Source organism: Proteus genomosp. 4 str. ATCC 51469, from assembly GCF_003144375.1.
In the GTDB taxonomy this organism is placed as follows: domain Bacteria; phylum Pseudomonadota; class Gammaproteobacteria; order Enterobacterales; family Enterobacteriaceae; genus Proteus.
On record NZ_PENV01000002.1, the window covers coordinates 230,686 to 288,356 of the forward strand.

44 protein-coding genes and 1 riboswitch (2 of these 45 only partly in view) are annotated in these 57,671 nt (G+C 38.2%); of the genes, 27 read left to right on the top strand and 17 right to left on the bottom strand.

Annotation, left to right across the window (positions count from 1 at the left end; translation table 11 throughout):
* On the bottom strand, positions 1-521 hold the 5' portion of the coding sequence (gene dapA / locus DK866_RS03255; RefSeq protein ID WP_072068421.1) for a 4-hydroxy-tetrahydrodipicolinate synthase. 379 nt of this gene lie to the left of the window's left edge; the window shows 521 of its 900 coding nt (coding positions 1-521); it begins with the start codon at positions 519-521; the stop codon falls past the left edge of the window.
* 215 nt (positions 522-736) lie between these two features.
* On the opposite strand from dapA, the gene DK866_RS03260 reads away from it, so the two are divergent.
* Together DK866_RS03260 and bcp are read left to right on the top strand one after the other, a co-directional pair.
* Positions 737-1,294: a glycine cleavage system transcriptional repressor gene (locus tag DK866_RS03260; RefSeq protein ID WP_072068422.1), complete on the top strand. Its 558-nt coding sequence runs from the start codon at positions 737-739 to the stop codon at positions 1,292-1,294.
* An 18-nt stretch (positions 1,295-1,312) separates the two neighbouring features.
* A complete protein-coding gene (gene bcp, locus DK866_RS03265) occupies positions 1,313-1,783 on the top strand; it encodes a thioredoxin-dependent thiol peroxidase (protein ID WP_109407717.1) in 471 nt (156 codons plus the stop codon).
* A gap of 71 nt (positions 1,784-1,854) precedes the next feature.
* Here bcp and DK866_RS03270 read toward each other — a convergent pair whose 3' ends face one another.
* Complete coding sequence (locus DK866_RS03270) at positions 1,855-2,931, bottom strand: AI-2E family transporter (protein ID WP_109407718.1); 1,077 nt, start codon at positions 2,929-2,931, stop codon at positions 1,855-1,857.
* Positions 2,932-3,085: 154 nt separating this feature from the next.
* Here DK866_RS03270 and DK866_RS03275 point away from each other — a divergent pair, with 154 nt between their 5' ends.
* From DK866_RS03275 to DK866_RS03285, 3 genes are all read left to right on the top strand, one after another.
* Entirely contained in the window at positions 3,086-4,558 is a 1,473-nt protein-coding gene (locus DK866_RS03275; RefSeq protein ID WP_109407719.1) for a tetratricopeptide repeat protein, read from the top strand.
* 8 nt (positions 4,559-4,566) lie between these two features.
* Positions 4,567-4,923: an arsenate reductase (glutaredoxin) gene (gene arsC, locus DK866_RS03280; protein WP_109407720.1), complete on the top strand. Its 357-nt coding sequence runs from the start codon at positions 4,567-4,569 to the stop codon at positions 4,921-4,923.
* Positions 4,924-5,631: 708 nt separating this feature from the next.
* Complete coding sequence (locus DK866_RS03285; protein WP_109407721.1) at positions 5,632-6,882, top strand: MFS transporter; 1,251 nt, start codon at positions 5,632-5,634, stop codon at positions 6,880-6,882.
* Between the two features lie 206 nt (positions 6,883-7,088).
* On the opposite strand, the gene hda is transcribed toward DK866_RS03285, so the two are convergent.
* The 4 genes from hda to upp form a co-directional block, all read right to left on the bottom strand.
* Entirely contained in the window at positions 7,089-7,796 is a 708-nt protein-coding gene (hda, locus tag DK866_RS03290; protein WP_006533048.1) for a DnaA inactivator Hda, read from the bottom strand.
* A gap of 248 nt (positions 7,797-8,044) precedes the next feature.
* Positions 8,045-9,250, bottom strand: a complete 1,206-nt coding sequence (locus DK866_RS03295; protein ID WP_109407722.1) for a mechanosensitive ion channel family protein — start codon at positions 9,248-9,250, stop codon at positions 8,045-8,047.
* Positions 9,251-9,517: 267 nt separating this feature from the next.
* Positions 9,518-10,819: a uracil permease gene (gene uraA, locus DK866_RS03300; protein WP_109407723.1), complete on the bottom strand. Its 1,302-nt coding sequence runs from the start codon at positions 10,817-10,819 to the stop codon at positions 9,518-9,520.
* Between the two features lie 191 nt (positions 10,820-11,010).
* Complete coding sequence (upp, locus tag DK866_RS03305; RefSeq protein ID WP_072068431.1) at positions 11,011-11,637, bottom strand: uracil phosphoribosyltransferase; 627 nt, start codon at positions 11,635-11,637, stop codon at positions 11,011-11,013.
* A 231-nt stretch (positions 11,638-11,868) separates the two neighbouring features.
* Here upp and purM point away from each other — a divergent pair, with 231 nt between their 5' ends.
* From purM to DK866_RS20065, 7 genes are all read left to right on the top strand, one after another.
* A complete protein-coding gene (gene purM, locus DK866_RS03310) occupies positions 11,869-12,909 on the top strand; it encodes a phosphoribosylformylglycinamidine cyclo-ligase (protein WP_109407724.1) in 1,041 nt (346 codons plus the stop codon).
* 13 nt (positions 12,910-12,922) lie between these two features.
* Positions 12,923-13,552, top strand: a complete 630-nt coding sequence (gene purN / locus DK866_RS03315; protein WP_109407725.1) for a phosphoribosylglycinamide formyltransferase — start codon at positions 12,923-12,925, stop codon at positions 13,550-13,552.
* Between the two features lie 107 nt (positions 13,553-13,659).
* Positions 13,660-14,250, top strand: a complete 591-nt coding sequence (speG, locus tag DK866_RS03320) for a spermidine N1-acetyltransferase (RefSeq protein ID WP_072068434.1) — start codon at positions 13,660-13,662, stop codon at positions 14,248-14,250.
* Positions 14,251-14,296: 46 nt separating this feature from the next.
* Positions 14,297-16,378, top strand: coding sequence for a polyphosphate kinase 1 (gene ppk1, locus DK866_RS03325; RefSeq protein WP_109407726.1), 2,082 nt, complete (start codon positions 14,297-14,299; stop codon positions 16,376-16,378).
* Positions 16,379-16,382: 4 nt separating this feature from the next.
* Positions 16,383-17,915: an exopolyphosphatase gene (gene ppx, locus DK866_RS03330; RefSeq protein ID WP_072068436.1), complete on the top strand. Its 1,533-nt coding sequence runs from the start codon at positions 16,383-16,385 to the stop codon at positions 17,913-17,915.
* A gap of 232 nt (positions 17,916-18,147) precedes the next feature.
* Positions 18,148-19,611 carry a magnesium transporter gene (mgtE, locus tag DK866_RS03335; RefSeq protein WP_109407727.1) on the top strand — a complete coding sequence of 488 codons (1,464 nt, stop codon included), beginning with the start codon at positions 18,148-18,150 and terminating at the stop codon, positions 19,609-19,611.
* 105 nt (positions 19,612-19,716) lie between these two features.
* A complete protein-coding gene (locus DK866_RS20065) occupies positions 19,717-19,944 on the top strand; it encodes a hypothetical protein (RefSeq protein ID WP_244179647.1) in 228 nt (75 codons plus the stop codon).
* A gap of 196 nt (positions 19,945-20,140) precedes the next feature.
* Here DK866_RS20065 and DK866_RS03345 read toward each other — a convergent pair whose 3' ends face one another.
* The gene (locus tag DK866_RS03345) at positions 20,141-20,362 is read right to left on the bottom strand and encodes a hypothetical protein (protein WP_109407728.1); all 222 of its coding nucleotides are present in this window, start codon (positions 20,360-20,362) and stop codon (positions 20,141-20,143) included.
* A 770-nt stretch (positions 20,363-21,132) separates the two neighbouring features.
* Between DK866_RS03345 and DK866_RS03350 the strand changes: the two genes are divergently transcribed.
* Positions 21,133-22,506, top strand: coding sequence for an MFS transporter (locus tag DK866_RS03350; RefSeq protein WP_109407729.1), 1,374 nt, complete (start codon positions 21,133-21,135; stop codon positions 22,504-22,506).
* Positions 22,507-22,670: 164 nt separating this feature from the next.
* Here DK866_RS03350 and dtpA read toward each other — a convergent pair whose 3' ends face one another.
* Entirely contained in the window at positions 22,671-24,137 is a 1,467-nt protein-coding gene (gene dtpA / locus DK866_RS03355; RefSeq protein ID WP_109407730.1) for a dipeptide/tripeptide permease DtpA, read from the bottom strand.
* A 561-nt stretch (positions 24,138-24,698) separates the two neighbouring features.
* On the opposite strand from dtpA, the gene DK866_RS03360 reads away from it, so the two are divergent.
* From DK866_RS03360 to fbaB, 8 genes are all read left to right on the top strand, one after another.
* Complete coding sequence (locus tag DK866_RS03360) at positions 24,699-25,934, top strand: MdtA/MuxA family multidrug efflux RND transporter periplasmic adaptor subunit (protein WP_109407731.1); 1,236 nt, start codon at positions 24,699-24,701, stop codon at positions 25,932-25,934.
* Complete coding sequence (locus DK866_RS03365; protein ID WP_109407732.1) at positions 25,934-29,065, top strand: MdtB/MuxB family multidrug efflux RND transporter permease subunit; 3,132 nt, start codon at positions 25,934-25,936, stop codon at positions 29,063-29,065. The genes DK866_RS03360 and DK866_RS03365 overlap by 1 nt, the downstream gene beginning before the upstream one ends.
* Positions 29,062-32,145 (top strand): multidrug efflux RND transporter permease subunit MdtC, encoded by a 3,084-nt coding sequence (gene mdtC / locus DK866_RS03370; protein WP_109407733.1) that lies wholly within the window; start codon positions 29,062-29,064, stop codon positions 32,143-32,145. Before DK866_RS03365 ends, mdtC begins: the two co-directional genes overlap by 4 nt.
* Entirely contained in the window at positions 32,142-33,518 is a 1,377-nt protein-coding gene (baeS, locus tag DK866_RS03375) for a two-component system sensor histidine kinase BaeS (RefSeq protein WP_109407734.1), read from the top strand. Before mdtC ends, baeS begins: the two co-directional genes overlap by 4 nt.
* Before the next feature lie 23 nt (positions 33,519-33,541).
* Positions 33,542-34,249, top strand: coding sequence for a two-component system response regulator BaeR (baeR, locus tag DK866_RS03380; RefSeq protein ID WP_109407735.1), 708 nt, complete (start codon positions 33,542-33,544; stop codon positions 34,247-34,249).
* Between the two features lie 119 nt (positions 34,250-34,368).
* Positions 34,369-35,748 carry a tRNA 5-hydroxyuridine modification protein YegQ gene (gene yegQ / locus DK866_RS03385; RefSeq protein WP_072068445.1) on the top strand — a complete coding sequence of 460 codons (1,380 nt, stop codon included), beginning with the start codon at positions 34,369-34,371 and terminating at the stop codon, positions 35,746-35,748.
* Positions 35,749-36,044: 296 nt separating this feature from the next.
* Entirely contained in the window at positions 36,045-36,938 is an 894-nt protein-coding gene (gene yegS, locus DK866_RS03390) for a lipid kinase YegS (protein ID WP_109407736.1), read from the top strand.
* Positions 36,939-36,987: 49 nt separating this feature from the next.
* Positions 36,988-38,037 (top strand): class I fructose-bisphosphate aldolase, encoded by a 1,050-nt coding sequence (gene fbaB / locus DK866_RS03395; protein WP_109407737.1) that lies wholly within the window; start codon positions 36,988-36,990, stop codon positions 38,035-38,037.
* Between the two features lie 61 nt (positions 38,038-38,098).
* Here the strand turns inward: fbaB and DK866_RS03400 are convergent, their stop codons facing one another.
* From DK866_RS03400 to thiD, 5 genes are all read right to left on the bottom strand, one after another.
* On the bottom strand, positions 38,099-39,451 hold the full coding sequence (locus tag DK866_RS03400) for a hypothetical protein (protein WP_162556971.1): 1,353 nt from the start codon (positions 39,449-39,451) through the stop codon (positions 38,099-38,101).
* Positions 39,451-45,699 (bottom strand): protein kinase domain-containing protein, encoded by a 6,249-nt coding sequence (locus DK866_RS03405; protein ID WP_109407739.1) that lies wholly within the window; start codon positions 45,697-45,699, stop codon positions 39,451-39,453. Before DK866_RS03405 ends, DK866_RS03400 begins: the two co-directional genes overlap by 1 nt.
* Before the next feature lie 17 nt (positions 45,700-45,716).
* The gene (locus DK866_RS03410) at positions 45,717-46,346 is read right to left on the bottom strand and encodes a 4Fe-4S single cluster domain-containing protein (protein WP_109407740.1); all 630 of its coding nucleotides are present in this window, start codon (positions 46,344-46,346) and stop codon (positions 45,717-45,719) included.
* On the bottom strand, positions 46,346-48,184 hold the full coding sequence (locus tag DK866_RS03415) for an AAA family ATPase (protein ID WP_109407741.1): 1,839 nt from the start codon (positions 48,182-48,184) through the stop codon (positions 46,346-46,348). The genes DK866_RS03410 and DK866_RS03415 overlap by 1 nt, the downstream gene beginning before the upstream one ends.
* A 157-nt stretch (positions 48,185-48,341) precedes the next feature.
* Positions 48,342-49,139, bottom strand: coding sequence for a bifunctional hydroxymethylpyrimidine kinase/phosphomethylpyrimidine kinase (gene thiD / locus DK866_RS03420; protein WP_109407742.1), 798 nt, complete (start codon positions 49,137-49,139; stop codon positions 48,342-48,344).
* Between the two features lie 51 nt (positions 49,140-49,190).
* A riboswitch (TPP riboswitch) is annotated at positions 49,191-49,279 on the bottom strand.
* A gap of 316 nt (positions 49,280-49,595) precedes the next feature.
* Here thiD and DK866_RS20070 point away from each other — a divergent pair.
* The 3 genes from DK866_RS20070 (at position 49,596) to pagP (ending at position 51,339) form a co-directional block, all read left to right on the top strand.
* The gene (locus tag DK866_RS20070) at positions 49,596-49,757 is read left to right on the top strand and encodes a hypothetical protein (RefSeq protein WP_244179648.1); all 162 of its coding nucleotides are present in this window, start codon (positions 49,596-49,598) and stop codon (positions 49,755-49,757) included.
* A gap of 143 nt (positions 49,758-49,900) precedes the next feature.
* Complete coding sequence (locus DK866_RS20075; RefSeq protein WP_244179649.1) at positions 49,901-50,092, top strand: hypothetical protein; 192 nt, start codon at positions 49,901-49,903, stop codon at positions 50,090-50,092.
* A 611-nt stretch (positions 50,093-50,703) separates the two neighbouring features.
* On the top strand, positions 50,704-51,339 hold the full coding sequence (pagP, locus tag DK866_RS03430; protein ID WP_109407743.1) for a lipid IV(A) palmitoyltransferase PagP: 636 nt from the start codon (positions 50,704-50,706) through the stop codon (positions 51,337-51,339).
* A 64-nt stretch (positions 51,340-51,403) separates the two neighbouring features.
* On the opposite strand, the gene ptuB is transcribed toward pagP, so the two are convergent.
* The 3 genes from ptuB to mgrB form a co-directional block, all read right to left on the bottom strand.
* Positions 51,404-51,976 (bottom strand): retron Ec78 anti-phage system effector HNH endonuclease PtuB, encoded by a 573-nt coding sequence (ptuB, locus tag DK866_RS03435; protein WP_279628998.1) that lies wholly within the window; start codon positions 51,974-51,976, stop codon positions 51,404-51,406.
* Between the two features lie 218 nt (positions 51,977-52,194).
* Complete coding sequence (locus tag DK866_RS03440; protein ID WP_109407745.1) at positions 52,195-53,577, bottom strand: amino acid permease; 1,383 nt, start codon at positions 53,575-53,577, stop codon at positions 52,195-52,197.
* A gap of 148 nt (positions 53,578-53,725) precedes the next feature.
* Positions 53,726-53,902 carry a PhoP/PhoQ regulator MgrB gene (gene mgrB / locus DK866_RS20290; RefSeq protein WP_227335537.1) on the bottom strand — a complete coding sequence of 59 codons (177 nt, stop codon included), beginning with the start codon at positions 53,900-53,902 and terminating at the stop codon, positions 53,726-53,728.
* Between the two features lie 339 nt (positions 53,903-54,241).
* Between mgrB and DK866_RS03450 the strand changes: the two genes are divergently transcribed.
* The 3 genes from DK866_RS03450 (at position 54,242) to brnQ (ending at position 57,211) form a co-directional block, all read left to right on the top strand.
* Positions 54,242-54,628: a helix-turn-helix domain-containing protein gene (locus tag DK866_RS03450; protein WP_006533085.1), complete on the top strand. Its 387-nt coding sequence runs from the start codon at positions 54,242-54,244 to the stop codon at positions 54,626-54,628.
* A 127-nt stretch (positions 54,629-54,755) separates the two neighbouring features.
* Positions 54,756-55,562 carry a sugar-phosphatase gene (gene yidA, locus DK866_RS03455; RefSeq protein WP_109407746.1) on the top strand — a complete coding sequence of 269 codons (807 nt, stop codon included), beginning with the start codon at positions 54,756-54,758 and terminating at the stop codon, positions 55,560-55,562.
* Positions 55,563-55,864: 302 nt separating this feature from the next.
* Positions 55,865-57,211, top strand: a complete 1,347-nt coding sequence (gene brnQ / locus DK866_RS03460) for a branched-chain amino acid transport system II carrier protein (protein WP_109407747.1) — start codon at positions 55,865-55,867, stop codon at positions 57,209-57,211.
* 130 nt (positions 57,212-57,341) lie between these two features.
* Here brnQ and DK866_RS03465 read toward each other — a convergent pair whose 3' ends face one another.
* Positions 57,342-57,671, bottom strand: partial view of an N-acetylmuramoyl-L-alanine amidase gene (locus DK866_RS03465; protein ID WP_109407748.1) — the 3' end only. The gene runs 510 nt beyond the window's last position; only the last 330 of its 840 coding nucleotides appear in the window; its start codon lies off the right edge, out of view — the gene reads right to left on this strand; it ends in the stop codon at positions 57,342-57,344.

Below are 57,671 nucleotides of genomic sequence, written 5' to 3' on the forward strand. Positions count from 1 at the left end.
CTTAAGTTCCCTGTCGCCTCTTTAATTGCCACAATATTATCCAACTTGGCTAAACGTGCAACTGTTACTGGCAATAAATCGCATCCAGTACGCCCTGGCACATTATACAGGATTTGTGGTAGTGCAGTGCTTTCAGAAATCGCTTTAAAGTGCTGATACAAGCCTTCTTGTGAAGGCTTATTATAATATGGCGTCACACTTAAACAACCCACAATACCTTTGTTTTCAAATTGTTGTGTAAACCAAACGGCTTCAGATGTTGCATTGGCACCCGTACCTGCAATTACAGGAATACGCCCATCTGCCATATCTAATGTCATTAAAACGACATCAACATGCTCGTCATGACTTAATGTTGCAGACTCTCCTGTTGTACCGACAGAAACAATGGCAGCACTGCCTGCATTAACATGATAGTCAACTAATTTACGTAAACTAACCCGGTCAACATTGCCTTTTGCGTCCATTGGTGTAACCAATGCCACCATACTGCCTGTAAAATTAAATTCGTTATTCACCATAATCATTGCTCCGAGATAGACGTATACTCAATGGTACTCATTCATTGCTCTATTGAAAACTACTTAACTCTAGGTTTCTAATGAAATTTGCTAATATTCTTTGATATGAATTAAAGAGATATAATAATTGAAGATAGTGAGCAAGGGATCTTGGCAGAAATCAAAATTTGTGTTTACCTGTTAAGAATAAACTGAAAGTCAAAAGGAACCTCATTTTGCCCATACCTGATAAACATTTTCTCGTCATTACTGCATTAGGCGCTGACCGCCCAGGTATTGTTGATACCATTACACAATTAGTCAGCCAATGTGGATGTAATATCGAGGACAGCCGACTTGCGATGTTTGGTCAAGAGTTTACGTTTATCATGCTACTCTCAGGTGGCTGGAACGCTATCGCACAGTTAGAAGCGTTGTTGCCGATTAAAAGTGCGGAACTTGATTTATTGACCGTCATGAAAAGAACTAAAAATGGGGCTCCCATTACCTATCCTTCTACCATTGCAGCGAAGGTTGATATTGAAGATGCACCCGGTATTGTAGAACGCTTTACTAATTTGTTTAGCCAGCATAATTTTAATCTTGCTGAATTAATTTCTAAAACGCACCCGTCAGAAGATGGCACACCTGCCCGTTTAGAGATACAAATCACGGCGCATAACCCATTAGATGATCACGGTCTTGTTATTAATGAGAAATTCAATCAGTTATGTACAGAGTTAAATGCTCAAGGCACAATAAGTATCGTAAATAGTCTGATGATGAAACAGTAAAAAATGGAGAATGACCAAATGAACCCATTAAAAGCCGGTGAAAAGGCGCCTCAATTCAGTCTGCCCGACCAAGATGGAGAAATAATTAATTTATCTGATTTCGCTGGTCAACGCGTGCTCGTTTATTTTTACCCTAAAGCAATGACACCAGGCTGTACGACACAAGCTTGTGGCTTACGTGATGAAATGGACACATTAAAAAAGGCCAAAGTCGAAGTATTGGGTATTAGCACAGATAAATCAGAAAAACTTTCCCGTTTCGCTGAAAAAGAGATGTTAAACTTCACATTACTTTCAGATGAAGATCATAAAGTTGCAGAAGAATTTGGTATTTGGGGAGAAAAGCAATTTATGGGAAAAACTTACGATGGTATTCATCGTACTTCTTTCTTAATTGATAAAAACGGCGTTATTGAACATGTTTTTGATAGCTTTAAAACAACTAATCACCATCAAATCGTTCTCGAATATCTCACCCAGCATCCGTAAATAAATACCTGTATTGATAAGACAACAGACAGTTTTCACTGTCTGTTTTTTTTATTACCTTAATACTATCTTTAACTTTTCTTTATATGTTGCTCACTTGTAATTTCATCAGGTAATGCATGCAATACTGCTTTTATCAATGTTGCTAATGGAATAGCGAAGAAAACACCCCAAAATCCCCACATGCCACCAAATATAATTACGGATAAGATAATAACTAAAGGATGCATGTTCACTGCTTCAGAGTACAAAATCGGTACTAATAAGTTGCTATCTAATCCTTGAACAACAAGATAAGCGATGAATAACGCCCAAAAATCAGATCCTAATCCCCATTGAGAAAGCGCAATAACAATCACAGGGATCGTCGCTAAAACAGCACCAACATAAGGTACTAAAACAGAGACACCGACAATAACAGCAAGCAGTACGGAATAACGTAGATCGAAGAAGGCAAAAACAAAATAAGTAAAAATGCCAACAATAACCATTTCTGTCACTTTGCCGCGAATATAGTTGGTTATTTGCTGATTAACTTCAATCCAAACTTGCGCTGCCAGTATTCTATTTTTTGGTAAAACACGACGCACAGCATTAAGCATTTGTTGCTTATCTTTAAGCAAAAAGAACGTCATTAAAGGAACAAGAATAAGATAAATAGAAAGTGTGATAACACCGATTAATGAAGCTAAAGACACCTTTAAGACAGATTCCGCAACTGTTGAGAACTTACTACGTAAGTTTTCTGCCATCATATCAACAATACCCGCATCCATTAATGCAGGGAAACGATCAGGTAATTCATGTGCAAATGCATTGAACTTATTGATCATATTTGGGATATCTGAAATTAGAGTCATCCCTTGTTGCCAAACCGTTGGTGCTAAAATCAAAATAACGATGGCACTAATACCGATAAAAAGTGTCAGAATTATTGATACGGCCCAAATTCGGGCACATCCTAATTTCTCAAGTAAATGAGTTGGCCACTCTAAAAGATAGGCAAGTACAATTGCCACTAACAAAGGAGCGAGTATGCCACTGAAGAAGTACAGAATTGAAAAGCCTGCAATTAAGATAACCACAAGGGCGATAACTTGTGGATCAGCAAATCGGCGTTTGTACCATTGAACAAGCAAGTCCAGCATGAAAATAAAGATCCTTTATAATAATCAGAACAATAGAGCTATATGTATTCATTCATATAAGCAATAATCTTTTGACAGATTTTACGTTAGGTTTTGCTATCATACATCATTAATTATTAATTTTTCGTTAAGATAGCCATCAGGATATAGTTGTATGAAACTCAGACTTAAAAAACCATTAGTCGCGCTTCTTGTTTCTGCGTTGCTATCAACATCAGTAGTGCCAGCACATGCTGCGATTGATATTGAAGATTCTTTACCTGATATGGGAACCACTGCAGGTTCAACGCTAAGTATTAATCAAGAAATCGCTATGGGTGAGTACTATACTCGCCAACTGCGAAATAGTGCACCATTAGTTTTTGATCCCTTACTTTCTAACTACATTAATAATTTAGGGCAGAAACTCGTTTCTAATGCCAACTCAGTAAAAACTCCTTTTCACTTTTATTTAGTTAATAACCCCAATATTAACGCCTTTGCTTATTTTGGGGGAAACATTGTTTTACATTCCGCACTCTTTCGCTATAGCCGAACTGAAAGTGAATTAGCCTCTGTTATGGCTCACGAAATCACGCATGTTACTCAACGTCATTTAGCACGAATGCTAGAAGATCAGGCAAAAACAACCCCTCTTGCACTTGCTGGCGTATTAGGTTCTATTTTGATATTTATGGCCAATCCCAACGCTGGGCTTGCAACCTTTACGGGGAGTATGGCGGGGATGCAGCAGAATATGATCACGTTTACACAAATGAACGAGCAAGAGGCTGATCGTATTGGAATTCAAACACTCTATCGAGCTGGATTTGATCCCAAAGGGATGCCTGATTTTATGCAAATTCTTGCAGACCAAGTTCGCTATAGTTCTAAACCACCTGAAATGTTATTAACACACCCCTTACCGGATAGCCGATTATCCGATGCAAGAAGCCGAGCTAGCCAATATCCTGCGCGCCAACTTCCTCAGTCAGCAGATTTTCTGTTTGCTAAAATGCGTGTATTAACCATGCTAAATAAAAATCCCACCGCGGATAATGCATTTCAAACAACGCTTGATCAGTTTAAGCAAGGTACTACGCTTGAAAAATTAGCGGCTAACTATGCACAAATACTCATTTACTCTCGTGATCGTAAATTTGATGACGCAAGAAAATTACTCACTCCAATGTTAGAAAAAGAGCCTAATAATATTTGGCTTATTGATGCAATGACAGATATCGATTTAGAACAAAATCGGGCAAGTGATGCTGTCGCAAGATTGCAATTGGCATTAAAGCAGAACCCTAATAACAACGTTATTATTGCTAACTTGGCTAATTCTTATATACATAATAAACAATATAACGAAGCTAATCGTCTGCTTTATCGTTATACCTTTGATAATCCAAATGATCCTATTGGCTGGCAATTAATGGCAGAAAACTCAGCTAAACAAGGTGATAGAGCTCATGAATTAGCGGCTTATGCGGAAGATTTAGCACTCCGAGGTGACTTTGAAACAGCGATCCGTTATTTAGGTGATGCAAGCAGACAAGTTAAACTGGGCAGTAACGACCAAGCACGCTTTGATGCACGTATTGACCAGTTAAGAAAAATACAGCAAAGAGACAGTCAATTTAAATAAGGGACAACATGACCAAGAAAGTGACGATTTATCATAATCCACGCTGTTCAAAAAGCCGTGAAACCTTACATTTATTAGAAGAAATGCAAGTAACCCCTGAGATTAATCTCTACTTAGACACCGCGCCTTCAGTAACAGAAATTAAAACAGTTCTTAAAGCGCTAGGGTTTGATGATGCAAGAAAATTAATGCGTACAAAAGAAGAGATCTATAAAACACTCAAACTTGCTGACGAAACATCGCAAGATGCATTAATTCAAGCAATGCATGAAAATCCTAAACTTATTGAGCGCCCTATTGTGATTGTTGGGAATAAAGCCCGTTTAGGTCGCCCACCAGAGCAAGTGAAAGAGTTATTTAGCTAAGAGCTAGAATTTATAGCTAAGTTCCGAAAATTAAAGCCTACACTTCGCGATGTGTGAAATAGGCTTTATTTTTTGTTTTATCATTAATCCGCAACCGTTTACTCTCTTTTCCCCATTTAGGCATAAATTACCAAATGTTATTAAATTGTAATCACAGCAATTAATAAAGTGTTCTTTATTTCCTCAACAGAAAAAAATCAATCTCTTTTTGCCTTCAAAAAAATTCATCTCAGTTTCATATTTTTTATGGCTAATAAATCGTCATTTTTTGAAAAGTCTATCAAGATCACACTATCCCACTATAGGTCACCTTAAAAAGAAAAAAATAATCATGTGTTTCATTTATATTGTGACTCAAGTCTCTTTACACAAATGCGTTCCTACATATCATGGGCATCAGAAAATATGATAGCAGAGTTGATAAACACTAAATTCTCGCCACTCTATTTTTCCATTATCATCCAAGAAAGAAATTAACAAAAAAAATACATTTTAAATAATACTGCAATACAGCAATAAACTTTCAATTTGTTATTTACTCTATCTCTTCTTTAGTTGTTAATTTTTAATTTGATGACAATTAATCGGTGTGAAATGAAGTTATAGATGTATATGAAATAAACAACGTTATAGCCAACATTATGGGCAATTAAAACTAACCAATCATCATTATGGTGTCGGGTGATTGCTAGGCTAATAGGAAAACAGATGAATATCGTACTTAGATTAAAACTTGTCTCATTCCTCCAGTTCTTTATATGGGGATCTTGGCTAGTAACATTTGCCTCGTACCTCTTTGGAGAACTGCATTTTAAAGGTAGTGATGTTGGGCTTATTTTCAGTGCTCTTGGGCTTGCCTCACTTATCGCACCTGTCATTATGGGATTTATTGCAGATAAAATAAACAACCGCAAATTGGTATTTATTACTCTGCATATTTTTTCCGCATTAGCATTAGTGTTAATGTCGCAAATGACGACTGTTACCACATTATTTTTTGCTACCCTGCTGCATTTATTATTCTTTATGCCAAGTATTTCAATGGCAAACAGCATCATCTTTGAACTGTTAGAGCAAAAACATTTAGAACCTAACAACTACTTTCCAAAGATCCGTGTTTACGGCACAGTCGGTTTTATCGCGGCCATGTGGGTTATTAGCTTCTTAGGTTTAGGTAATAGCTATCATCAACTCTTTGTGGCTGCGATTGCGTCTATTATTCTCGCTGTTTTTGCCATGTTCTTACCTGCAACAAAAGCTGTTGATAAAAATGAAGCTAAAACAGAAGAAGTGGCATTTAGTCTTTCTAATATTTTGCAAGTTTTCAAAAAGAGAAACGTGGTTGTTTTCTTATTCTTCGCAACACTGTTAGGATCTGTTCTGCAAATTACGAATACTTTTGGTGTACCATTCCTGCAAGATATTGCAGCATTACCAAACGCTGATGATTCATTCTTTGCACGTTATCCTTCTGTATTCTTATCTATTTCGCAAATTTCAGAAGTCGTCTTTATTTTATTCCTACCTCTGTTACTAAAACGTGTAAGAATCGAAACTATTGTTTTATTTAGTATGATTGCTTGGATTTTACGTTTCGGTTTCTTTGCTTACGGCGACTACACATCATTGGGACAAATCGTCTTATTATTATCAATGATTGTGTATGGCTGTGCTTTCGACTTCTTTAATATTTCAGGTTCACTGTTCTTAGAAAAAGAGATCCCATTACAATATCGTTCCACTGCACAAGGTATGTTTATGACCTTAGTGAACGGTTTTGGTACTTATTTAGGTGCAATGTTAAGTGGCTGGGTCATTGACTTATATACCACAAATGGTGCTGTTGACTGGAAATCATTCTGGTTAATTTTCACAGGCTACACAGTTGCAATTACTGCACTTTATCTTATTTTCTTACTGGTACCTCAGAAGAAAACTAAAGTAGTAGAAGCACACTAATTATTTAACCCTCCTCCTTTATTGTTTGTATTTCTCACCGCTTGCCTTTTATAAAGACAAGCGGTTTTTTTATAGTTTTTAATACAAAAAACACCATTAAAAATAACGAAAAATCATTATCTTTAATTGGTTTAATTTAAACAATAGAGGAAAATTTGTGTTATTCACCTCATCTAATTCGATGAGGGATAGTATTGAGGTAAAAGCTATAGTTTAAGAATATCTTTCACGAAGGGAATAGTGAGTTTACGTTGAGCTACAATAGAAGCGTGATCAAGTTCATCAAGCATTTCAAAGAGTGTCCGCATTTTTCTATCAAGGCGTTTTAACACAAAGCGACCTACATCTTCAGGTAATTCGAAACCACGAAGCTTTGCCCTTAATTGCAATGCTTGAATTTTTTCTTCATCACTTAGTGGCTGCAAACGGTAAATTTGCCCCCAATCAAGACGAGACGCTAAATCAGGAAGTTGTAATTCAATTTGGCGAGGTGGTCTATCCCCGGTAATTAATAAACAAGTTCGACCATGCTCTAAAACTCGATTATAAAGATTAAATAAGGCGAGTTCCCACTCTTCATCACCTGCAATACATTGGACATTATCAATACAAACTAATGATAAATGCTCCATGCCTTCAAGGACATCGGGAACAAAATAGGCTCGTTTATCAAGCGGAACATACCCAACGGCATCACCTTTTAATGAAAGTTCAGCACATGCAGCATGTAATAGATGGCTCTTTCCACCTCCGTCGCGGGACCAGAAATAGATATAACTGCCATGAGATTGATGAATGGCGGTTCGAATTGCCGCGACTAATGACGCGTTTTCCCCTGCATAAAAGCTATCGAATGTCTCGTCATCGGGCAGAGATAGTGGTAATGATAGCTGTGACGGCGTATTCAGAAGCACCTCACCTGAATAGTTTAATAAACGTGGTGATTCTAACACAAATTCTCACAAGGTCAGAACCAATATTAAAAAAGCACATGACACTGATTAAGATAACAGCAAGATTTTCGTGATAGCCTGTTTTATGAACACTCATGCTTCAAGTTTCCCTAACATTGACCTTGTTTATTTACAGAAGTTGCCAAGCTATACCTCAAATTATTTAGCGTAAAACCCAAAAAGTATTCTTTGTCTAATTAATGTTTTTATTATCTGAATTTTAATTTCGCGACATCATTACCTGAAGGCTGCTGATAAATATCAAGCTTAAAATATTTAGCTGATGCATTTATATACTCAAAAATCTCAGATTGCGTTTCTTCGTATTCTACCCATGTTGTTGCTCTGGTAAAACAGTATAACTCTACGGGTAATCCCATGGGTGTTGGTGGCATTGTTCTTATCACTAAATACATATCAGGCCTAACATCACCACGCATTTTTATCCAATTTAACATGTACTTTCTAAATAACTGTAAATTGGTCACCCCTTTTGTTTCTAGCCATGCATTAATATCACCAATTTCTTCTTCTTTGCCTTCAAGCATTGTTTCTATGCTTTTACGAAGATGTGCAGTATTTTTTAATTCAAGGACTAATTCTTCTGTTGCAAATGAAATCGAAGATTGGTCAATATAAAAGCTACGTTTAATCCGACGCCCTCCAGATGAAAACATCGGTTGCCAGTTAGTATATTTTTCTGTCAAAAAATCCTTTGTCGGAATACGTGAAATCGTGTTATCCCAATTACGGACTGTGATAGTGTGTAATGCGATATCAATCACCTCACCACTGATATTACTACTTGGCAGTTCTATCCAATCATAAAGCTTTAAAACTTTACCGTTAGAAATAAGAATATTGGCGACAAATGAGATAAGAGTATGTTGAAAAACAAACATTAATACCGCAGCAATGGCACCAAAACTTGAGATAATAATAAGTGGTGATTGTTCAGTAAAAAGTGCAATGATCAAGATAAAAGAAATTATCCAAACGACGATTTTGGCAATTTCAATATAACCTTTAATGGAATTATTCCGATGCCACGCCTTTTTGGCATGTCTAATGTTAAAAATATCGAGAGCATTATTAAGTAATGAGGCAATATTGATAATAATAAAAGCACGAGCAACCGTCTCAAAGATAACATTCATCTCATGCGAAAAAGATGGTAATAACTGATTAATATAAAGAACTAATGTTACTGCAACTATAGAAGCACTCTTTTTAGCAATGTCTTCTATCGTTTCTTCATCTGAAAGTTCAGTAAATAAAAAAAGCAATCGCTTTGCAATCCGACGGAAAATCATCTTGGCGAGAAACCATACCACCAGCAACACAACAACTAAGAATATTGTGGTAAATATCTGCTTTGATGTTATGAAATCATAAACTTCAATGAGTTTTTCCATAAATTGCGTTATACCTTTTTTGAGTCTTTTCCAACCTTAAAACGAATGCCACTTAAATAGTAACTAAATGCCTATTTCGCATAAGAACAGACATCCATTGTCTCATTTATTTAATTTAAATAAACATCATGATTGAATTATTGATGCTTTTCTAAGTTTTAAACACTTGAAAAGTTAAATATCTCAGTTTTTAATTTTAACATAAAAACAAGATGCAATAAAAAAGACGGATATAATCCGCCTTTTTCGTTAACTTCAACATATCACTTATTTTTTATTTGCTGTACCACTGACTGATTCAATCGTGTTATCTACAAATTCTGATTCAGGTCGAACCACACTGACTAATTTAAAGATTAAGCTTAAAACAATACCCACAACTGTTGCTAAAGCCATACCTTTTAATTCAGCCGCACCAATGTGAATTGAAGCACCACTCACACCAACAATCAGAATAATGGCAGTTAATATCAAGTTTTGCGGTTTGTTGTAATCCACTTTTGAATCTAACAAAACACGAATACCTGATGCACCAATAACACCATAAAGTAATAAAGATACTCCACCCATCACTGGGACAGGAACAGCAGCAATAGCGGCGGCTAATTTACCCACACAGGATAATAAGATTGCAAATATTGCTGCGCCACCAATAACCCACGAGCTATAGACTTTGGTAATAGCCATAACACCAATATTTTCACCATATGTGGTATTTGGCGTTGAACCAAAGAAACCAGAAATAATGGTGGAGAAACCGTTTGCGAACATAGAACGATGTAAGCCTGGATTTTTCATTAAATCGCGTTGCACAATATTTGCTGTCACAACAAGGTGACCAACGTGTTCAGCAATAACCACTAATGCCGCAGGAAGAATGATAAAGATAGCACTCCATTCAAAACGTGGTGAATAGAATGTTGGTAGTGCAAACCAATTAGCTTCTTTAATAGGCGTTACATCAACAGCCCCTAAGAAGAAAGAAAGTGCATAACCCGCTAATACCCCTATAAGAATAGGAATAATTGCAAGGAATCCTCTAAACATCACTGAACCTAAAATAGTGACGCCTAAAGTAACCATAGAGATAAGCAATGTTTGATTATCAACTGGTGCATCTGCACTTGGTAATAAACCCGCCATTCCTGCTGCGGTTCCTGCTAACTCTAAACCAATAACGGCAACGATTGCGCCCATTGCCGCAGGTGGGAACATCACATTAATCCAGCCTCGCCCTGCTATTTTTACAATACCTGCCACAAGACAAAATAACACGCCACAGACGATGAATCCCCCAAGTGCTAATTCATACCCTAATGGTAACAGCAAAAGTACAGGTGAGATAAACGCAAAACTTGAACCTAAATATGCAGGAATGCGTCCTTTACAAATAAAGAGATAAAGCAGGGTTCCGATCCCGTTAAATAGCAATATTGTTGCCGGATTAACTTTAAATAATATTGGCACAAGTACGGTAGCGCCAAACATTGCAAACAGATGCTGAAGGCTCAACGGAATTGTTTGTAATAATGGTGGGCGCTCTTCTACCCCGATTGCACGACGAGTCATGCTTACGACCTCTCTTTAATATGAATGTGAAATTGGTTTGTATTTTTAACTTCATACTCGTCTTACTTTAAGTCGCCATGTTGCTGACTAGACCCACTCGCCCTAGCCATCTAACTGCACCTTAAAATATTTAGAGTATAGAACAAATAAGTGGTCCAAAAAAAAGCCGACTATCAAAGTCGGCTTAATTATTATTTTGTACCAAATATCTTATCACCAGCATCGCCAAGACCTGGAACGATGTACCCATGCTCATTAAGATGGCTATCAACCGATGCAGTGTATAACTCCACATCTGGATGAGCTTCTTCTAATGCCTTAATACCTTCTGGAGCAGCAACCAGTACTAATACTTTAATTGAAGTACAGCCCGCATTTTTTAATAAATCAATTGTGGCAATCATAGAGCCGCCTGTTGCTAACATAGGGTCAACAACAAGAGCCATACGCTCTTCAATATTGGATGCTAATTTCTGGAAGTAAGGGACGGGTTTTAAGGTTTCTTCATCGCGGTAAACGCCAACAACACTGATTCGGGCACTAGGAATATTTTCTAATACTCCATCCATCATCCCGATACCTGCACGGAGGATAGGAACTACTGTGATTTTTTTTCCTTTAATCTGTTCTATCTCTACCGGACCACACCAACCTTCAATTGTTACCGTCTCTGTTGCTAAATCGGCGGTAGCTTCATACGTCAGTAGACTGGAAACTTCTGAAGCCAGTTCACGAAAGCGCTTAGTGCTTATATCATGATCTCGCATCAGCCCCAATTTATGTTGAATGAGTGGGTGTTTTACCTCAACGATCTTCATAATTTCTCCTAATGTACGACGCAGCCTGACAAAAAAATCGCGAGATTATACCGCTTTTTTGCCAACATTCCATCGTTTTTCTATTGATATTGATCAAGCGCACAGCTTTTAACCACACCAACATGAATAATTGTGACCCAGAAAGAAGATCCTCGCAAACGTTTGCTTTGCCTGTTAGAATAGCGCCCGCACACATTTTTTCTTAACAGCAACTTGCCGTGAGGGCTCTACGTGACTAACAAATCCTCTCTCAGCTATAAAGATGCCGGTGTCGATATTGATGCAGGTAATGCTTTAGTCGATCGTATCAAAGGTGTAGTAAAAGAAACTCGCCGTCCTGAAGTTATGGGGGGTTTAGGTGGTTTTGGTGCACTATGTGCAATTCCATCTAAATACCGCGAACCTATTTTAGTTTCAGGCACCGATGGTGTGGGTACAAAACTCCGCCTTGCGATGGATTTAAATCGCCATGATGACATCGGTATTGATTTAGTCGCAATGTGTGTCAACGATTTAATTGTTCAAGGCGCCGAACCCCTTTTCTTCCTTGACTACTATGCCACAGGAAAATTAGATGTCGATACCGCAGCACGAGTTGTAACAGGTATCGCTGAAGGTTGTAAACAATCAGGCTGTGCGTTAGTAGGTGGCGAAACAGCAGAAATGCCCGGTATGTATCATGGCAATGATTATGATATCGCAGGCTTTTGTGTTGGCGTGGTTGAAAAGTCAGAGATTATTGATGGCAGTAAAGTTAAAGCCGGTGATGCATTAATTGCTTTAGCATCCAGTGGCCCTCATTCTAATGGCTATTCATTAGTCAGAAAAATTCTTGAAGTCAGTAATACACAAGCAGATAGCACATCATTAGGTGACAAATCACTTGCTGATCACCTATTAGCGCCTACACGTATTTACGTGAAATCACTGCTGTCATTAATTGAGAATGTTGATATTCATGCAGTTGCACATATTACAGGTGGCGGTTTTTGGGAAAACATTCCTCGCGTACTACCTGAAAATACGCAAGCTCGCATCGAAAGTCACAGTTGGGAATGGCCGATTGTCTTCAAGTGGTTACAAGAAGCAGGACAAGTTAGCACACATGAAATGTACCGCACCTTTAACTGTGGTGTAGGACTATTAATTGCAGTTAACCCAAATGATGTTGAAAAAACATTAGCACACCTTGCAAAATGTGGTGAAAATGCATGGCTCATCGGTGAAATTGCACCACAAGCCGCAGGTGAAGCACAAGTTATTATTAACTAATGAAAACATGTGAATGAAAAATATCGTTGTCCTTATTTCAGGAAACGGCAGCAACCTACAGGCGATTATTGACGCCTGTAGGGCACATAAAATCACAGGTAATGTGGTTGCTGTCTTCAGCAATAAAGCTGATGCTTTTGGTCTTGAACGAGCAAAAAAGGCTGAGATCCCAGCCTATTTTGTTGATCCAACCGAATTTAATGATAGAGCTGATTACGATAAAGCGCTAATAGAAAAAATTGATGCTTATCAGCCTGATATTGTAGTTTTAGCAGGTTTCATGCGCATTCTATCATCTTATTTTGTCACTCATTATCAGCATAAATTATTAAATATTCATCCTTCTTTGCTTCCTAAATATCCTGGGCTGCATACTCATCGCCAAGTTTTAGCAAATAAAGATTCTTTTCATGGCGTTACCGTCCATTTTGTTACAGAAGAACTTGACGGTGGCCCAATGATTATTCAGGCACGTATTCCTGTTTTGCCGGATGACACTGAACAATCATTACAAGCTAGAATACAAATAGAAGAGTATCGAATCTATCCATTAGCGATCAGCTGGTTAGCTGAAGACCGATTGACTATGAAGAATAATCAAGCTTTCCTTGATGATATCGCGTTGTTCGACAGCCTTGATTAACTATTTCGCTTAAGCTAAAAAGTCACATTGTGCTACACTGTAGCCCGCGTGACTTTTTTTGTGTCACCCTTTTCTCTTTTTTATTCAATGCATTCACCGAGGTGCTTATGTCCGGTGGTAGGAAAGTTCCACCTATAAAATTACGTCCTCTCGAACGAGAAGATCTCTCTTTTGTCCATCAACTTGATAACAATGCCAGTGTTATGCGCTATTGGTTTGAAGAGCCTTATGAGGCTTTTATTGAGTTAAGTGACTTATATGAAAAACATATTCACGACCAAAGTGAACGCCGTTTTATTGCTGAAAGTGAAGGCACTAAAGTGGGACTTGTCGAGTTGGTTGAAATTGATTATGTTCATCGTCGTGCCGAATTCCAAATTATCATTGCACCTGCACATCAGGGTCATGGCTATGCCGCACGAGCTGCAAAATTGGCGATGGATTATGCTTTTTCTGTACTTAATTTATACAAACTCTATCTAATCGTTGATAAAGAGAATGCTAAAGCGATTCATATTTATGAAAAGCTTGGCTTTAAAAAAGAAGGTGATTTAATAGATGAGTTTTTTGTTAACGGTGCCTATCGTTCTGCAATTAGAATGTGTACATTCCAAGCACCTTATTTTGAGCAAAAAGCCAAAGAAGCAAAACCCGAAAATTTTGTCAAACCGGGTGCGACTATTAAGCAACATGTCTGATTTATTCAGATATTAAGATTTAACTTTAACCCTAGTTGGAGTTCAGATGTCCCAGGAACGACTCTATATTGATAAAGAGATCAGTTGGCTTGCGTTTAATGAACGTGTATTACAAGAGGCGGCTGACAAACGAAACCCGTTAATTGAAAGAGTCAGGTTTCTGGGGATCTATTCAAATAATCTTGATGAATTCTATAAAGTCCGTTTTGCTGATGTTAAACGCCGTATCTTAATTAATGAAGAGCGAGGCTCTCGCTCTGCTTCAAGCCATGCTCGCCATCTTATCAAAAAAATTCAGTCAAAAGTGGCTAAAGCTGACCAAGAGTTTGATGCTTTATATAACGATTTATTGCTTGAGATGGCACGAAATCAAATCTTCTTAATCAATGAACGCCAAATCTCACCTAATCAACAAATCTGGTTACGCCAATATTTTCGTCAAAACTTAAGAAAACACATTACGCCCATTTTAATTAATCCTGAAACCAATTTGGTTGAGTTTCTTAAAGACGACTATACCTATTTGGCCGTTGAAATTGCACAAGGGCAAACTATTCATTACGCCTTATTAGAAATTCCATCAGATAAAGTTCCTCGCTTTGTTATTCTGCCAACGGATCAAGGACGTAGTAAGAAAAAATCCATGATTTTATTGGATAATATTTTACGTTACTGCCTTGATGAAGTTTTTAAAGGTTTTTTTGATTATGACTCATTGAATGCTTATTCTATGAAAATGACGCGAGATGCGGAGTACGATCTTGCGACAGAAATGGAATCAAGTTTACTTGAAATGATGTCCTCAACCTTAAAACAACGCCTTACCGCAGAGCCTGTGCGTTTTGTTTACCAACGTGATATGCCAGATGAAATGGTAGCATTACTACGCAGTAAATTAGGTTTATCAAATAACGACTCCGTTATTGCAGGGGGACGTTATCATAACTTTAAAGACTTTATTAACTTTCCAAATGAAGGTAGTAAATTTCTATTAAATAAACCTATTCCACGTTTACGCCATATTTGGTTTGATAATTTCCGTAATGGTTTTGACGCCATTAGGGAACGTGATGTCTTGCTTTATTATCCTTATCATACTTTTGAGCATGTGCTGGAATTGTTGCGCCAAGCCTCTTTTGACCCAAGCGTTATTTCAATCAAAATCAATATTTACCGTGTTGCAAAAGACTCTCGAATTATAGATTCCATGATCCATGCAGCACACAACGGTAAACGAGTCACTGTGGTTGTAGAGTTACAAGCTCGTTTTGATGAAGCGGCCAATATTCATTGGGCAAAACGCCTAACAGAAGCGGGTGTTCACGTTATATTCTCAGCTCCAGGTTTAAAAATTCATGCGAAATTATTTATTATTTCTCGCTTAGAAGATGGCGAAATTATTCGCTATGCCCATATTGGTACTGGGAATTTTAACGAAAAAACGGCGCGCCTTTATACTGACTATTCGCTCTTAACTGCGAATACTGAAATTACCAATGAAGTACGTCGCGTTTTTAGTTTTATAGAAAATCCTTATCGCCCTGTGATTTTTGAGCATTTGATGGTTTCACCTCAAAATTCACGAACTCTTTTAAACCAACTAATTACTAATGAAATTCACAGTGCTCAAGCAGGGCATCCCGCAGGTATTACATTAAAAGTGAATAATTTAGTCGATGAAGAGTTGGTTAATCGTCTTTATGACGCATCAGAAGCGGGAGTCAAAGTCCGACTTTTAGTGCGAGGCATGTGCTCTTTAGTTCCTAATCAGCCAGGATTTAGTGAGAATATTCAAGTTACCAGTATCGTTGATCGTTTTTTAGAACATGATCGCGTTTATGTTTTTACTAATAAAGGTGATGAAAAAATCTTCTTATCTTCTGCCGATTGGATGACGCGAAATCTTGACTATCGTATTGAAGTTGCAGTGGCTTTGCTTGATCCTCAACTGAAACAACGTGTTCTTGATATATTAGATATTCAATTTAATGACACCGTTAAAGCGCGCTTTATTGATAAAGATTTAACAAATAACTATGTTCCTCGTGGAAATAAACGTAAAATTCGTTCCCAGCTTGCTGTCTATGAGTACATTAAATTGTTAGAACAACCCGGATCACGAGCGTAATTTTATGCCTTTATCACAAGATGACTCTTCACCACGTCCTTTAGAAATTGCAGCTATTGACCTCGGTTCTAATAGTTTTCATATGATAATTGCGCGCGTTGTTAATGGCGCATTGCAAGTGTTAAGTCGCTTAAAACAGCGTGTTTATCTCGCTGATGGCCTTGACGATAATAATGAATTAAGCGAAGAGTCTATGTTACGTGGGCTTTCCGCCCTTTCTCTTTTTGCTGAAAGGTTACAGGGCTTTCCTGCCGAAAATGTTACTGTCGTTGGCACACATACATTGCGTGTTGCGACTAACGCTAAAGTCTTTCTCCAACGGGCAAAAGAAGTTATCCCTTATCCTATCGAAATTATTTCTGGACATGAAGAAGCCCGACTTATCTTTATGGGCGTTGAACATACACAATCAGAAAAAGGCCGAAAACTCGTTATTGATATTGGTGGTGGCTCAACAGAATTGGTTATTGGTGAAAACTTTGAGCCGATCTTAATTGAAAGCCAGCGCATGGGTTGTGTCAGTTTTAGTCGTCAATTTTTTCCTGAGCAAAAAATTAGTGAATCTGCTTTTCGTAAAGCACGAGAAAAAGCAGCACGTAAAATGGAAAAAATTGCATGGCAATATAAAATGACGGGATGGGATGTTGCTTTAGGCGCATCGGGCACCATTAAAGCGGCTCATGAGATCTTAGTTGAGTTTGGCGAAAAAGACGGTGTTATCACCCCCGAACGTCTACTTATGTTAACAAAACAAGTGTTGCGCTTTAAGAAATTTAAAGACATCTCATTACCGGGATTATCCGATGAGCGTAAGCATGTTTTTGTTCCAGGTTTGGCTATTTTATGCGGTATTTTTGATTCTTTAGGATTAAAAGCACTACACCTATCTGATGGTGCTTTACGTGAAGGTGTGCTTTATGAAATGGAAGGCAGATTTCGCCATCAAGATATTCGCCAACGTACAGCAAAAAGCCTTGCCGAGCACTATAATATTGATAGAGAGCAAGCAAAACGTGTACTTGAAACCATGCAGTCCCTTTACGAACAATGGGCGCAACAAAATCCTAAACTTGTTCGCCCTGATCTAGAAGCCATTTTAGTTTGGGCTGTCATGTTACATGAGGTCGGATTAAGCATTAATTTAAGTGGATTGCACCGCCATTCTGCTTATATTCTTTCAAATACAGATTTGCCAGGTTTTAACCAAGAACAACAGCTATTATTAACAACCTTAGTTCGCTATCACAGAAAAGGGATTAAGCTAGATGAATTGCCGAAATTTAATCTTTATAAAAAGAAACAATATTTCCCACTCGTACAAATACTGAGATTAGCAACTTTACTTAATAATCAGCGACAATCGACGACAAAACCAGCATCTTTGCGTTTAGTTACTGATGAAAATCATTGGACTCTTTATTTTCCTAAAAAATATCTTTCCGATAACACATTGATGGAATTGGATTTAGAAAAAGAACAAGAGCATTGGCAGTCAGTTCCGGGCTGGAAACTGGATATAAAAGAGGAATCTGCTTAACAATATGATATTATACAGAAAAAGACGCTAGTCAATGCGTCTTTTGTTGCATCTATCATACAACAACTATCACATAACAACATAGGTTTGATTTGTGACCATAATATGAACATCACCAACGCAATATTGTTCAAGATTCATATTTTTTATACGGAGAAGACCGATAATCATCCTAAAATGGAATAATTAGTGTTAATGGTTATCTCCCTCGTAAGAATTAAAAAGGAATAACATGTCTCAAACAGCTATCAACAATGATACTGCGGCTGCCATCAATCCGTATTCACAAAAAGTGGCACTCCTGCGTCAGCAAATTTTGAGTATCTTTCTTGAAGATGATCAATTTGTTGAAACCGTTTTAGGGGAAGCAAGTGAAAATGATAGGCTGAGCCACCACGAACTTCATGAAAAAATCACCACTGTTCGAGAATTACTACAAGATCTACACGCGGCAGATATTGCAGATATTCTTGAAGCCCTTCCCTATGACGAGCGTCTCGCATTGTGGCATTTGGTTGATAATAATGAACGTGGTGCTGTTTTAGTCGAAGCGTCTGTCGCCGTTTGGGACAGCTTGATTAAAGATATGACCGACCGTGAGTTATTACGATCGGTCGCCACATTACATGTGGATGAGCAAGCGTACATTGCAGAGCACTTACCTCGCGATACAATGCGTCGCCTTCTTACCTATTTAGAACCAAGCCTGCGTAATAGGATAAGAGAAGTCCTGCAATATCCAAAAGACAGCGTTGGTCAAATGATGGACTTTGAGTTCGTCACTGTGCGAGGCAATGTCACGTTAAAAACGGTACAGCGCTATTTACGCCAACGAGGCTCTATTCCTGAAGCAACGGATAAAATTTTTGTTATCGATAATAAAAATCATCTGTTGGGCGAACTTCCATTAACCACTGTTTTAACGCAATCTCCTGACAAACTTGTATCAGATGTAATGAAAACAGATACCGTGAGCTTTATGCCAGAAGAAAAAGGCGAAGATGCGGCGGGTGCGTTCGAACGTTATGACTTAATTTCAGCCGCCGTGGTTGATAGCAATGGTCTTCTTATGGGGCGATTAACTGTTGAAGATATCGTTGATAACATGCATGAAGAGAGCGATACCAATATTCGTCGTATGGGGGGGTTGAGCCCAGAAGAGGACGTTTTCGCTCCTGTTGGACAAGCCGTTAAAACACGTTGGACTTGGCTTGCTATCAACTTATGTACCGCTTTCGTTGCCTCTCGTGTTATCGGTGTCTTTGAAGATACTATTTCACAATTAGTTGCGCTTGCCACACTAATGCCTATTGTTGCAGGTATTGGGGGTAACACGGGTAATCAAACTATTACAATGATTGTACGTGCCTTAGCACTGCACCAAATTCAAACCGGAAGCTTCTCATTCTTAATTTTAAGAGAGCTTGGTGTCGCCCTTATTAACGGTATTGTTTGGGGAGGGATAATGGGAATTGTCACTTTCCTCCTCTATGGCGACCTTGCTATGGGTGCGGTAATGACCATGGCGATGGTATTAAACCTCTTAATGGCTGCCATGATGGGTGTATTGATCCCAATGACCATGATTAAATTAGGTAAAGATCCTGCAATTGGTTCAAGCGTTATGATAACCGCAATTACAGATACAGGTGGTTTCTTTATCTTCTTAGGTTTAGCAACTATCTTCTTAGTCTAAGAAAAGCCTCAATAACACTAACGCCACTGCTAATAAAATACAGTGGCGTTTTTGCTTCTTTCATCATATAAACTTGCCATTCTTCTCTCTTGAACTCTCAATATTATGAATATCAAACCGAGTGCTGTTCTTATCCATGTACCTGATGTTTCTAAAGGTCTAACGTGGTATCAACGCGCTTTTCCATCAGCCATCGCTGAATACTTACCTGATTTTGATTTTACTTTATTGCATGTTGGCGATTTCACTATTGAAGTTGTTCAAGCCGATAGCAAAGTAGGTACAGGTAAAAAAGCACTGTTCTGTATTGGCAGGTTGACGATTTTCACCTAGCTCTAATACATTTTCAAAAAGAAGGCGCGACTCTCTACCGAGGCCCTATGGCAATAGATAATGGGTTTTATATGTGCCAAGTGGTAGATCCTTTTGGCAACTTAATTGGTTTGAAAGGGCCGTAGGTGCAAAATAATAAACTCTAATTCAGTGCTATCACTTTATGTGATAGCACTGGCGAATAGATAGCAACAAATTAAGCCGTTGTTGAAAGGTAATAATAGACAAGCAACAATGCGATAATCAATGAAGTAATAAAAGTCTTTTTAACAGAGGCACTTAGTAAATAGCCGTCATTTTGATTGGTGTTATTAAGCATGGTTTTTAATACCAAACCACCACCTAATGCAACGATAGAAAGTGAGGCAAACAGAACAATTGCCGCTAAGAGAATAGCACTCATTGAGATAGAGACCATAAATCCTCCGACATATCAATTGACTTACTGTTGTAATTATAATCAAAAATAACTTTTTTGATGCTTCTTTTTGTTTTTATTTTTCATTTGAGAGATTGTTCTAAAAAATCACATTATGCATAAAAACACAAAAATATGATTATGATTATAAATTTAAGTGGCATTGAATTTTATAAAAAATAAATTTATTGAAATATAAAACCATAAAAATCAAATTTAACATATAGTAGAATATGCTAAGGATCTATTTCCTATCAGATCATATCTTTCACTATTAATACGAATAACTTTCTTAATTATCTAATAATAACTTTTTTTACAAAAAATAATAAATTAAATTCATAGCACTTTTATTATTTAATTGTTTATTTAAAGCATAATAAATATATTCAACATCACCTCGTTTTTATTTAGAGATATTAAAATTCATCCCAAAAACAATAATGCGTAATATTTTTACATTATATATAATAATTTCAATTTATTAATATAAAACACTTAAAAAACAAAACAAACAAGACGCTAACTCCATATATTGGTATTTTTGAAGTCTATTTGATTGTTTTATTTTAACCTATTTACATCATTAAGAGCTTCCTGTTATAACTTAAACCATCACCACAACATTATTCTTTCTCACGTAAATAGCCTATAAATAACCACCTACTGTTATTTATTTCCACCCTATTTTATTTGCTGATCCTAAAAGAATATATTTGTGACTTTATTAGTTATTAATTTTATCACGATGATTATTATAGGTTGTTATTATGACATCACAATCACACTCCACTCAGCCGTTGAGTCAACCTACGGCAAGACCATTAAATCGCAACGACTATAAAACGTTGGGTTTATCCTCACTAGGAGGAACTTTGGAGTTCTATGATTTCGTGATCTTCGTGTTCTTTACGAAAACATTGAGCCACTTGTTCTTTCCTGGTGATAACGCCTTTATTGCACAGATGCAGACATTAGGTATTTTTGCAGCCGGTTATCTTGCTCGTCCTTTGGGTGGCATCATTATGGCACACTACGGCGATATTATTGGCCGTAAACGTATGTTTACTTTAAGTATCTTTTTAATGGCCGTTCCAACATTAATTATTGGTTTATTACCCACTTATGCCAGCATTGGCGTCGCGGCCCCATTATTGCTGTTATTGATGCGTATCATGCAAGGTGCTGCTATTGGTGGTGAAATGCCTGGTGCTTGGGTCTTTATTGCAGAACATACGCCAAAACAACGTTATGGCTTGGGTGTTGGAACATTAACATCAGGTATTACGGGCGGTATTTTATTAGGTTCGATCGTTGCAATTATCGTTCAGCGTAGTTATAGCGCTCAGGAAGTTAATGATTTTGCTTGGCGTATTCCCTTTATTTTAGGTGGGATATTTGGCTTAATCTCTGTTTACTTACGTCGTTTCTTGCAAGAAACTCCTATCTTTAAAGAGATGGCCGCAAAAAAAGCCTTAGCACAAGAAATGCCTGTAATTTCAGTCATTAAAAACCATAAACAAGCGTGTTTAATTACAGCTGTATTAACTTGGTCTTTATCAACAGCCATTGTTGTCACCATATTGATGACACCTAGTGTAATTGTTGAAGGGATTTACAAAATTGATAGAACCACCTCATTGGAAGCGAACTGTGTTGCAACATTAACCTTAACTTTAGGTTGTATCTTCTGGGGCTGGATTGGCGACAAATTAGGAACACGAGTTTCAATGACATTATCATGGGGTGGTTTGATTGTTACTGCATTCCATTTCTATGGCAGTTTAGATACAGCAATGTCAGGTTTTCAGTTAGCATTTAATTATGGATTGATGGGCTTTTTTGTTGGTGCGATTGCTACAACACCAATTGTTAGTACAAGAGCATTTCCACCATCAATTCGTTTTTCAGGGTTGTCTTTTGCTTACAATATGGCTTATGCCGTGTTTGGTGGATTAACCCCAATGTTAACTGGTGCATGGTTAGAAAAGACAGCAATGGCGGGTGCCTATTATGTCGCTGGAGTCTCATTCTTAGCAATTGCTGTCGCATTCTTACCTTTAGCTTATAAAGGTTGGACTGCGGTAAAACCAACTACTCGTGAAAAAGACGTTGCATTACAAATTGATAAAGTAGTTGGTTAAGTCTTTATCAATGTATAAATATGCTCTATTAATATCCCCTTGCACAATACCGCCCTTAATATGGGCGGTATTTTTTTGTGCTACATTTTATGGTAACAAATACAAAAAAGGATGCCTTTTGGCATCCTCTATTTTCTTCAGCTTTCGTTTTTTAATGCTACAAATTATTGTGTCATTTTACTCAGCATTGGTGCAGTTAAAAGCATTAAGATTGCAATAACACCTGTCACAATACCGATTTGTAGGAAGACACTGCTATAGATTTCTAATGAGGCATGTGCGCTTTGAACATCTTCTGGTACCGCCATTAAACTTGCAACTTTACCTGCAATAATTGCAGCGGCCGCCGAAGTTAAGAACCAAGCCCCCATGATAAAGCCCATTAAACGCTGTGGTACAAGTTGAGCAACCATTGCAAGGCCAAGCCCAGAAATCATTAACTCACCAATACTTTGGAAACCATAGCTTGCTACTAACCACCATGAAGAGACAATACCAGCTTCATTTGCCATGCTTGCACCCAGTGGTAACACTAAGAATGCAGTCGCACTTAAGAACATTCCAACAGTGAACTTATAAGGCATTGGTAATTTATCGCCCATAAAGTTATACACTGCAGCTAGTAATGGACTCGCTAGCATGATCCAGAATGGATTAAGTGATTGGAACTGTTCTGGTTGAACACTGAAACCTAATAGAGAATGTTCAACATTATGGATCGCGAAGAAGTTTAAAGATGTTGGCATTTGATCGTAAAGAACAAAGAAGACCACGGCTTCAACCATCAGTAAAAATGCAACAATCATCTTACGGCGAGCAGCCCCTTTCATCATAAAGGTTTCACGCGCAAAAATTAGGATGATACCTAATGAGATCACAGCTAAAGACCAACTTGCCACTTCATTATTATGTAATAACCAAGTCGATACTGCCGTTAAAGCAACGATACCCACCAGCGTTAATAACAATTTTGAATAATTAAGCGGTTCAAAATCAGGTTTAGAGCCTTTATCTTTGATCCACCCCCGACAAACCATAAAGTTTGCTAAGGTGATCAGCATACCTACAACACTTAAGGCAAATGCTACATCCCAACCATAATTAGCTGCTAACCATGGTGTTGCTAACATAGATAAGAACGAGCCTACGTTGATAGACATATAGTACATCGTAAATGCACCGTCTAATTGCGGATCGTTTTTCTCATAACAGGTTGCAAGTAATGAGGATGGATTTGCTTTAAATAAACCATTACCTACAGCAATGGTTGCAAGCCCCCAATAAATCACATCTTTATCGTGATCTGAGAAAGCCACCATTGCATAACCAATTGCCAGAACTATAGCACCGAGGATTATAACCCTTTTTGTACCAAGGACTTTATCACCCAGCCATCCACCGATAGCAACAAAACCATAAACCAATGCGGTAAATGCAGCAAAAACGGTGATTGCTTCTGCCTCACCCATGCCCAGCATTTTAACCAGATAAACGGCCATGATCCCTTGCAGACCGTAATAGCCAAAACGTTCCCATAATTCGATTGAGAAGATGAGATAAAATGCGCGAGGCTGTTTAAATGCATTCAGGCTCGGTTTTTGTCCATCGTCAGGTGTGTTTGCAGTTGACACTAAAAACCTCTAATTATTTTATTACGCCTTTATATTTAGGCTAATTTTTACAAAAATGATTATTTTAAGACAGAGTTAAAGCTCGGTGAATTTCATACTGGATTGTTATTCTTTGAAAAGAGTTCAAACACAGAGAAAAACAAGGTTGGCATTCTATCACTGGAAAGCATAATTATCTAAGAATTATAACTAACTATTGCGTTTTATCATAGTTACAGGCATTTGTACAAAATAGTTATGCGATTAAAAAATCATCAAGCAAAATAACTTACTGATTATCAATAAATTATTTTCTACTTAATTATCCCTATATAAACAATTAAGCCACTCTGTTGTTTGTCTGTTTTTTAATAAATAATGGCTTATTGAATAACAACGATAAAATAATGCCAGTATCATTACATTTTAACTGCTTAAAATAACGCCAACAAAACACATTCCTTGACTTAATTTCCATATTTCCTCCATTTTTAACTGTGTAGAAACAGGTAGAATGTCACTATTCCAAAATTTCATTTCAGTATTTCTGATTAGCTAGTTGCCAGTGGGATCACAAAAGTAATGAATAAAAATAAAAATGCTAAAAAAAGAATTTCTCTTATTATCGCTTTAATCGTCGTAGTCGCAGGTGCTTACGCCTATTGGCAATTTAATGCAGCAAAAACAGCTACAGCTGAAAATAAAGGAACTCAAGCAACAAGCTCACAAAGCCGAAGCACAACTGGATCTCGTCGCCCTCCTATGCCGCCCGTTCAGGTCGCAACATCAATGCAAGAAGATGTGCCTCAATTTTTATCGGCTTTAGGTACCGTGAAAGCAACCAATAGCGTCACGGTGACAAGCCGAGTTGAAGGTCAATTAATGGCTTTACATTTCACGGAAGGGCAACACGTTCAACAAGGTGATTTATTAGCAGAAATTGACTCTCGTCCATTTGAAGTGCAATTAGCCCAAGCCAAAGGACAACTTGCAAAAGATCAAGCCACATTAGCTAACGCACGTCTTGATTTAGCACGTTATCAGAAGTTGGCAAAAACTAATTTAGTCTCACAACAAGAGTTGGATAATCAGCAAGCCTTAGTGAAACAGTCAGAAGCTAGTATCCGTATTGATGAGGCTACGATCAGTAATGCGCAACTGCAATTAACTTACAGTAAAATTACAGCACCGATTTCAGGTCGTGTGGGATTAAAACAAGTTGATGTGGGTAACTATATTTCAGGTGGTTCATCAACACCGATTGTGGTTATTAATCAAATGGACCCTGTTGATGTGCTTTTTACATTGCCAGAACAAGATTTAGCAAAAGTCATTCAAGCACGTAAAAACAATACTGATTTGCCTGTCACTGCATTAGACAGAAATAATCAATTTGAATTAGCTCAAGGAAAATTATTTAGTGTTGATAACCAAATTGATGCTACAACTGGCACCATTAAGTTAAAAGCACGCTTCCCGCAACAAGAGACAACATTATTTCCTAATCAATTCGTCAATGTCCGCCTTTATGTCACCACATTAGAAAAAGCAGTTGTTATTCCGAATGCTGCTCTGCAAATGGGTAATGAAGGTCACTTTGTTTGGGTTGTGGATAACGAAAATAAAGTTAGCAAATTACGCGTGGAAGTTGCCTTACAAAATGCAGAGAAAGTTGTGATAGCGTCTGGTTTATCAGCAGATCAGCGTGTTGTAACGGATGGTGTGGATAGATTAACACAAGGTGCAAAAGTCGAAATCGTGACACCTTCTGTACCAAAGACTAAAGAAAATAACCGTGTAGTTGCGGAGAAAGCGTAATGACCGAAAAAACACACGGTACAGGTGGAGGACCATCTCGCCTATTTATTCTGCGCCCTGTTGCAACAACCCTTTTTATGGTCGCCATACTATTAGCAGGGATTGTCGGCTATCGTATGTTGCCTGTGTCTGCCTTACCTGAAGTTGATTATCCAACTATTCAGGTTGTTACTCTCTATCCTGGAGCAAGCCCTGATGTAATGACATCAGCTGTCACTGCACCACTTGAACGCCAATTTGGGCAGATGTCTGGGTTAAAACAGATGTCATCACAAAGTTCTGGTGGTGCATCGGTGATCACACTGATGTTCCAATTAACCTTACCATTAGATGTTGCAGAGCAAGAGGTACAGGCTGCGATAAATGCAGCGACAAATCTACTCCCCTCTGATTTGCCTTACCCACCGATTTACAGCAAAGTAAACCCAGCTGATCCACCAATTTTAACTTTAGCGGTAACTAGCTCAACATTACCGATGACACAGTTGCAAGATATGGTTGAAACCCGTATTTCGCAAAAAATTTCACAAGTTAATGGTGTTGGTTTAGTCGCATTAGCTGGTGGCCAGCGCCCCGCAGTTAGAGTCAAACTCAATGCACAAGCTGCGGCGTCTTACGGTTTAGATAGCGAAAAAATTCGTGTAGCAATCAATAATGCGAACGTTAACTCAGCGAAAGGAAGCCTTGATGGCCCTACTCGCTCTGTAACCTTATCGGCTAATGACCAAATGAAATCATTAGAAGATTATCGCCAACTTATCGTTGCCTATAAAAATGATGCGCCTATTCGTTTATCTGATATCGCAACTATCGAACAAGCACCTGAAAATAATCAGTTAGGTGCATGGGCCAACAATGAACAGGCGATTATTATAAATGTTCAACGTCAACCCGGCGTTAACGTTATTGATACCACTGATAATATTCGTAATTTATTACCAGATTTAGTCTCTAATTTACCTAAATCAGTGAATGTTGAGATCTTAACTGATAGAACCACAACGATCCGCGCGTCAGTTAAAGATGTGCAATTTGAGCTTGGTTTAGCTATCGCCCTTGTGGTGATGGTAATTTATCTCTTTTTACGTAATGGTGTCGCAACCTTAATTCCAAGCATTGCCGTACCACTTTCATTAGTTGGTACATTCGCAGTGATGTATTTCTGCGGTTTTTCTGTCAATAATCTCACTTTAATGGCATTAACGATTGCTACAGGCTTTGTTGTCGATGACGCGATTGTTGTGATTGAAAATATCTCCCGCTACCTTGAGCGTGGTGACAAACCATTAGCTGCAGCGCTAAAAGGGGCTGGTGAGATTGGTTTTACCATTATTTCGCTTACTTTCTCTCTTATTGCTGTACTGATCCCTCTATTATTTATGGGGGATATTGTTGGTCGCTTATTTAGAGAGTTTGCAATCACCCTTGCAGTCGCCATTCTAATATCTGCGGTGGTTTCGCTAACATTAACGCCAATGATGTGCGCGCGATTGCTAAAACCTGAAAATGAAATCAAACACAATCGTTTTGAAATAGCATGTGAACACTTTTTTGAAAAGATGATTGCCGTGTATGCCGTTTGGCTAAAACGTGTATTAAACCATCAATGGATAACGCTTGGTGTTGCACTCAGCACTTTGGTGTTAACTGTTTTGCTGTATATGTTTATTCCTAAAGGTTTTTTCCCATTACAAGATAATGGATTATTGCAGGGTACCATTGAAACCTCACAATCTATTTCTTATCAATCAATGGTTGAAAAACAGCAACAAGTGGTTGATAAACTGATTGATGATCCTGCAGTTGATAATATTGCCAGTTTTGTCGGCATTGATGGCAGTAATGCAACTCTCAATACGGGCCGATTACAAATCACATTAAAACCCCTCGATCAACGCGACTCGCGTATTGATACAATAATTCCTCGTCTACAAGAACGCATAGCCTCTATTTCAGGCATAACGCTCTATTTGCAACCAACTCAAGATCTAACAATTGATACGCAAGTATCTCGTACTCAATATCAATTTACGTTGCAAGCAACATCATTAGATGAATTGGCACATTGGGTACCAAAGCTTTCTCAATCATTAAAAAATAGTCCAGAACTAACCGACATTAGCAGTGATTGGCAAGACGGCGGTATGATGGCGTATATCAAAGTAGACAGAGATTCTGCAAGTCGCTTAGGTATTACAATGAGTGAGATTGATAACGCACTTTATAATGCTTTTGGTCAGCGTTTAATTTCAACTATCTACACTCAAGCAAATCAGTATCGCGTTGTATTGGAACAAGATATTCGCAGTGGTGATGGTTTACAGGCGCTCTCAGCCGTACATTTAACTGGCAAAGATGGTGCTATGGTACCTTTATTATCTATTGCATCCGTAGAACAACGCCTAGCGCCACTTTCGATTAATCATCAAGAACAATTCCCTTCAGCAACATTCTCATTTAATGTCGCTGAACAATCGTCGCTTGAAGAAGCAGTAAAAGCAGTAAAATTGGCTGAAGAGCAGATTTCTATGCCTAAAGATATCACCACACAATTCCAAGGTGCGACGTTGGCATTTGAAAGTGCGCTTTCTAGCACATTATGGCTGATTATCGCGGCTATTGTGGCAATGTATATCGTACTCGGTGTGTTATATGAGAGCTTCATTCACCCTATTACTATTTTATCTACGCTACCTACGGCAGGTGTCGGTGCATTACTTGCATTAATGGCCGCGGGTAATGAACTTGATATTATTGCGATTATTGGGATCATTTTGCTTATCGGGATCGTAAAGAAAAACGCGATCATGATGATAGACTTTGCCCTTGCCGCCGAACGAGAGCAAGGTTTAACCCCTTACGAGGCTATTTATCAAGCGTGTTTATTACGTTTTCGTCCAATATTAATGACAACAATGGCCGCACTTCTCGGGGCTTTACCTTTAATGCTAAGCACCGGTGTGGGTGCAGAATTACGTCAGCCATTAGGGGTTTGTATGGTTGGTGGCTTAATTATGAGCCAGATATTAACTCTGTTTACTACACCAGTAATTTATCTACTATTTGATAAATTATCACTCTATGTAAACCGCAATAAACATATTGAGAATAATGACGGGGCTGTATCATGAAGTTCTTCGCCCTCTTTATTCAACGACCCGTAGCAACCACATTACTTAGTTTAGCGATTTCTCTTTGTGGTGTATTAGGCTTTATGTTACTGCCTGTGGCTCCTTTGCCTCAGGTAGATTATCCCGTGATTAATATCAGTGCCTCCTTACCGGGGGCATCACCAGAAACAATGGCATCTTCTGTAGCAACACCGCTTGAACGCTCTTTAGGGCGAATTGCGGGTATTGATGAGATGACCTCTAGTAGCTCGCTTGGCAGTACCAGCATTACTTTGGTATTCGATTTAAATAAAGATATCAATACAGCAGCGCGAGATGTACAAGCGGCGCTAAATGCTTCACAAAGCTTATTACCTTCAGGAATGCCAAGTCGTCCACGTTATTATAAATCGAATCCTTCTGATGCACCGATTATGATCTTAACGTTGACCTCTGATACACAAAATACAGGGGAACTTTACGATCTCGCCTCAACACGGCTAGCACAAAAAATCTCACAAATTGAAGGTGTGAGTGAGGTTTCGGTTGGTGGAGGATCATTACCTGCGATACGTGTTGCTCTCAATCCTGATGCGTTATTTAACCAAAATGTTAGCCTTGATGATGTTAGAAAAGCAATTAACCAAGCGAATGTGCGACGGCCTCAAGGCTTTGTCAATAATGATGAAAATCGTTGGCAAATTCAAACCAATGACGAGCTAAGCAAAGCGGCTGAATATCGCCCAATCATCGTGCATTACAATCAAGAGGCTGTTGTCCGTTTAGGCGATGTGGCGCAAGTCACTGATTCGGTACAAAACTCACGCGCAGCAGGAATGAGTGGCGGTGAACCAGCTATTTTGCTGGTTATTCGTCGTGAAGCAGGCGCTAATATTATTGAAACGGTTAACCGCATTCGTGATGAACTGCCTGAATTACGTGAACTTATCCCAGCCAGTGTCGATTTAAAAGTTGCCCAAGATAGAACTCCCACTATCCGCGCATCATTATCAGAAGTCGAACGTGCGTTAGCTATTGCTGTAGCGCTAGTGATCCTAGTCGTATTTTTATTTTTACGTTCAGGCCGTGCCACGCTGATCCCTGCAGTTGCTGTACCCGTTTCATTAATTGGTACTTTTTCAGCCATGTATCTTTGTGGCTTTAGTTTAAATAATCTTTCATTGATGGCATTAACCGTTGCTACTGGTTTTGTGGTTGATGATGCCATTGTGGTACTCGAAAATATCTCCCGCCACATTGAGAATGGTTTAAAACCTAAAGAAGCCGCCTTAAAAGGGGTTGGCGAAGTCGGTTTTACTGTCCTTTCGATGAGTATTTCTCTTGTTGCCGTTTTTATTCCATTACTGTTAATGGATGGTCTTGTTGGGCGATTATTTAAAGAATTTGCCATTACCTTAACAACCGCTATTGCTATCTCGCTATTTGTTTCTCTAACGCTAACACCCATGATGTGTGCGCATTTACTTAAAGGAATGAAACCTAAAGCGCAATCGCATTTACGGGGTTTTGGTAAGTTACTTTTCCGCGCTCAACAAGGTTACAGCGTCACATTACAAGTGGCATTGCGCCATCGACGCTGGGTTATGGCTATTTTTCTTGCCACATTAGGTTTAAATGCTTATTTATACATCAGCGCACCTAAGACGTTTTTCCCTGATCAAGATACTGGTCGTTTAATGGGATTTGTCCGTGCTGACCAAAGTATTTCATTCCAATCAATGAAAGAAAAAATGACCCGTTTTATGCAAGAAATAAATGCAGATAAAGACGTGGATAGCGTAACCGGTTTTACGGGAGGCGGTCGTATTAACAGTGGGTTTATGTTTATTTCCCTCAATCCACTGTCAGAGCGTACTGATAGTGCCAATCAAGTGATCAATCGTTTACGTGCCAAACTTGCTGATGAACCTGGCGCTAACCTCTTTTTAATGCCTGTGCAAGATGTTAGAGCGGGTGGGCGTCAGGCCAATGCCAGTTATCAATTTACCTTACTCGCTGATGATTTAAGCGAATTGCGTAAATGGGAACCCATCGTACGTAAAGCGTTAGGCGACTTACCTCAGCTTGTGGATGTTAACTCAGATAAAGAAGATAAAGGTGCTGAAATGGCACTGACGTACGATCGCGATACCATGTCGCAATTAGGTATTAATGTCAGTGATGCAAACAACTTGCTTAATAATGCCTTTGGTCAACGTCAGATCTCCACTATCTATGCTCCATTAAATCAGTATAAAGTTGTCATGGAAGTGTCTGAACAGTATACACAAGACGTTTCTGCGTTAGATAAAATGTATGTGGTAAATAACCAAGGCGAGCGTATTCCATTATCGGCATTTGCAAGTTGGTATCCTGCTAATGCGCCGTTAAGTGTAAATCACCAAGGACTATCTGCAGCCTCAACTATTGCTTTTAATATTCCTGAAGGCTATACATTGGCCGATGCAATTGATTCTATTGAACGCACAATGACCGAGTTGGGCGTGCCCAATACCGTAAGGGGCACCTTTGCAGGTACTGCACAGATCTTCCAAGAAACTATTAAGTCACAGCTTATTCTGATCTTAGCAGCTATTGTGACTGTGTACTTGGTATTAGGTGTACTGTATGAAAGCTATATTCATCCACTTACTATTTTATCCACCCTTCCTTCCGCGGGTGTCGGTGCGTTATTAGCGTTACAGCTTTTTGATACACCTTTTAGCTTAATTGCGCTTATTGGCATTATGTTGCTGATTGGTATTGTGAAGAAAAACGCCATTATTATGGTGGATTTTGCGATCACCGCACAACGCGAGGGTAAATTGTCAGCCAAAGAAGCCATTATTCAGGCCAGCTTATTACGTTTTCGCCCAATTATTATGACAACCCTTGCTGCATTATTTGGCGCATTGCCATTAATGTTAGGAAGTGGAGATGGTGCAGAATTAAGACAACCTTTAGGGATAACAATCGTAGGCGGGTTATTAATGAGCCAACTCTTAACCCTTTATACAACCCCAGTTATTTATCTATTTTTTGATGGATTGCGTGAACGTTGGCAACAACGACGTTTCAGCAAGAAAGAGGCTAAAGCATGAAACTGAGAAGCAAGCTGTTCTTGGTCATTTTCGCTACCTGTATGGTTGTGGTTCTTGCAATGCATATTGGTATTCGAGGTAGCTTTCAACAAGGGTTTATTGGCTATATCAAGAAAAACAGTGAACAGCGTGCAACTCTTTTAGCTGAAGCCTTAACAGATCAATATGCTTTAACTGGCGACTGGCGTTTTCTTAATAGAGATGATCGTTCTCTTTATCAAATATTACGCAGTATTGACCAAATAAGCCAAAGCAGTGAAGGCCCACCACCAAAAGGCTGGCGCACACAGTTTTGGATTGTTGATAAAAACATGAAGCGCTTATTTGGTCATGATAATCAGTTTCCCGAAGAAACATTCAAAAAACCAATTACTTCTCATGATGAAATTGTGGGTTGGGTGATTGTCAGTGCCGCAGATAAGATCAGTAGTGAAGCGGATATCAGTTTTGACAAACAACAACTGCGTACCAGTTGGATAATTGCAGGTTTAACGGTTCTTTTAGCTTTACTTATTACATTGATCCTTTCTCGCAATATGATACGCCCCGTTAAACGACTGGTCGAAGCCACACATAAGTTAGCCGCGGGTGATTTTGCTGTTCGCGTCACACCCAGTAGTAAAGATGAAATCAGCCAACTCGCCACAGATTTTAACCAACTCGCCAGCACACTAGAGAAAAATGAGCAAATTCGTCGTGATTATATGGCTGATATTTCACATGAGTTACGTACCCCCCTCGCTATTTTAAAAGGGGAATTAGAAGCGTTACAAGATGGCGTAAGAAAGCCCACGCCAGAGACATTAAACTCTCTGTTATTCGAAGTAACAAACCTGACAAAACTGGTGAATGATCTCCACCAACTTTCATTATCCGATAGAGGCTCACTCACTTATCGTAAAGATTTTATTGATATTAATGAGGTGATTTTATTAGCTGTTGCTTCTTATCGTCATACATATCACACCAAAGATATTGCCTTATACACTGAATTAGATGATGTCTCTCCATTAATTGTACAAGCCGATCCTGACCGACTTATTCAGCTTTTTCATAATCTATTGGAAAATAGTGTGCGCTATACCTATGCTGGTGGGCAATTACATATCAAGACAAAAAAAGAGAACAACTGCGTATTAATAGCCTTAGAAGATAGCGCACCTGGATTAGATAAATCACAGTATCAAGCCGTTTTCCAACGCTTTTATCGTGCAGAAAGCTCACGAAATCGTGCCAGTGGAGGTTCTGGATTAGGTCTTGCGATTTGCGAAAATATCGTTGAAGCTCATAATGGTAAAATAAGTGCTATGCCTTCATCTTTAGGTGGCATGAAAATTCTTATAGAATTACCCGCATATTCTGATGATCTCTAAGCCTATAACTATTGAGCCAATAAATGACAGCATCTGAATCACCCTATTCAATCCTGATTGTTGAAGACGAACCTAAACTTGCCCAATTACTTATTGATTACCTTCAAGCATCAGGTTATCAAACTCATTGGTTAGCAGATGGCGCCGAAGTGAGCCATTGTGTAAAACAGCAACATTACGATTTAATATTATTAGATCTGATGTTACCCGTTAAAGACGGCATTACTATCTGCAAAGAGTTACGTCATTTTTCCGATATTCCCATCATTATGGTCACCGCCAAAACAGAGGAAGTAGATAGATTGCTTGGGCTTGAGATTGGTGCTGATGATTATATTTGTAAACCCTATAGCCCAAGAGAAGTGGTCGCCAGAGTCAAAACCTTATTACGCCGTTTTTATCGACCACAAGATATTGTTCAAAGCGATAAGTTAGTTGTCATTGATGAACAGGCTTATCAAATCCAATATAACAATAAAATTCTCGACTTAACCACAGCTGAATTCCGCTTACTCAAAGCATTAGCCACACAACCTGGAAAAATATTAACTCGTGATCAGCTAATGGATCATCTTTATGATGATTACCGCATTGTGACGGACAGAACCATTGATAGCCATATTAAAAACTTACGACGTAAACTTGAGCAACTTAACGATCAAATTGAATTTATTCGCTCAATTTATGGTCAAGGGTATCGTTGGGAGACTCAAGCTTATCGATTTCGATGATATTTTTTCAGGAATACATTGAACCTCGCTACACTTAAGCGCTAGAATCCCCCCCTTTATGATATACCCCTACCCAATGTGTAGGGGACTGACTTGAAATCAGAACCAGGAAATTAACCATGTTTACACCCGAATTACTCTCTCCTGCTGGCTCATTAAAAAATATGCGCTATGCATTTGCTTATGGCGCAGACGCCGTTTATGCAGGTCAGCCACGTTATAGCTTACGTGTGCGTAATAATGAGTTTAACCACGAAAACCTTGCCAAAGGTATTCAAGAAGCCCATGAATTAGGTAAACGCTTCTATGTTGTGGTTAATATCGCACCCCATAATGCTAAATTAAAAACCTTTATCCGTGACTTAAAACCCGTCATTGATATGGGCCCTGATGCGCTGATTATGTCTGATCCGGGTTTGATCATGATGGTGCGTGAAGCTTTCCCTGAAATGGATATTCACCTTTCAGTACAAGCCAATGCCGTTAACTGGGCAACCGTAAAATTCTGGCGTCAAATGGGATTAACACGAGTGATCCTGTCTCGTGAACTCTCTATCGATGAAATTGCTGAAATTCGTAAGCAAGTTCCTGACATGGAATTAGAAGTTTTCGTTCACGGTGCATTATGTATGGCTTACTCAGGCCGTTGCCTGCTATCTGGCTATATCAATAAGCGTGATCCGAACCAAGGTACTTGTACTAACGCTTGCCGTTGGGAATATAAAGTCGAAGAAGGTAAAGAAGACGATGTGGGTAATATCGTTGAAAAATACACGCCAATTCCAGTTAAAAACGTTGAGCCTACTTTAGGTGTTGGCGCGCCAACAGATAAAGTCTACTTAATCGAAGAAGCAAAACGTCCTGGTGAATATATGACTGCGTTCGAAGATGAGCACGGTACTTATATCATGAACTCAAAAGACTTACGTGCGATTGAACACGTTGAGCAATTAACACAAATGGGTGTGCACTCTCTGAAAATTGAAGGTCGTACTAAATCCTTCTATTACTGTGCCCGTACAGCGCAAATGTATCGTCGTGCAATTGATGATGCTGTTGCAGGTAAACCATTTGATCCAACGTTGCTAACGACATTAGAAGGTTTAGCACACCGCGGTTATACAGAAGGTTTCTTACGTCGTCATACCCATGATGCGTACCAAACTTATGAATATGGTTATTCTGTCTCTGACACCCAACAATTTGTCGGTGAATTCACCGGTAAACGCGTAAACGGTTTAGCTGAAGTTGATGTTAAAAATAAATTTGTTTTAGGTGATAGCCTAGAATTAATGACACCAACTGGAAATATTCAGTTCACGTTAGGATCGTTGTTTAACAAAAAACAGCAACCAACGGATGTTGCGCCGGGTAATGGTCATATGGTTTATTTGTCTGTTCCGGAAGATGTTGATTTAGATTTCGCACTGTTGATCCGCAACCTACAAGGTACAACAACACGTCAACCGCATAAGATTGATGCTGTAGAAGTGAAGTAAAGCGTCATAATCTGATTTAAAGTGGTCAATTTCAAATACAGATCACATCAATAATGATTTGTTTACCGTATCATCAGTTCCGAAAAATAAAGAACTAGAATGAATACAGTAAGACTAGGAACCACCTCCTTGGCAAATCCAATCTCCCTTGGATTTGCCTTTTCTTTTTTCATCACCGTTATCAACTCTCCTTTACGTAAACACGTTCTCTTTTTCGTTATCATTTGTAAAAAAAATAGTAATTTTCTCGATATCCATTACCTTTAAAAGAGTGATTCAATTAAAGGGACTCATCAATGAGTAAAATTAGTTTGCTGATCATTAATGGAAAAAGCGCTAACAACGGTGCATTGAGAAAAGCCGTTTACCAATTACGTAACGAAGGTTTTAACCTCCAAGTAAGAGTAACTTGGGAATCCAGTGATATACGTCGTTTTGTACAAGAAGCTATAGATATACAGGCAGAAACAGTGATTGCGGCAGGTGGTGACGGAACGATTAATAGCGTTGTTTCTGAATTAATTCATCTTTCCCCCTCATCTTTACCGACACTTGGCATTATCCCATTAGGCACAGCAAATGATTTTGCCACCAGCGCACAAATCCCTCGTGATATGGAAAATGCGCTTAATTTAGCGGTTAAAGGTCGTGCTGTTCCCATTGATGTTATTTCAGTGAACAAGACACACTATTTTATTAATATGGCGTCAGGCGGCTTTGGAACCAAAATCACAACAGAAACCCCTGAGGCATTAAAATCAGCATTAGGAGGAGCAGCCTATTTTATTAATGGTCTTTTAAGTATCGACTCTTTAAAAGCTGATTATTGCACTATTGAAGCTGAAAATTTCCATTGGGAAGGTGAGTCTCTTATTTTAGCTATCGGTAATGGCCATCAAGCGGGGGGCGGACAAAAATTATGCTCTGAAGCCTTAATTAATGACAATAAACTCAATATCACTATTGTTGAAGCTCACGAACTTCTCCCCTCTATTTTAAGCAGCATGTTTGATAGCAAGAAAAATGACAAGATAATTGAGCGAGAAAGTCGCTGGGTAAACATTAGTGCTTCTCATGAAATGGTGTTTAATTTAGATGGAGAACCCCTTTTAGGGAATAAATTTGAATTTATTGTGTTACCTGAAGCGATCCACTGCCGGTTACCGCCTCAATGTGACTTGTTATCTTAATGTAGATAAATGACAATCACTCTCATCTCATCATGAACTGGAGTATGTAATGACTGATATAGTAAGTTTGTTAGGTGCTGATGCAAAATCATTATTAGACCATCGTTGCCAAACCATCCCGAGCGAAAATCTCTACCTGCCAGGTTCTGACTTTGTTGATCGTGTCATGATTGATAATAATCGCCCTAATAGCGTGTTACGTTCAATGCAAACCCTGTTTAATCACGGGCGTTTAGCGGGAACGGGTTATCTGTCTATTCTACCTGTTGACCAAGGTGTTGAGCACTCAGCAGCTGCTTCTTTCGCAGCAAACCCTCTCTATTTTGATCCAAAAAATATTGTTGAGTTAGCGATTGAAGCAGGTTGTAACTGTGTTGCCTCTACTTATGGTGTTCTTGCTTCTGTTTCTCGTCGTTATGCACACAAAATTCCTTTTCTTGTGAAATTAAACCACAATGAAACCCTAAGCTACCCAGCGCAATATGACCAAACACTGTATGCCAGCGTAGAGCAAGCCTTTGAAATGGGTGCTGTTGCAGTGGGTGCGACTATTTACTTTGGTTCACAAGAAAGCCGTCGCCAAATTGAAGAAATTTCAATGGCCTTTGAACGTGCTCATGAATTGGGTATGGTCACTGTACTATGGGCCTATTTACGCAACCCAGCATTCAAAAAAGATGGCGTAGATTACCATGCAAGTGCAGATTTAACGGGTCAGGCAAACCATTTAGCGGCAACTATTGGTGCTGATATCGTTAAACAAAAAATGGCTGAAAATAACGGTGGCTTTAAAGCAATTGGTTTTGGTCATACTGATGAGCGTGTTTACACGAAACTCACTACTGAAAACCCAATTGATTTAGTTCGCTACCAATTAGCAAACTGCTATATGGGTCGCGCGGGATTAATTAACTCTGGTGGCGCTTCTGGTAATAATGATCTTGAAGATGCCGTTCGCACCGCCGTTATTAATAAACGTGCTGGCGGTATGGGTCTGATCTTAGGCCGTAAAGCGTTCAAAAAATCAATGAAAGACGGGGTTGCCCTGATTAATGCAGTACAAGATGTTTATTTGGATAAATCTGTCACTATTGCTTAATTGATAAATTTATCTGTGAAAGCCACTCAGTTCAAACTGAGTGGCTTTTATTATTCATTGCTTAACGACTAAATGTTTTTGGTTTTTGCGTTTGTGTGACCAAATGTTGATGAGCCATACTTTCACTTTCTATTACCTTCATTGCATTTTGCCCTGCTGGTAATGCTCTTTCAACCAATAACTCTGTGTGGGACTTTGCCAAAATGGCTTGTAATTGCTGATGCTGACTACACCAAATAGCATCAACATCTTTATCACGCGTCGTATCTCGTTGATGAGTTAACGCCACCGTTCTCGCTTGAAAACGTGCCTGTTTCCCGCCTAACTCTAAGCCATAATCAGGAATTTTGGCATGAGACACAACAACTTGCCCATTATCAATCCATGAATTTACCGCATTTTCATGCACCACATAGCCTAACTCACTTAAACCAGCCAATACCGCTTCACATTGTTGTCGCATTGAGAGTTGTTGTTCATGAGTTTCAATGGTCTGTTTCAGCTTGATGATCATCATATCCAGCTGTTCAGCTGTTGCTAATGAGACAACCGCTTCAGTATCCCGGCTAAGTGTCACCATATCTTCATCATCAAAGCTTTCAAGCTCTGCACATAAACGAGCTAGTTCTTCCATTAATTCAATACGCTTTACGCTATTACGCAAACTTTCAGCCATATTCATGATCATTGAATCTGCTAGTAAACGCTGCTTTTGGCTATCAACAAGCTTTTGCATTTCAATAAACTGATTTGCATTGTGATTGGCCTCGGCTTCATTTCCTACAAGCCGTAATTTTTCAATCATCAACTCAATTTGATGACATTGTTGTGCAAATGGGCTTTGAGGCTCATTACTTTGCCATAATTGTTGGCTATATACAGATTGCGCTTTTAATTGTGCCAATAGTTCAGTTTGAACTGGGCTAAATTGCGCTTTCTGCACTTCAATTTCACTGGCTACACGAAAAAGTAATATGCTGATTTCCTCAGCATTCATATTTTCACTACGCTCAATTTCAGTTATCAAAACACTGTCAGTCGCTAATTGTGATTTTAATTGTCTTAACAGTGCCGATGATTTTTGTTTACCCTGTTGAATATGACGTGCAAGCGCTTTTTCTTCGAGCACTTGTTCGCGTAGATTTTTCATATCCTGTCGTAACGGGGCGATAAATTGGCTTAATTTATCTGTTAGCCGACCTACTGCCCGAGCATCTAACGCTTCCAATTGCGGGTTATCTTTAACCAATGCATCAAAAGCGGAGACAATTTGGTTAACTCGTTCATCTCGATACATAAGTTGTTCAACTAATGCCTGCCATTGTTTGAATTGTTTTTTACTATTCGCTAATTGTCGGTGATAGCGAATAACATTGGTTTCTTTCATAGAAATATAATGTACTGATGAACTCATCATTCACTCACTTTTTCATTCAGTAAAGAGGCATGTTGTAAGGCTTCAAGAAGTTGTTGTTGTGCTTCTTGGCGATGGTAAAACCACTGTGTCAACGAAATGCGATAATGATAAGGCACAACTTTGCGCAAAATATCTTTTCGCCATAATTCACGCGCACAAGCTTGGGATAACCACTCATGTTGTGGCATATCACACTCAATTCCCATTAATAATTTCCCTTGCTGTTTATCTTCAATTAAACAGTCAAAAGAGAAAATACCCGCTTGTTGTGATGGTGCAATATGGTATCCCTGAGATTGAATAAAGCGTGTTACATCAATAACAAATTGATCGTTCAGTTGATCTTGCGTTATCACATTAGCTTGAGTACGACATAAGCGCGCTAATAAGCGTTTATTTTCCTCTTGCTTATTAATCTGATGGCAATGACTCGCGTAAGTTAGATAGCCTTGTAAATAATCACGCGGAATTTCAGGGTGTTTATTGGTACTTAATAAGTCAGAAATTTCATCAATCGGCATTGATGACATGATCACGACTTGTTTTTTCGCTCTGGTAATAGCGACATTTAAACGACGCTCTCCCCCTGTTTGTCCTAATACTCCAAAATTACGCCTAAAAGTGCCTTGTGCATTGCGACCAAAAGTTGTCGAAAACAAAATAACATCCCGTTCATCACCCTGCACATTTTCAACATTTTTCACAAAAAACGACATATCTTCATCGTTATCCAAACGCGCGCTTTCTTCCGTATAAGCCTTTAAAAATTCCGCATCATAGTCATTGCGATCACGAATATGTTGATTAATTAATTGAGCTTGTTTTTGGTTAAACGTCACCACTCCCACCGAAGGCCGTTTATCGAAGGGTGTCTGCCACAATGTTGCTAAATGTTCGACGATCGCCAAAGCTTCTTTTTCATTGGTTTGATTTACATAAGTACCATTGATCGCCATAAAATGTAGTGGTTTTACTTTACTAATGGTTTTTACTGAGTGTTGAGCAGGAATATTTAGCCGATTCTCATAAAAAGCATAATTTGAGAAATTAATTAATTCTCGAAAGGCAGAGCGATAATGAATATCTAAAGTATGAATAGGCAATACGGTTCGAGCAAGATGAAGCAAATCAGGGCAATGGCAAATTTGACTGGAGTCCCATTGTTCACCGCTTTTCTCTTGTTGTTCATCTTCCTCGTTATCGTTATCTTCGTCATCTTCATTTCCATTAAATTTACCGCTGAAGAAAGATGAAGGTGGCATCTGTTTCTCATCACCACTGACGATAGCTTGTTTACCGCGATATAATGTTGGCAATGCAAATTCAATCGGCATTTGCGAGGCTTCATCATAAATAACACTATCAAAAAGCCCTGCTTTTAGGGGTAATATTTGGCTTGCTACATCCGGCGTCATCAACCAAATAGGGCGTAATCTTAACAATCCCATTTGTGTTGCTTCATCAATAAATTCGCGTAACCGTAATGCTCTAGGCCCAGCTAAGCGTGTTATTCTTTCCCAATGACGCGCACTTTCAATTTTTGATAATTCAATGTTTTCAGTTAATAATGCACGATTAATTTGCTGTAATTGCTGATAGCTATCCGCCAGTTGCTCAATATATTCCTGCAATTGTTCAACATGCGTCTTTAATACAGGATTTTTTATTTCAATGTCAGTTTTGACCGCAACATAAAACAGATAACTCAATGTTGCTTTTAAAAGCTTGATAGGATCAGAAGATGAGTTTTCATCAATCAACTGGCGTGATAATGCTAAAACTTGCCAATCATTAGGTGAAAAATGTGTCGTTCTTTCTCGAAATAACTGAAATTGGCTTAAAGAAGGCAAGCTTAACGCTAATTGCTGTAATGTGGTTGTCAGCAATTCGCCTTTTTTGATCGCATCATAAAATAGTTGATAGCAGTGATCGGTAAGGGTTTCTTGTAAACCCACTAATTTATTGAAGCTAGATTGCTGTGCTTTAGCGCGAATTATGGCATTTTCAATTTCTAAATATTGTTGCTCAAAGCCCTGCTTTTTCGCTGATTGAATCGACTCAACAATATGTTCAGGCTGAGGGTATAACGCTAATATCGCAATATCATCACCACTGGCTTTAAGGTCAGTGAGAGTCGTATTTATTGTGTTCTGCCACTGTGCATTTTGTCGATTAAGCTGCTGTTCTATTCCTAATTGTTGGTAAATAGGTTGCAACTCTTGATATAACAAGCGCCATTGTTGTTCAGTGATGATAGTTTTATGCAGTGTTATATAATGTTCAATTCTGTCTTCTTTACCACTTTGTGCAATAAAGCTTTTTAACTTACTGTTTCTACTATAATAATAAGGGTTTAAAAAACGCAGAAATGAGGGCTTAATTTTATCAGCCACAGCTCTTGATAACGTTGCTAATGCTGCATTATCTAACGGAGCAAGTAAGCGAAAAATCAAAGGATCACAACCTTCATTATCAATTTGCTGTAAACGTGCCTCTAATTGCTCTAATTGAGCAATCAACTGTTCTCCTTTATTTTGCTTACCTTGTTCATTTAAAAATAACGTTAACCAACGCGATAAATTATCCCACTGTTGTTCATTGCGATTTTTTAACAGCTGTTTACACTGTTCAAGTGTCGTTTCGTGAACAGTTAATTTATCAATTGTGATTTGTTGATAAGGCGAACTATATGCTATATCACGCTGCTTTTCTGCTTCAATAAATAGCGTGATACGTTCATTGAACTGACGATATAACGTGCTTTCAGGCAAGAATAAAGCAACGCTATTTAATGGTGTATGTTCATAATTAATTGCATACCAATCTAAACCATAGAGCGTTAATTTATCGATAAATTGAACAAAGGTTATTTTATTATATTGAGAAAGCAGTGTGGTTAATTCATCCGAATTTGTTATCCACTTTTGCTGTGATTCTAATTCGAGTAATCCAGATAACACTTCTCGATATGAATAATCATATTGTTTATCCGTTAGATATAACGCTTTATAGTAAGCATCTAAGGTTGTTTCATAAAATTGAATTAAGTTAAGCCTTCTATCACGCTCAAAAGGCGTGTCTTGCTTTATATCTGCGATCAGTTGTCTTTTACGCTCTAATGCCAGTTGTTCTCTGATCGCTGAAATAATCTCTCGCCCTTTAGGATTTTGATGAATAATCAATACTCTATCTTGTAAGCCATTAGCAACTAATCGTTTATACACCACATCCAAAGCAGCAGGCTTTTGACAAAGCACAAGTGCCGTTTTTTGTCGCCCGATTGCATCAGCAATTAAATTAACAATTGTTTGGCTTTTCCCTGTTCCTGGAGGCCCTTCTATCAATAATCCTGTCTGCTTTCTTGCAGCTTGAATAATGGTATTTTGAGAAGGATCTGCCAACGACAACAAATAGTTATCACTCAGTGGATCTTGTGTTTCTAATGCTTGTACTGGCGTATGCACTTTCAGCATAGTAGCAAGGGCAGTACCATTGATAGGTAAATTGGCAATTTGTTGTAAATCAGCACTTATCATTTGCCCAATAAAAGAGGTGTGAAATAACACTGCAGAACAATGAATATAAGCACTGTTTTCTGGTATTTCCTCAGTTAATGAAGGTAATGGACTTAATGTATGATCTGATGTGTTTAATAAAGATGAAAGTGTGAGCATCATTTCACTAACACTTAAGCCTGTCTGTGACATCAAACTATCGAGCACTTTTTGCCATTCATTAACCGCAGGAATACCGACAAAATTAGCAAGAGCAGGATTTAAACGTACCGATGCACGCTCTGTATCAAACCCAATTTGCACAGCGCCTTGAGTGCCACCCCAAATATTCATGGAAACAGGCCACAAGAAAAGCGGCGCAATACGTGGTTTTATTTTATTAGGTTGCGTATTTAGCACTACAAAAGGAAAGCCTAAATACATGCCGTTAATACCCGTATCTCTTTGGTAAGACTGAGTATTTTGTTGTAAGAGCCACAAGCGATTATTTAATTTCTCACGTTGACGTAATACTTCACCCTCTAATGAGAACAGTCTTTTCTTACGGTTAATTAAATGCTCAAGTAAGTTTGTCGCTTTTTCATTATCAAAACTGCATTCAGTTAAATCAACGCGTCCTGCATTTGACGTTAAACGCATTCTGACTAAATTACCCCGTTGACTTGTGGAAACTAATTTTTTAGCAAAAAAATGTAATACTTCTAAAATATATTTTTGCGATTCAGGTACTTGCCATTGCTCAACGGGAATACAGAGCATCACAATAATCTGTTCAAGAGGCAACCTACGAGTTAAAAGAAAATCATCAGCCCATCTATCAATAATATCGATATTAACACGCTTAAAATCCCCTATTCTTTCACTAAGCTGTTCAATCAGCTGATATCGAGGTGTGGCTAATAATACTTTTGCTTGTTGTTTATCAAACGTCTTAATAGCAAGATCTCTGGCTAATTTAGTAGCATTATTTACCAGTGAATCTATCGTGATATATTGCCCAATCTCTGCACTTAATAACAAAATATAGTCATTTTCATGCATATTCTTACGATCGATTAAGGCTCGTAGATTTTCATTATAAGCATCTGGAAATTCTGCACGAATAATTTCCCAGCGCGCAACTAATTGACTTAAAGAGGTGATTAATAAATAGAGTTGTAAGCTTTCTTCATTTAGTGGGATACGTTGTTGTTGTGCCCTTTCACGGATCGTACATTGACGATAATAAAGCTGAACAAGCCAATGTGTATCATCAATAGATTGAAGTTCCGTGGCGAGAGGCTGACAAATTAATTGATAACCTAATAAGGGATGTTCTAAAAGCCATGAAGGTGTAATGATCTCACCGCGATAAATCAGTGGCATATTCGGATTTAAAATTCGCAACGCGAATGTAAAACGTAAACTTGGCTCAATATCTTGTTTTTCAACTAATGACTGCAATTGAGCAATTTGCTTGCCACTATTATCAAATTGGCTTAACCAAGTCGTGATTTCACCATGAATAAATAATTCTGTTGCTTGATCCCAATATTGTGCTTGTGCCGCCACCATCGCAAACGCATCAGGTTGATTAAATTGATGATTTGCAAATTGAAATTGATAGTATTGCTGGCTTCCATTGTGATAATTAACATCAGGTGCTTGTACCGCTAAACCTTGTAACCACGCATTAACTTCGTTCCATTGCCAACGTTGAAAACGATCGCGACAGAGCAAGCCCCTTAAAAGTAATTGAATATTAGGTTCTAAATCATCTGGTAATTCAACACCATTGGTCATTACTTGAATTAAAAACGCATTATCATGGATATGTTTAAAACAGGCTCCTTGCGTTAATTGCTCAAGTAAAATTATCCCTAAACTCCACCAATCTGATGCTGCTGAAACACCACCCGCTAATATTTCTGGCGCACTATAACGTGAAATTTCAAGCGGGGAGACAATATCGAGATCGAATTCTGATAAACATGCTGAACCATATTCAATCACCACAATATCAAGGGGATCACGAGCTCGGATCATCAAGTTTGAGGGTTTTAAAGCACGATGACGCACACCTTGTTCCGTTAACGCTGCGATCGCCGTACCTAATTCTGAGACTAATACGTTAATTTCATCCGATTGCCAAAAATCACCTCGCTCAATAAATTGGCTTAGTGAACCACCGTTTAATCGCTCGGTAACATGCCAAGCACGGTTTTCCCATCGACCCGTTTCATAAAACACTGGTATATGGTCAGTAGAGATCAGATTTAAGACTTGATAAATAGCAGGATCAGGCTCTTCACCTTTAAGATAGAGTGTTAATACGCCTTCTTGCTCTGTTTTGATATTGCTTACGTTATAGCGCTCTCTTTCGCTATTAATAGAATTGATACGTTGTTCAAGACGCCAATCACCAATCAATCTAAACACTTCATTATCAGTAATACTGCTATTTTCAATCTCATCAGCAGGATCAGCACCACATTCAAAACAGATAAAATCATCTTCCCCCATCAAATGCCCGTTAACGCATTTTCGTGGCTGATCATGATTAAGCTCGGGAATAATCGTTGGTGTATCAATGGATGAAGATATAGGAGGAGATGGACGCCACCCAGACTCATGAATAGGTTCAATTGTTAGATCCCATCCACAAGGCTTATTATTAACCTGTCCCGCACAGAAAATTTCGGTTAACTGGCGCTCCGTTCGGCAATGAGGACAAAAACGTATCATGGTCATCCTTTATTCCATCTCTCTTATCTTTTTATCTGTTTTAATTGTGCATCTTGTTGTGCTAATAATTCACGCAAACGAGCCATATCCCCCTTTTGAGGAATACCTGTAAGATAAATGCGTCCTTGATTATCCATTGAGAGATCAAGCACTTTATCTTCTTCGGTCACACTTCTATCAAAAGCATTAAAACGTGTACTTCCCAGTGCAGTTAAACAATGGAGTTGCTGATTATCGCTACCTCGTAACATCAAACTTTGCGTGTTTTCTACTTGATATCGACCACTCATTAACGCATCAATTAAGCCTGACATTTTAGTGATTTGGGGTTCTATCTCATTCCAGTGATAACCACTATAAATAAAAATATCTCCCGAAAATTGCTGACGCAATGCTATTAATAGCGCATAAAGCGCCTCTGGTTGTTCAAAAGGTTCACCACCAGAAATCGTAATACCATTCGCAAATGAAAACCAAGGTTGAATTTGTTGGATAAGTGCCTCAACTGTGGTGCTTTCGGCTTTTCTTTCCCATGTATCTGGTGATAAACAGCCTTTACAACGTAAAGAGCATCCTTGAAACCAAATACCAATTCGTTTTCCTGGCCCCAATGTTGTGACTGGGAAATGGATTCGAGATAAGCTTATCTGCATTAATTTGCCTGCGGTACTAAAATAATATTGGTCATCTCACCTATTTGAATATCCGCAATTTGATAGGCTTTTCCTACTGCTAAATCACTGTCAAAAATAGCTCTTGAAAGAGGATTAATTAAATAAACCTCTAATTGGTTACGAATACCACGACCACCATTTGATAGGTCAGATAAACAGTAGGTTTTTAACGTCGATTTAGCTGTTTCTGATATCGACAATGTGAGTGATTGCTTATCAAGGCTAGATAAGATATTTGCTACCATTTGTTCAAATATTTGTTCTGCAACATCTTCTCGAATAAAATCAAAAACAATAATATTTTCACCAATACGGTTTAATAACTCAGGACGATTTAAAACCAATTTAAAATGACGTTCTATTTCACTTTTTACTTTACGGCTGACATTTTCAAACGGTTCATGAGGTAGAACATTTGCTACTCTCTCGCCATTATTATCAACGCGATAAATCCCAAGATTAGAGGTAAATATAATTAAGGCTTCAGAAAAATAAACGCGATCACCACGCCCTGACGTTAATACGCCATCATCTATAATCTGTAGGAATTTATCCATTAAATGAGGATGGGCTTTTTCTATCTCATCAAATAATACAACGCTAAAAGGCTTTTCACGAATAGCATTAGTTAATTCACCACCAGAGTTATAACCAACATAACCTGGAGGTGCGCCAATTAAACGTTGATCTGCATGTTCAGCACTAAATTCAGACATATCAAAGCGAATATAAGCACTTTCATCACCAAAAAGCAGTTGAGTGACTGTTTTTGCTAACTCAGTTTTACCCACACCTGTTGGCCCTGCTAAAAACAGTACGCCCCGTGGTCTTCCGCCTTTATTGCTACCTACCCCCGTCATTGCACGTTTAATAATATCGAGTAAGTGCGTGACGGCATGTTGTTGCCCCTTAACACGACGCTGTATAATTTGTGGTGCATTGCGAATTTTTTGTTTATCGATTTTTTGCCAAGGATCTTCAGTAATACCTACTTTGTAACGTCTTACCGCATCACTAATTCGCGTTATTTCCACTTCTTCAATACGTGCTAATTGCACTATTGCCACTAAATCTAGCAGTAGTAGCCCTTCTGTTTCATCAATAAAATCATTCAAAAGTGGCTCTTTTTCATTTTCAGCCAGTGATGAAAATCCCGCCAGTGATACCAATAAATTGGGCGCTAGCACTCTACGGATCTGGTTATCAGGCTTTGCAACAGGAATGGCTCGAATACGAGGATTATTAACGGTAAACCAATCTGGTAAATCAGTTTCTTTTTCTACGATCCAAAAAACCGTATTAAAGAAAGGCTGATTATGTTCACCAGCAGGTCTTGCTTTAGCTTGATGAGAAGTGACTAATGCTTGTGTAAACAAGCTATGTTCGGCAGGCATCAGATTATCACGATGAGAAAGTAAGCAAGAGGCAAAATCGATACATAACGCAATCGGCTGGCCTGTTATTGTTTGCCATTTTTCTAATACGCTATTTAAGCTATCAACATTACCCGATGCGCGATCCCCCGTAACGGTTAATCCTAGTTGTTGCATTAACATTGCGCCATCTTGCAAAGATTGGGTAGGATTAGCTATCCATTGAAATCCAGCTAACGGCGTATAAGTGATGATATGAACGTAACCCACTTCATACAAACTATTATAAAGTGTCTGGTTAAAAGGCAGTGGCGTTATCATATTAGGCGCAACTTCACTGGCTTGTAAGTCACGTACATTACCAAATAACACAAACTGACTTTTCAATGGAATAAAGCGAAGTAAATCACGTAACCAACGTGGTTTTTGAAAGGCTGTATTCATATCATCCCTTATTGAAAATAAAATATATCTTACCTTACTTCCTCAATATACAGGCTGTTTATATTGAGGACAGTGTTAATTATCTGAAGAGTATGATCATCAAATAGAAATAGAGCCATAAAGGCTCTATTTAAGATAAGTAATAGTGTAAGTAAAATTACCACCAGCGATGAAAATGGTGTACAGGGCCAAAACCTTGCCCAACTTCTAAACTGTCGGCATGTTCTAGCGCTTGCTGTAAATAGGCTTTTGCTTGTTCAACACAAATTTGCCAATTAGCGACTTGAGGACGAATAGCAGCTAAAGCAGCTGAAAGTGTGCATCCTGTACCATGGGTATTTTTCGTATTAACGCGTTTTGAGGTAAATCGCCACTCGCCATTTTGAGTAAATAACCAATCAGGACTTTCATCTTCAGTTAAATGCCCCCCTTTCATCAACACCGCTTTGCATCCTTGTTTTAGTAATTCATAACCTTGTTGTTTCATCGTTATTTCATCTTTAGCGACCTCACAGCCTAGCAGTGCTGCCGCTTCGGGTAAATTAGGCGTGATCAAATCAACCAAAGGCAAAAGCTGATTAACCATTTTATTAACGGCATCAGGCTGTAATAGCGGATCACCACTTTTGGCAATCATTACGGTATCAAGTACAACAAAAGGAATGGCATATTGCTGAAGTTTGTTACAAACCACATCAATAATAGTGGCATTAGAGAGCATACCAATTTTGGCACTATCAATTCGAACATCAGACAAGACAGCATCTAATTGAGCGGCAACAAAATCGGGGGATAAATCATAGACACGACGGACACCACAGGTATTTTGAGCAACAAGTGCTGTCATTACTGTCGTGCCATAAACACCCAGTGCGGAAAATGTTTTCAGATCAGCCTGAATACCCGCACCACCACTAGGATCGGTGCCTGCGATAGACAATGCATTGAATCTCACTGATTAACTCCTCCTTTCACCAGTTACAGAAAAGTCGGGCTCTGTTAATCAGCAGAGTTACCTTGACTTCCCTACGCTGGCATTATCCAGATCAGGTTATACGGGTTCATCTCAGCCATAAGGCGCCCCGAGCCAAAGCCTGTAAATTCAGGCGATAAGGAGTATCGCATGCTCAAGATAAAGATGCTAGTTTGATAGCTAATCTCGATTTATTAACTCTCTATTTTTGAGGCTTGTTATTCAGTAAGATAAATCAGCTCAGGTTGTATATAATAAATACTAAGCTGATGGCTTGTATTGCATGACACATCAATTTAAGGAATATATTTCAGCTATATTTAAATAATAAGAATAAAATAAATTATTTTGTTCATTTTAACGACAATCGATATATTATCTGCTAGATGAGGTATTTATAATGCATTTCTGGGCAATCACAGCATGCGGAGGGGCTAAATGAAAAATGAACCATCGCAACAGAATAATGAACAATCAATGCTTTATCTTATTCCTGATACAGACTTATCACCGCAGATAAAGAAAGTGAAACAGCCTACCTTGTTGAACTTAGATTTCGGCAAGATATTGTTTATGGAAAAACGACGTGAACTCAAATAAAAGTTTGGCGTTCCCGTATACCTAAACATCGAGATGCTATAAGAGAATTATCTCGTACTTTTTTCTGTAATCTTTTAAAAGTTCATAATATTGTCGTTACTGATGAAGAGCAAACTTCTGATGGTAAAGGCTTTTGGATTGATATGATTTTATGGGCTTTTAGCAAAGGCCATTATATTTATGCCTCAGATGGAACGGAGGAAGATAGACCATTACACTTAATTAACAGTATTGAAGATTTTTACAATAACTGGGATGCTTTCTGCTGGGGTAAAGAGCGCGATACGCATACCCATCGGCTACTTATCATTAGCCAAGAAAAATTATCTCAATAATAAGTAATCTATCTCCTGATAACGCGTGAATAATGTTTATTTAAACGTTTATGCTTTAGGATAATCTGCACCAAAAAACTGATACCACACTAAATAAAACCCACACAACTTAAACGATTTATAAACCAACACAGAATTTTTCTTTTTTTTATTTAACTCTTTTTATTCATTACTTTATCATCCTGTCAAAAATAAATACTTTTTTTATAAGTTAATGTTATTAAAATTAAATTTTTACTAATATTTAAATTAAATCATAAAAATAGATATTTGGTCAATTTTTTATATTGGAAATAACTCATCTTAAATAAGATCTCTTTACCCTTATTTATCAATAACTTATTTTCAATCTAATAAAAACTTAATTTTAAATTAAAAACAATACGTTACCATTAAAAGATAACAATATTGAATGTCTTAAATAAACACATTCACAAATACAACAAACTTGTTTATTTTCTTTATAACCGATTTATATCCCTTAAGATTTTAGTTAAGAAGTAAAGTTTCAGATACCTCTTATCTTAAATACTTGTCGATTAAATAACACTATTAGTAACGTTTATTTGTCATCACCAGAATCATAGCAATGCCGTACTCGGAGTTATATTATGTTTTCAACCTATTTTCACCCTAGCGTTTTAGCAACCACGTTGTTTTCGCTTACGTTAACAACAACTGCTTTCGCTTCTGAAAATAATTCCCCTCCACATCAGATTATTACTACAGAAAAACAGCAAACTACCAATAATATATCTCAATCTAATAACGAAGAGAGTTATTGGGGGAAATTTAAGCGTAATGTCAATCAAACTTGGGATAACGACCAATATAACTACTATTTACCTGTGTGGACTTGGCATAACCGTTTTACTTACGATAGAGAAAAAACTAATCGCTATAACGAAACGCCTTGGGGCTTTGGCATGGGGAAATATCGTTATGACAGTGATGGCGATTGGCACTCTCTTTATGCAATGGCATTTATGGACTCAAATAACCGCGTACAGCCTATTATGGGCTATGGTTTTGAGAAAATGTGGTATCCCGGTGATAAAGACGGTTTCCGTATGGGCGCAGGATTTACACTGAGTATTACAGCGCGCCATGAATATGACTATATTCCGATGCCCCTTCCTTTGCCGTTAGTGTCTGTCGGTTATGGGCACCTTTCACTACAAGCAACCTATGTACCTGGTACTTATAACAATGGCAACGTGTTATTTGCTTGGTTACGTTGGCAGTGATCTATAAAAATACCAAAAGATATACTTAATAATATTTTGATAATATCCTGAGTATATCTTTATTTTAATACTGGCAGTTATAACGCCAAGCATGAGTCAAAGCGGTACTAAACTCTAATTGACTCACTCTTTCTAATGCTGTTGTGAGTAGTTCTTCCCACTCTTTTTCAGAAAACTCATCAAATAAGCTATACATCATATCTATTTCATTTTGTTCACTTTCAATACTTCTTCTACGACTATTAAACAAAACTGAGTCATCATTTAAATTAAAGATACGAATTGATTCTTCTGCTTTAACTAAATCTTTATCTTTTAGGTTATCTTTAGGTCGAACCTTGCCTGTTGTTAAAAATAGAAAAAAATCATTTGGATTATCTTCATCTGGCTTGATTAAGCTTTCAACATCATAGCTACCAGTACCATTATCTTTATATATTCCACACCTATTCCAACCACCTTTTTGGCTTGAATCACCGCAAGAACCGAAAAGATTACTCCATATAAAAGTAAGATTTGTATGAGAGTCACGTGTTCTAAAATGTTCAATATGCTTTCGCTTTAAAGAACATTCACAGTAAGCACAAAAACCTTTTTGCATTACATCAAGTGATGCCCAAACACTCTCTTTATTAATTGTTTAATTATCTGCATAATTTCACCTGTAAGAAAACGGGAGTACGGATGTACTCCCGAATTTTACTCTTTACTTTCGCAACCCTAAATGTGAGCAATAAATTAGTGTCTGGCTAATCACCCGACAAGACATAATATGTCCTACGCTAAGGAGTCTATTAAGCTTATCGCACTATATATATATTTCCACAACACACCAACTTACCATCAACTCAGTTTTTAAATATCTTGGCTTGCTTGAGCATTATCTGGTGTTTTCTTCATACGGGAAATCTTAAATCCAACCCACAAGAACGCAATCCAGAATGGCATTAAAATCACCGAAATATTCACTTGTGGCATAAATAAGATAATCACTAAAATCATGCATAAGAAAGCAAGGCAGATATAGTTACCATAAGGATACCAAAGCGCTTTAAAGAAAGGCTCTACACCCTCTTTGTTTTTTGCGGCTCTGAATTTTAAATTCGCCAAACAAATCATAATCCAGTTAAGCACTAACGTAGTAACAACCAATGCCATTAATAGCTCTAATGCCTGATCCGGTAATAAGTAGTTAACTAAAATACCCAATGAAGTCGCAATTGCGGACAAGAGTAGTGATACAACCGGCACACCGCGTTTATTAATGCGAGAAAGTGCATGTGGCGCATTACCTTGTTTTGCCAAACCATAGAGCATACGACTATTAGAATAAACACCGCTGTTATAAACAGATAATGCGGCTGTTAATACCACAGCGTTTAAAATATTTGCGATTAAGAAATTATCCAAATTATGGAAAATCAGGACAAATGGGCTTTCACCTTTTACTACTTGAGTCCAAGGATAAAGCGACAGTAGCACCAACAATGAGCCGATATAGAAAATTAAAATACGATAAACAACTTGGTTAGTCGCTTTCGGGATGCTAACTTTTGGATTTTCAGCTTCAGCCGCCGTGATCCCCACCAGCTCAAGCCCACCAAAAGAGAACATTACAATGGCTAATGCCGACATAAAGCCAGTAAAGCCATGAGGGAAGAAACCTAACTCCCATAAATTACTAACAGAAGCTTGAGGTCCACCATTACCGCTTGCCAGCAAGTAGCTCCCAAATAAAATCATCCCAACAATTGCTAATACTTTAATAATGGCAAACCAGAACTCGGTTTCACCATACATTTTAACGTTAATCAAATTGATTAAGTTGATTGCCACAAAAAAGATAGCAACGGAAACCCAGACAGGGATATCAGGCAACCAATAGTTAATGTATTTTCCTGCTGCAGTTAATTCTGCCATACCAACAAGAATAAACATCACCCAGTAATTCCAACCAGATAAGAAGCCGGCAAAAGGGCTCCAATATTTATTGGCAAAGTGACTAAACGAACCCGCAACTGGCTCTTCGGCAACCATTTCGCCCAACTGGCGCATGATCATAAACGCAATAAAACCACCAATAGCATATCCTAGTATTACTGATGGGCCAGTCATATTAATGGTTTGCGCTATACCAAGAAACAGACCAGCGCCGACAGCACCACCCAGCGCAATAAGCTGGATATGTCGATTTTTCAGACCGCGCTTAAGTTCTGTCTGTTGCGACTCTCTCGCCATACATCCTCTTCTCTTATTATTTTATCAACTTAACGTGTAAACTAATATTTACGATTTTGTTTATTTCAAGCCCCCATTAAAACACTAATCTGACTTGAATAACAAATACATTTTATGCTAGGAGAAAAATAATAAGAAAAGCGATTTTTTAGCTATGTTTGGAGGGGAATAATGTGGTAAACCGACAAAGACCTTGCTGAAAGTCTTCTCCGCGATCGCAAAAGTTATCTAAAGCCATAAGATAGAGACCTAAACTAATGGCTAATGCAATAATTAAACTAATAATTATTTTCTTTGCGTTCAATTTAAAATCCTTTAAATACATTTTGTTAGTATGATTAATAACATTATAAGCATTCGCTTAAATACGATAACAACACGGAGAGTTGTTGTTATAAAATTCGCAATCAATTATCTCTATGAGTGAATTTAGCATAACTTTCATAATGAAAGGTAAACGCTTCCTCGACAGAATTGAGATAATTTGCACTATTTTTCTCTAAACTGTCGGCAAAATGAACACTTTTTATTTTTATTACACATTTTGCCAATGATAAGAAATAGCTATCCATTAATATGGATTTCTCTGTCTGCCACTTTTTGTATAAGATTAGGGAGTTAATTTTGATTTTTACCTTAACTTCATTGATAAAATGGAACTGTAATGCCACAAGATAATCATCTCGCATTGGTTTGCGCGCTAAGTAAATGGATTGAGGAGCATTTAGGCCGTGTTATCCATCTTGAAGAGTTGGCGGCTTATTCTGGGTATTCTCTTTGGCACATGCAGAAAATCTTTAAAGAAGTCACAGGCACCTCTTTAGGAAAATATATACGTCAGCGTAGATTGGCTGGCGCTATTCATTTATTACGTACCAGTGAGCGCTCTATCTTTGATATCGCCCTCGATTTTGGCTTTGGTTCACAGTCTCACTTTACCTACATGTTCCGTAAAGAGTATGGCATTACGCCTTTCGACTTTCGGCAAAATCAAGAGATCGTATTAGAAACCAAACAACCCTTACATTTACAATCACCTTGTTGTGATTAACCCTTCTATTTATGTGACATTATACAGATAGCCCTTAATGTCACATAAATAATACTCAAGCTATGTGATGATAGACCGCTTCGCCCTTCCTTTATCATGATTGCTTTTATTTAATATGGGGATGCTAATGAGTATTAAGCTTATCGCTATTGATTTAGATGGAACCTTACTCAACAAACAACACGAAATCACGCCCGAAGTACAAAATGCGGTTCAACGAGCAAAAGACGCTGGTATTAAGATTGTGCTAGCTTCAGGACGCTCTTTTAATGGCATCTCCCCTTATTTAAAGATACTCGGTCTTGATACTTCTGATTGTTACTGTATTAGCAATAATGGGAGCCAAATTCATCAAGCAGATAATGGTGAAGTCATTATTCAGGATTTACTCAATTTTGAAGATTACCTCTATTTTGAAAATCTCGCTCGTGAGATAGGTGTTCATTTTCACGTCATTAGTGATAATAAAATTTACACTACTAATCGTCATATTAGCCATTTCACTTGCCAAGAAGCCTTCTTATCTTGGACACCCCTTTACTATCGCCCACTTAATGAAATGCAATCTGATATGTATTTTAGCAAATTTATGATTGTTGATGCGCCAGCTGTTTTAGATAACGCCATCCAATATTTACCAGCCAATATTTACGAACAATACAGCATATTACGTAGTGCCCCTTATTTTATTGAAGTACTAAATACTAATGTCAATAAAGGGAGTGCGGTTCAAAAAGTCGCTGAGCATTTAAAAATTACTCCAGAAAAAATTATGTGCATCGGTGATCAAGGTAATGATTTAGCAATGCTGAAATATGCTGCTTTAGGTGTTGCAATGGGAAACGCTCCTGATGAAGTGAAAAAAGTCGCCAAATTCGTCACACTTTCTAATGAAGAGCACGGTGTTGCAGTCGCTATCAATAAATTTATTTAAACACGATCTTTTTTGTGTTTTATCGTGAATGTCTACAAAATTATATAGCATTTGTGATCCTTAGCAGAGGATCACACTGCTTTTTGACCAAAAACATAGCCTTTTATTATTCTATAATTACTGTTAAATGAGCGTTAAATCTGCCTTTCTTCTTACATATCCTTCAGAATTTGTTACTATCAATTCACTTTTCGTTATTCAAACTGCATTTTTACAACATATTCAGCTATTAAATAGGCTAAGAGTAGAATAACAAATATAAATCATTAATATATTTTCTTCACAGACAGGTAGTTTTAGTTATGCTTTCTACAAAAGACATGCTCGTTCTTGGAATGATGGTTTTCGCACTCTTCCTCGGCGCTGGTAATATTATTTTCCCCCCAATGGCGGGTTTTCAATCAGGAAGCCTTTGGTTTAGCACATCCTTAGGTTTTCTTGTTACGGGTGTCTTACTTCCTTTTCTTACCTTAGTCATTGTTGCAATTCGAGGACGTGGTGAACGTCTCTCTGTTGATTTACCTTCATGGGTTGCTGTCATTTTCTGGGTTGCACTATATCTTATCGTAGGTTCTACTTTCGCGATGCCTCGTGTAACTAACACCGCTTATGAAATGGGCTTCCTGCCATTAGGTCTTATTGAGAAAAATACCGCAACACACCTGACTTTCGCGCTTGTTTTCAATATTACAAGTATGTTTTTCATGCTAAAACAAGGCACAATGATCAGCGCTATTGGTAAATTTATGACCCCAGCACTGTTAGTCTTGCTGGTTGTTGTTGGCATTGCTGTTGTGGCTAAACCTATTTCTCCTATTGGGGAGCCAACAGGTCTTTATGCTGTTAATGGTTTCTTCTCTGGCTTTATAGACGGTTACCAAACCATGGATGTCCTTTCTGCTATGGCATTCGGTGGTATCGTTGCGCGTGCTTTGTATACCAAAGGAATTACTGAACCACGCCAAATCGGTTTTATTACCGTAAAAGCAGGACTCATTTCCGTTTTACTGTTAGCTGCACTTTATCTATGCCTGTTCTATTTAGGTGCCACTAGCCATTCTGTTTCTGTTTTTGCAGATCCTGCACTCAATGCCACAAATGGTGGTCAAATATTCTCTCGTTATGTTGATGCTTTATTTGGTTCTGTTGGTACTTGGCTAATGGGAGGGATTGTTTTATTAGCAAGTATGACCACTCTAGTGGGTGTAACAAGTGCTGCAGCTGACTATTTCGCAACATTCCACCACCGTTTAGGCTATCGCTTCTGGGTTGTTGTCTTTACATTAATGACCACAATTGTATCAACGTTTGGCCTTGATACTTTATTACGTGTGACCATTCCTGCGTTATTGATGATTTATCCAACATCAGTCACATTGGTATTACTGCAATTTATTCGTAACAAATTAAAATCACCGCGTTTTACCTATCGCTTTACTATTGCCATCATCGTATTAATGAGCCTTTTCGATACGTTGAAACAATTGAAATGGTTAAATGCTGATTTACTGCAATTATTTAGCTATATCCCGCTTTCTGATTATGGTCTAGGTTGGGTATTACCCGGTGCAATTGCATTCATAATTTCACTGTTTGTTAGCTTAAATCTTAAAGAAGAAAATCTTTCAGTAGAAAATACAGCAAAATAATTAGTATATAGCTCGTAACTTGTAGCGCTGATTGTAAGTTCAAAAAAAAGCGTCTTCCAACTTCTATAGTGGAGACGCTTTTTGCTTTTTGATCCCTTGTGTTTTTACTGTCAATTCATCAAAGGAAACTTTAAGTTCGGTATTTCTCAATCAAAGCCCTTAAAATAGCTTCTGATTGAGCATCAGGGAGCCCATTGGCTTTCGCTGATCTAAAATGCATTTGGAAAGCCTTAACGACTTTTTGTGCATCATTATCTAATATGCCATCTGTTGGTGTTTGATAACCATATTGCTGTAATAGCTTTTGGAAGTTTGCAACATCAACTGGCTCAGAAGGATCTCTACCGGCTAAATAAGCTTGTACTAACTGTTTATCAGGCCAAGCACCTATTCCTTGGTTTGCTAATCTTTCCCAAGGAAATAAAGGACCCGGATCAACTTTTCTTAAAGGCGCAATATC

Coding starts and splice junctions, on each gene's coding strand:
- bcp (WP_109407717.1), top strand. CDS start 1,313: ATGAACCCATTAAAAGCCGGTGAAAAGGCGCCTCAATTCAGTCTGCCC.
- DK866_RS03270 (WP_109407718.1), bottom strand. CDS start 2,931: ATGCTGGACTTGCTTGTTCAATGGTACAAACGCCGATTTGCTGATCCA.
- DK866_RS03275 (WP_109407719.1), top strand. CDS start 3,086: ATGAAACTCAGACTTAAAAAACCATTAGTCGCGCTTCTTGTTTCTGCG.
- arsC (WP_109407720.1), top strand. CDS start 4,567: ATGACCAAGAAAGTGACGATTTATCATAATCCACGCTGTTCAAAAAGC.
- DK866_RS03285 (WP_109407721.1), top strand. CDS start 5,632: ATGAATATCGTACTTAGATTAAAACTTGTCTCATTCCTCCAGTTCTTT.
- DK866_RS03295 (WP_109407722.1), bottom strand. CDS start 9,250: ATGGAAAAACTCATTGAAGTTTATGATTTCATAACATCAAAGCAGATA.
- uraA (WP_109407723.1), bottom strand. CDS start 10,819: ATGACTCGTCGTGCAATCGGGGTAGAAGAGCGCCCACCATTATTACAA.
- upp (WP_072068431.1), bottom strand. CDS start 11,637: ATGAAGATCGTTGAGGTAAAACACCCACTCATTCAACATAAATTGGGG.
- purN (WP_109407725.1), top strand. CDS start 12,923: ATGAAAAATATCGTTGTCCTTATTTCAGGAAACGGCAGCAACCTACAG.
- speG (WP_072068434.1), top strand. CDS start 13,660: ATGTCCGGTGGTAGGAAAGTTCCACCTATAAAATTACGTCCTCTCGAA.
- ppk1 (WP_109407726.1), top strand. CDS start 14,297: ATGTCCCAGGAACGACTCTATATTGATAAAGAGATCAGTTGGCTTGCG.
- ppx (WP_072068436.1), top strand. CDS start 16,383: ATGCCTTTATCACAAGATGACTCTTCACCACGTCCTTTAGAAATTGCA.
- mgtE (WP_109407727.1), top strand. CDS start 18,148: ATGTCTCAAACAGCTATCAACAATGATACTGCGGCTGCCATCAATCCG.
- DK866_RS20065 (WP_244179647.1), top strand. CDS start 19,717: ATGAATATCAAACCGAGTGCTGTTCTTATCCATGTACCTGATGTTTCT.
- DK866_RS03345 (WP_109407728.1), bottom strand. CDS start 20,362: ATGGTCTCTATCTCAATGAGTGCTATTCTCTTAGCGGCAATTGTTCTG.
- DK866_RS03350 (WP_109407729.1), top strand. CDS start 21,133: ATGACATCACAATCACACTCCACTCAGCCGTTGAGTCAACCTACGGCA.
- DK866_RS03360 (WP_109407731.1), top strand. CDS start 24,699: ATGAATAAAAATAAAAATGCTAAAAAAAGAATTTCTCTTATTATCGCT.
- DK866_RS03365 (WP_109407732.1), top strand. CDS start 25,934: ATGACCGAAAAAACACACGGTACAGGTGGAGGACCATCTCGCCTATTT.
- mdtC (WP_109407733.1), top strand. CDS start 29,062: ATGAAGTTCTTCGCCCTCTTTATTCAACGACCCGTAGCAACCACATTA.
- baeS (WP_109407734.1), top strand. CDS start 32,142: ATGAAACTGAGAAGCAAGCTGTTCTTGGTCATTTTCGCTACCTGTATG.
- baeR (WP_109407735.1), top strand. CDS start 33,542: ATGACAGCATCTGAATCACCCTATTCAATCCTGATTGTTGAAGACGAA.
- yegQ (WP_072068445.1), top strand. CDS start 34,369: ATGTTTACACCCGAATTACTCTCTCCTGCTGGCTCATTAAAAAATATG.
- yegS (WP_109407736.1), top strand. CDS start 36,045: ATGAGTAAAATTAGTTTGCTGATCATTAATGGAAAAAGCGCTAACAAC.
- fbaB (WP_109407737.1), top strand. CDS start 36,988: ATGACTGATATAGTAAGTTTGTTAGGTGCTGATGCAAAATCATTATTA.
- DK866_RS03400 (WP_162556971.1), bottom strand. CDS start 39,451: ATGAGTTCATCAGTACATTATATTTCTATGAAAGAAACCAATGTTATT.
- DK866_RS03405 (WP_109407739.1), bottom strand. CDS start 45,699: ATGACCATGATACGTTTTTGTCCTCATTGCCGAACGGAGCGCCAGTTA.
- DK866_RS03410 (WP_109407740.1), bottom strand. CDS start 46,346: ATGCAGATAAGCTTATCTCGAATCCATTTCCCAGTCACAACATTGGGG.
- DK866_RS03415 (WP_109407741.1), bottom strand. CDS start 48,184: ATGAATACAGCCTTTCAAAAACCACGTTGGTTACGTGATTTACTTCGC.
- DK866_RS20070 (WP_244179648.1), top strand. CDS start 49,596: ATGAAAAATGAACCATCGCAACAGAATAATGAACAATCAATGCTTTAT.
- DK866_RS20075 (WP_244179649.1), top strand. CDS start 49,901: ATGATTTTATGGGCTTTTAGCAAAGGCCATTATATTTATGCCTCAGAT.
- pagP (WP_109407743.1), top strand. CDS start 50,704: ATGTTTTCAACCTATTTTCACCCTAGCGTTTTAGCAACCACGTTGTTT.
- DK866_RS03440 (WP_109407745.1), bottom strand. CDS start 53,577: ATGGCGAGAGAGTCGCAACAGACAGAACTTAAGCGCGGTCTGAAAAAT.
- mgrB (WP_227335537.1), bottom strand. CDS start 53,902: ATGTATTTAAAGGATTTTAAATTGAACGCAAAGAAAATAATTATTAGT.
- DK866_RS03450 (WP_006533085.1), top strand. CDS start 54,242: ATGCCACAAGATAATCATCTCGCATTGGTTTGCGCGCTAAGTAAATGG.
- yidA (WP_109407746.1), top strand. CDS start 54,756: ATGAGTATTAAGCTTATCGCTATTGATTTAGATGGAACCTTACTCAAC.
- brnQ (WP_109407747.1), top strand. CDS start 55,865: ATGCTTTCTACAAAAGACATGCTCGTTCTTGGAATGATGGTTTTCGCA.